Origin of the sequence: Streptomyces sp. NPDC058697 (assembly GCF_042715345.1) — a bacterium.
GTDB lineage: Bacteria > Actinomycetota > Actinomycetes > Streptomycetales > Streptomycetaceae > Streptomyces > Streptomyces liliifuscus.
In genome coordinates this window covers 502623-558941 of record NZ_JBHXSU010000003.1, presented here as the reverse complement: position 1 = coordinate 558941, position 56319 = coordinate 502623, and the positions used below count along the sequence as shown (strand labels likewise).

At 70.6% G+C, this 56319-nt stretch carries 50 protein-coding genes (1 of these 50 cut by a window edge); 32 read left to right on the top strand and 18 right to left on the bottom strand.

The window, feature by feature from the left end; translation table 11 throughout:
- A protein-coding gene (locus ACFWXQ_RS10265; RefSeq protein ID WP_383939483.1) for a hypothetical protein crosses the window boundary here: on the bottom strand, positions 1-242 show its 5' portion. The gene continues 286 nt to the left of window position 1, outside the view; only the first 242 of its 528 coding nucleotides appear in the window; it begins with the start codon at positions 240-242; its stop codon lies off the left edge, out of view.
- 301 nt (positions 243-543) lie between these two features.
- On the opposite strand from ACFWXQ_RS10265, the gene ACFWXQ_RS10260 reads away from it, so the two are divergent.
- Entirely contained in the window at positions 544-966 is a 423-nt protein-coding gene (locus tag ACFWXQ_RS10260; RefSeq protein WP_383939486.1) for a hypothetical protein, read from the top strand.
- A 9-nt stretch (positions 967-975) separates the two neighbouring features.
- Here the strand turns inward: ACFWXQ_RS10260 and ACFWXQ_RS10255 are convergent, their stop codons facing one another.
- From ACFWXQ_RS10255 to ACFWXQ_RS10240, 4 genes are all read right to left on the bottom strand, one after another.
- Positions 976-2712 carry a DUF2264 domain-containing protein gene (locus ACFWXQ_RS10255; protein WP_386267944.1) on the bottom strand — a complete coding sequence of 579 codons (1737 nt, stop codon included), beginning with the start codon at positions 2710-2712 and terminating at the stop codon, positions 976-978.
- Between the two features lie 83 nt (positions 2713-2795).
- On the bottom strand, positions 2796-3869 hold the full coding sequence (locus ACFWXQ_RS10250; RefSeq protein ID WP_383942325.1) for a rhamnogalacturonan acetylesterase: 1074 nt from the start codon (positions 3867-3869) through the stop codon (positions 2796-2798).
- 28 nt (positions 3870-3897) lie between these two features.
- Complete coding sequence (locus ACFWXQ_RS10245; RefSeq protein ID WP_383942328.1) at positions 3898-5310, bottom strand: RICIN domain-containing protein; 1413 nt, start codon at positions 5308-5310, stop codon at positions 3898-3900.
- 1 nt (position 5311) lies between these two features.
- Complete coding sequence (locus tag ACFWXQ_RS10240) at positions 5312-6394, bottom strand: family 43 glycosylhydrolase (RefSeq protein WP_383942331.1); 1083 nt, start codon at positions 6392-6394, stop codon at positions 5312-5314.
- Positions 6395-6717: 323 nt separating this feature from the next.
- Here ACFWXQ_RS10240 and ACFWXQ_RS10235 point away from each other — a divergent pair, with 323 nt between their 5' ends.
- Entirely contained in the window at positions 6718-8787 is a 2070-nt protein-coding gene (locus tag ACFWXQ_RS10235) for an autotransporter (RefSeq protein ID WP_383942421.1), read from the top strand.
- Positions 8788-9005: 218 nt separating this feature from the next.
- Entirely contained in the window at positions 9006-10301 is a 1296-nt protein-coding gene (gene thrS / locus ACFWXQ_RS10230; RefSeq protein WP_383942334.1) for a threonine--tRNA ligase, read from the top strand.
- A 24-nt stretch (positions 10302-10325) separates the two neighbouring features.
- On the opposite strand, the gene ACFWXQ_RS10225 is transcribed toward thrS, so the two are convergent.
- Both ACFWXQ_RS10225 and ACFWXQ_RS10220 read right to left on the bottom strand, forming a co-directional pair.
- On the bottom strand, positions 10326-11417 hold the full coding sequence (locus ACFWXQ_RS10225) for a sensor histidine kinase (protein ID WP_383942337.1): 1092 nt from the start codon (positions 11415-11417) through the stop codon (positions 10326-10328).
- Positions 11418-11427: 10 nt separating this feature from the next.
- Positions 11428-12171 carry a response regulator transcription factor gene (locus ACFWXQ_RS10220; protein WP_383942340.1) on the bottom strand — a complete coding sequence of 248 codons (744 nt, stop codon included), beginning with the start codon at positions 12169-12171 and terminating at the stop codon, positions 11428-11430.
- A 170-nt stretch (positions 12172-12341) separates the two neighbouring features.
- Between ACFWXQ_RS10220 and ACFWXQ_RS10215 the strand changes: the two genes are divergently transcribed.
- The 3 genes from ACFWXQ_RS10215 (at position 12342) to ACFWXQ_RS10205 (ending at position 14988) form a co-directional block, all read left to right on the top strand.
- Positions 12342-13469: an endonuclease/exonuclease/phosphatase family protein gene (locus tag ACFWXQ_RS10215; protein ID WP_383942343.1), complete on the top strand. Its 1128-nt coding sequence runs from the start codon at positions 12342-12344 to the stop codon at positions 13467-13469.
- 25 nt (positions 13470-13494) lie between these two features.
- Positions 13495-14181: a hypothetical protein gene (locus tag ACFWXQ_RS10210; RefSeq protein ID WP_383942346.1), complete on the top strand. Its 687-nt coding sequence runs from the start codon at positions 13495-13497 to the stop codon at positions 14179-14181.
- Between the two features lie 129 nt (positions 14182-14310).
- On the top strand, positions 14311-14988 hold the full coding sequence (locus ACFWXQ_RS10205) for a ThuA domain-containing protein (protein WP_383942349.1): 678 nt from the start codon (positions 14311-14313) through the stop codon (positions 14986-14988).
- 22 nt (positions 14989-15010) lie between these two features.
- Here ACFWXQ_RS10205 and ACFWXQ_RS10200 read toward each other — a convergent pair whose 3' ends face one another.
- Positions 15011-16597 (bottom strand): carboxylesterase/lipase family protein, encoded by a 1587-nt coding sequence (locus ACFWXQ_RS10200; protein ID WP_383942353.1) that lies wholly within the window; start codon positions 16595-16597, stop codon positions 15011-15013.
- Between the two features lie 52 nt (positions 16598-16649).
- Entirely contained in the window at positions 16650-16841 is a 192-nt protein-coding gene (locus tag ACFWXQ_RS10195; protein WP_383942356.1) for a hypothetical protein, read from the bottom strand.
- Positions 16842-16979: 138 nt separating this feature from the next.
- On the opposite strand from ACFWXQ_RS10195, the gene ACFWXQ_RS10190 reads away from it, so the two are divergent.
- Positions 16980-18074 carry a LacI family DNA-binding transcriptional regulator gene (locus tag ACFWXQ_RS10190; RefSeq protein WP_383942359.1) on the top strand — a complete coding sequence of 365 codons (1095 nt, stop codon included), beginning with the start codon at positions 16980-16982 and terminating at the stop codon, positions 18072-18074.
- A gap of 69 nt (positions 18075-18143) precedes the next feature.
- Here ACFWXQ_RS10190 and mmuM read toward each other — a convergent pair whose 3' ends face one another.
- Positions 18144-19109, bottom strand: a complete 966-nt coding sequence (gene mmuM / locus ACFWXQ_RS10185) for a homocysteine S-methyltransferase (RefSeq protein ID WP_383942362.1) — start codon at positions 19107-19109, stop codon at positions 18144-18146.
- Between the two features lie 26 nt (positions 19110-19135).
- Positions 19136-19873, bottom strand: coding sequence for an SDR family oxidoreductase (locus tag ACFWXQ_RS10180; protein ID WP_383942365.1), 738 nt, complete (start codon positions 19871-19873; stop codon positions 19136-19138).
- A gap of 93 nt (positions 19874-19966) precedes the next feature.
- Here ACFWXQ_RS10180 and ACFWXQ_RS10175 point away from each other — a divergent pair, with 93 nt between their 5' ends.
- Both ACFWXQ_RS10175 and ACFWXQ_RS10170 read left to right on the top strand, forming a co-directional pair.
- On the top strand, positions 19967-20830 hold the full coding sequence (locus tag ACFWXQ_RS10175; protein ID WP_383942368.1) for a LysR family transcriptional regulator: 864 nt from the start codon (positions 19967-19969) through the stop codon (positions 20828-20830).
- Between the two features lie 76 nt (positions 20831-20906).
- Positions 20907-21308 (top strand): VOC family protein, encoded by a 402-nt coding sequence (locus tag ACFWXQ_RS10170; RefSeq protein WP_383942370.1) that lies wholly within the window; start codon positions 20907-20909, stop codon positions 21306-21308.
- Between the two features lie 65 nt (positions 21309-21373).
- Here ACFWXQ_RS10170 and ACFWXQ_RS10165 read toward each other — a convergent pair whose 3' ends face one another.
- Together ACFWXQ_RS10165 and ACFWXQ_RS10160 are read right to left on the bottom strand one after the other, a co-directional pair.
- Entirely contained in the window at positions 21374-22108 is a 735-nt protein-coding gene (locus tag ACFWXQ_RS10165) for a helix-turn-helix domain-containing protein (RefSeq protein WP_383942373.1), read from the bottom strand.
- Positions 22109-22118: 10 nt separating this feature from the next.
- Positions 22119-23054, bottom strand: a complete 936-nt coding sequence (locus ACFWXQ_RS10160) for a cupin domain-containing protein (RefSeq protein ID WP_383942376.1) — start codon at positions 23052-23054, stop codon at positions 22119-22121.
- An 80-nt stretch (positions 23055-23134) separates the two neighbouring features.
- On the opposite strand from ACFWXQ_RS10160, the gene ACFWXQ_RS10155 reads away from it, so the two are divergent.
- Complete coding sequence (locus ACFWXQ_RS10155; RefSeq protein ID WP_383942379.1) at positions 23135-23971, top strand: NAD(P)H-binding protein; 837 nt, start codon at positions 23135-23137, stop codon at positions 23969-23971.
- 57 nt (positions 23972-24028) lie between these two features.
- Here the strand turns inward: ACFWXQ_RS10155 and ACFWXQ_RS10150 are convergent, their stop codons facing one another.
- On the bottom strand, positions 24029-25180 hold the full coding sequence (locus tag ACFWXQ_RS10150; protein WP_383942382.1) for a YihY/virulence factor BrkB family protein: 1152 nt from the start codon (positions 25178-25180) through the stop codon (positions 24029-24031).
- Positions 25181-25971: 791 nt separating this feature from the next.
- Between ACFWXQ_RS10150 and ACFWXQ_RS10145 the strand changes: the two genes are divergently transcribed.
- The 20 genes from ACFWXQ_RS10145 to ACFWXQ_RS10050 all read left to right on the top strand — a co-directional run bounded on the left by ACFWXQ_RS10145 (position 25972) and on the right by ACFWXQ_RS10050 (position 49552).
- A complete protein-coding gene (locus ACFWXQ_RS10145) occupies positions 25972-28467 on the top strand; it encodes a Pls/PosA family non-ribosomal peptide synthetase (RefSeq protein ID WP_383942385.1) in 2496 nt (831 codons plus the stop codon).
- A 101-nt stretch (positions 28468-28568) separates the two neighbouring features.
- Positions 28569-30923 carry an amino acid adenylation domain-containing protein gene (locus ACFWXQ_RS10140; RefSeq protein ID WP_383942389.1) on the top strand — a complete coding sequence of 785 codons (2355 nt, stop codon included), beginning with the start codon at positions 28569-28571 and terminating at the stop codon, positions 30921-30923.
- Positions 30924-31051: 128 nt separating this feature from the next.
- On the top strand, positions 31052-32056 hold the full coding sequence (locus tag ACFWXQ_RS10135) for a TauD/TfdA family dioxygenase (RefSeq protein WP_383942392.1): 1005 nt from the start codon (positions 31052-31054) through the stop codon (positions 32054-32056).
- Positions 32053-33123 carry a 2,3-diaminopropionate biosynthesis protein SbnB gene (gene sbnB, locus ACFWXQ_RS10130; protein ID WP_383942394.1) on the top strand — a complete coding sequence of 357 codons (1071 nt, stop codon included), beginning with the start codon at positions 32053-32055 and terminating at the stop codon, positions 33121-33123. The genes ACFWXQ_RS10135 and sbnB overlap by 4 nt, the downstream gene beginning before the upstream one ends.
- 61 nt (positions 33124-33184) lie before the next feature.
- Positions 33185-34174, top strand: a complete 990-nt coding sequence (gene sbnA, locus ACFWXQ_RS10125; protein WP_383942397.1) for a 2,3-diaminopropionate biosynthesis protein SbnA — start codon at positions 33185-33187, stop codon at positions 34172-34174.
- A gap of 98 nt (positions 34175-34272) precedes the next feature.
- On the top strand, positions 34273-35907 hold the full coding sequence (locus ACFWXQ_RS10120) for an acyl-CoA dehydrogenase family protein (RefSeq protein WP_383942399.1): 1635 nt from the start codon (positions 34273-34275) through the stop codon (positions 35905-35907).
- Between the two features lie 322 nt (positions 35908-36229).
- A complete protein-coding gene (locus ACFWXQ_RS10115; protein WP_383942402.1) occupies positions 36230-37519 on the top strand; it encodes a GAF domain-containing protein in 1290 nt (429 codons plus the stop codon).
- A 269-nt stretch (positions 37520-37788) separates the two neighbouring features.
- Positions 37789-39192: a hypothetical protein gene (locus tag ACFWXQ_RS10110; protein ID WP_383942406.1), complete on the top strand. Its 1404-nt coding sequence runs from the start codon at positions 37789-37791 to the stop codon at positions 39190-39192.
- 125 nt (positions 39193-39317) lie between these two features.
- Entirely contained in the window at positions 39318-39887 is a 570-nt protein-coding gene (locus ACFWXQ_RS10105; protein WP_383942409.1) for a GNAT family N-acetyltransferase, read from the top strand.
- A 151-nt stretch (positions 39888-40038) separates the two neighbouring features.
- A complete protein-coding gene (locus ACFWXQ_RS10100) occupies positions 40039-40122 on the top strand; it encodes a putative leader peptide (RefSeq protein WP_313904670.1) in 84 nt (27 codons plus the stop codon).
- A 147-nt stretch (positions 40123-40269) separates the two neighbouring features.
- A complete protein-coding gene (locus ACFWXQ_RS10095) occupies positions 40270-41967 on the top strand; it encodes a nitrite/sulfite reductase (RefSeq protein WP_383942412.1) in 1698 nt (565 codons plus the stop codon).
- Positions 41964-42143, top strand: coding sequence for a hypothetical protein (locus tag ACFWXQ_RS10090; protein WP_055616311.1), 180 nt, complete (start codon positions 41964-41966; stop codon positions 42141-42143). The genes ACFWXQ_RS10095 and ACFWXQ_RS10090 overlap by 4 nt, the downstream gene beginning before the upstream one ends.
- Positions 42140-42889, top strand: coding sequence for a phosphoadenylyl-sulfate reductase (locus ACFWXQ_RS10085; protein ID WP_383942415.1), 750 nt, complete (start codon positions 42140-42142; stop codon positions 42887-42889). The genes ACFWXQ_RS10090 and ACFWXQ_RS10085 overlap by 4 nt, the downstream gene beginning before the upstream one ends.
- Positions 42890-42891: 2 nt before the next feature.
- On the top strand, positions 42892-43449 hold the full coding sequence (gene cysC / locus ACFWXQ_RS10080) for an adenylyl-sulfate kinase (protein WP_361915254.1): 558 nt from the start codon (positions 42892-42894) through the stop codon (positions 43447-43449).
- A complete protein-coding gene (gene cysD, locus ACFWXQ_RS10075; RefSeq protein ID WP_386267934.1) occupies positions 43446-44387 on the top strand; it encodes a sulfate adenylyltransferase subunit CysD in 942 nt (313 codons plus the stop codon). Before cysC ends, cysD begins: the two co-directional genes overlap by 4 nt.
- Positions 44388-44389: 2 nt before the next feature.
- Positions 44390-45745, top strand: coding sequence for a sulfate adenylyltransferase subunit 1 (locus tag ACFWXQ_RS10070; protein WP_383954977.1), 1356 nt, complete (start codon positions 44390-44392; stop codon positions 45743-45745).
- A gap of 230 nt (positions 45746-45975) precedes the next feature.
- Positions 45976-47082 carry an aliphatic sulfonate ABC transporter substrate-binding protein gene (locus tag ACFWXQ_RS10065; protein ID WP_386267932.1) on the top strand — a complete coding sequence of 369 codons (1107 nt, stop codon included), beginning with the start codon at positions 45976-45978 and terminating at the stop codon, positions 47080-47082.
- Positions 47083-47142: 60 nt separating this feature from the next.
- Positions 47143-47931: an ABC transporter ATP-binding protein gene (locus ACFWXQ_RS10060; protein ID WP_383957181.1), complete on the top strand. Its 789-nt coding sequence runs from the start codon at positions 47143-47145 to the stop codon at positions 47929-47931.
- Positions 47918-48808 carry an ABC transporter permease gene (locus ACFWXQ_RS10055; protein ID WP_383957174.1) on the top strand — a complete coding sequence of 297 codons (891 nt, stop codon included), beginning with the start codon at positions 47918-47920 and terminating at the stop codon, positions 48806-48808. Before ACFWXQ_RS10060 ends, ACFWXQ_RS10055 begins: the two co-directional genes overlap by 14 nt.
- 6 nt (positions 48809-48814) lie before the next feature.
- Positions 48815-49552, top strand: coding sequence for a sirohydrochlorin chelatase (locus ACFWXQ_RS10050; RefSeq protein WP_383957172.1), 738 nt, complete (start codon positions 48815-48817; stop codon positions 49550-49552).
- A gap of 206 nt (positions 49553-49758) precedes the next feature.
- On the opposite strand, the gene ACFWXQ_RS10045 is transcribed toward ACFWXQ_RS10050, so the two are convergent.
- Together ACFWXQ_RS10045 and ACFWXQ_RS10040 are read right to left on the bottom strand one after the other, a co-directional pair.
- Complete coding sequence (locus tag ACFWXQ_RS10045; RefSeq protein WP_383955935.1) at positions 49759-50325, bottom strand: TIGR03086 family metal-binding protein; 567 nt, start codon at positions 50323-50325, stop codon at positions 49759-49761.
- A gap of 100 nt (positions 50326-50425) precedes the next feature.
- On the bottom strand, positions 50426-51463 hold the full coding sequence (locus tag ACFWXQ_RS10040; protein ID WP_383955923.1) for a ketopantoate reductase family protein: 1038 nt from the start codon (positions 51461-51463) through the stop codon (positions 50426-50428).
- A gap of 155 nt (positions 51464-51618) precedes the next feature.
- Between ACFWXQ_RS10040 and ACFWXQ_RS10035 the strand changes: the two genes are divergently transcribed.
- Entirely contained in the window at positions 51619-52518 is a 900-nt protein-coding gene (locus ACFWXQ_RS10035) for a transglutaminase domain-containing protein (protein ID WP_383955926.1), read from the top strand.
- Here the strand turns inward: ACFWXQ_RS10035 and ACFWXQ_RS10030 are convergent.
- Together ACFWXQ_RS10030 and ACFWXQ_RS10025 are read right to left on the bottom strand one after the other, a co-directional pair.
- Positions 52490-52873, bottom strand: coding sequence for a DUF4440 domain-containing protein (locus tag ACFWXQ_RS10030; RefSeq protein WP_383955929.1), 384 nt, complete (start codon positions 52871-52873; stop codon positions 52490-52492). The two genes, ACFWXQ_RS10035 and ACFWXQ_RS10030, sit on opposite strands and share 29 nt — an antisense overlap.
- Positions 52866-53411 (bottom strand): DUF1697 domain-containing protein, encoded by a 546-nt coding sequence (locus ACFWXQ_RS10025; RefSeq protein WP_383955938.1) that lies wholly within the window; start codon positions 53409-53411, stop codon positions 52866-52868. The genes ACFWXQ_RS10030 and ACFWXQ_RS10025 overlap by 8 nt, the downstream gene beginning before the upstream one ends.
- A gap of 497 nt (positions 53412-53908) precedes the next feature.
- Here ACFWXQ_RS10025 and ACFWXQ_RS10020 point away from each other — a divergent pair, with 497 nt between their 5' ends.
- The gene (locus ACFWXQ_RS10020) at positions 53909-56206 is read left to right on the top strand and encodes an MMPL family transporter (RefSeq protein WP_386267929.1); all 2298 of its coding nucleotides are present in this window, start codon (positions 53909-53911) and stop codon (positions 56204-56206) included.
- Positions 56207-56319 lie beyond the last annotated feature (113 nt).

The following is a 56319-nucleotide window of genomic DNA, read 5'->3' as shown; positions in this document are numbered from 1 at the left end:
GCCTCCAGTTCGGCGAGGTGGTCGACCAGGTGGTCGGCGACCCGACGGACGGCCTTGTGCGGGGTGTAGACACGGTCGTCGACATGGGCGGGCGTCCCGTCCCAGGCGGTCCAGGTCGCGGCCAGGGCGAGGACGTGGTCGACCATGGCGGTGAGGGCTTGGGCAGGGTCGCGGTCGTCGGTGGCCGGGGTGTCGTCCCCTGAGGCCGTGGGCGTGGCGGCGGGTGCTTCGGACGTGGTCATACGGCAACGCTAGGGGCGGAACGCTTCGGCACTCGCCGAACAATTCCGGGCTCCTGCCCGACGGTCCCGGTGGTCCTGCCCGACGGTCCCGGTGGTCCGGCCCGACGGTCCCCGTGGTCCTGCCCGGCGGTCCCAGCGGTCCCGGTAATCCGGGTGATCCGGGTGAGGAAACGCACCAGGTCACCCTCGCCCGCCTCGAACCCTGAGGCGGAGCCATCCCGTCCGTGCAACCCCTGACGGGGCTGAGCCGTCTCAACCACTGCCAGCACCAGTGCGCGCGGCGAACGGGGAGGTCGGTGCGATGGCCGGCAGCGGGAAGCACGGTTTCGTCCGGAGCGTGCGGCGGTTCTTCTGGCTGCCCCGGGACATGCCACGCCGTCCTGCCGCGGCGCTGCCCCTGGTGCAGTCGTGGCTGTTCGCGGTGGCTGTGGGGGCCCTCTTCGCGGTGTTCACCCCGGACGACGACGTCCTGACGCCGTCGATCATGACGGTCGTCCTATGGGTGGCCACGCTCGACGACGTGATCAAGGGTGTACGGCACCGCTGGCCCGCCTTCCTGATCTCGTGGGCCGTCGGCTGGGGTCTCGTCCGGCTCCTGTCCGCGAAGTTGCCGGGTCTCGGCGATTCCCACTGGGAGGAGTTCGCCGTCTTCGCTCCGGCAACGGCGGTGACCGTGGCCGTGTTCGTCGAGATCACCCGGCTGCCCCAGAACCGACGCCTGTGACCCGCGCGCTCAGGCGCCCGGCCGCCCGGTGCCGACCTCGACCGCCCCGTCGTCCAGCCGGGCCCGCACCTCGCGCCCGCCGCTCCAGCGGACGTGGATCTCGTCCGTCCCGTCCACGACGGTCACGGCCACCGACTCATCCAGCGGAACCGGCTCCGGCTCGGCGGTGAGACGGGCGAGCGCGACGAAGACGGTGTCGGCGGTGGCCGTGGCACCGGTCAAGCCGTCGGACGCACTCAACAGGCCGTGGACTGGCTGGAGTTCGGCACGCGCGCCGCTCTCCCCCGCCGCCCATCCCGTGACCCGTACCGCCGTCCCCTCTGGCGCGCCCGACACCCGGAACGCCCGTACCTCCACCGCGCCCTCGGCCAGCACAAGGCTTGTGACGCGGGCGCCGGAGGCCGTCGTGTGCCGGGACGCCACCCAGCCGTCGCCCACGCCGAGCGGCTCGATGCCGCTGCGGCTCGGATCGTCCCCGACGATCACGCTGTTGTCGTACGACGGTGAGGGTGTCGTCACCGTCGAGTACGCGAGGCGCGTGTAGTACGGGTCGTAGCGGACGTCCTCGCTGCCGTGGTTGTGGAGGCGGACCAGACCGTCCGAACTCGTCGACTGGAGAAGCCAGTTGGGCGGGCCGACGGGGTGGGACTCGTCCGCCCGTTCCGCCGGTCGGGGCTCCTCTGTCGCCGTCCACACCTCGTGGTCCGGCGGGAGCAGCAGGCCGAGGAAGCCCTTGCTCGCCCAGTACGGGGAGGCGGGGCCCGAATAGCCTTGCAGGACGGCCGAGTTGGGGCCGTGCCAGCCGAGGGTCAGCAGGCCGTGGTCGTCCACGGCTCCCCGGTCGAGGAAGTACTTGAGCGCGCCGGACGCCAGTCGCCGTGTCTCGCCCGGCGACAGGGGCGTACGGCCGGTGAGCGCGCCGAGCCAGAGGGGGGCGGTCGTCGCGAAGCGGTACGTCAGTGAGCGGCCCTGGTGCATCGGGGCGCCGTCGCCCCCGAACAGGCGGGCGTAGTCGGCGAGATGGGCCGAGAGACGGCCGCCGTAGAGGTCCAGCAGCCGCTCGTCGTCGGCCAGCCAGGCGTGCAGCACCGGGTACAGGTGCATGGCCCAGCCGTTGTAGTAGTCGAAGGCGCGTCCGTCGCCGTCGGTGTACCAGCCGTCGCCGACGTACCACTGCTCGATGCGGTCGAGGCCCCGGTCGATGGCGGCACGGGACAGCGTGGGCTCGTACCCGATCTCTTCGAGGAAGCCGCCGACCGTCACCGGGAACAACTCCCAGTTGCAGGGCCAGGGTTCGGCCGTCAGCGCGTCGCCGAGCCAGGCGGCGGCCCGCTGTCGTACGCCGTCGTCGAGGCGGTCCCAGAGGAGGGGCCGGGTGATGCGGAGGGCGAGGGCGATGGAGGCGGCCTCGACGAGGGGCTGGCTGCGGTCCTGGATGCGGGGCCAGATGCCCGCGGTTCCGGCTGCGAGGCCTTCGGCGTACCGCTCCAGGGCCTTCTCGTCGCGGCGGAAGGCGGCCAGCATCAGCGTACGGGCGTATCCCTCCAGGCCGTCGGAGAGGCGGCCCGACCAGCTCGTGTGGTCGCCGGGCAGGTGGTAGAGGGCGCGGTCCTCGGTCGCGTACGGTTCCACGGCCGCGAGCAGGGAGTCGGCCGCCGCCTCCCAGTGGGCGCGCGTGTACCCGGTGTGCGGGCTGAGGATGCGGTCCTCAGGGACTCCTGCGGGACCTGCGGGGCCTGCGGACATCGGTCGGGCTTCCTGTCTCGCTCGGTGGAACGGGTGGTACCTGGGACGCCCCGGTTCCGGACGGGACGCCCCAGGGGTCCAGCTCACCTCAACAGGCGCTCGGGCACCAGGTGTTGGGCAAGGAGTTCGTCGCGGACGAGTTGCGCGTACGCCGTCGCGCCGTACGCGGAGGTGTGGGTGTTGTCCCTCTTCTCGTTGTAGAGGTAGAGCGCCTTGGAGCCCTCGACACCCAGCGACTCGACCAGTGCCTTCGTCCTGGCCGTGAGGTCGATGAGCGGCACGTCCTGGGCTGCGGCGACCGAGCGGGTGACGGCAGGGTGGTCGACACCGAGGCCGTTCACCAGCAGGGCCGTACCGTTGTTGAGCGTGCCGTCGCTGTTGAACCAGCGGCGGACGATGGGGGTGACCAGAACCGGACGGCCACCCTTGTCCCGTACGCCCGCGACGAGCGTTTCGAGGTTCGCGCGGTACGTCGCCTCGTCGGTCTGCTTGTCGTTGTGGGCGAGCTGGACGAGGACGAGGTCGCCCTTGCGGATCAGCGGCTGGACGGTCGCGAAGAGCCGTGGATCGGCGAGGTAGGTGACCGTACTCTCCCCGGAATCCCCGTAGTTGGCGACCGAGACACCCTTGCGGAGGTACTGCGGGAGTTGCTGGCCCCAGCCGGAGTAGGGGTCGCCCGGCTGGTCGCAGACCGTGGAGTCGCCGACCAGGAAGATCTGCCGGGTGTGCCGGGCGGCGGCCGGAGTGACCCGGATGTCGGCGAGTGCGGGTGCCGAGCCGCCGACGACCAGGTCGAGGCCGGGCGTGCCCTCGGCTCCGGTGGGTTCGCCCTCGGGGGTGCGGACGTTCACGGTGAAGGTGCGGGTGACCGGCTCGCCCGCCCCGGTGAGCGTCTCTGCGAGCAGGGTGCGGCGCGACTCTCCGATGATGCCGGTGCTCGCCGCGGTGTCACCGCCGAGCCGGACACGCACGTCGTACGTGCCCGGCGTGACGTCGAAGTGACATGCCGTCGCGGTGCAGTTCTCCATTCCCAGGCCCGTTCCCGTGCCCATCCCCGTGCCCATCCCTGTGCCGCGGCCGTGTGCCTGGGCCGGGATCACGGACAGGGCCGTGGCGATGGTCAGCGTGGCCAGCAGGGTGATCGTCGTGCGTCTCAACGCGACTCCTCAATTCCCCTCAAGGCCCTCAAGTCCCTCGGGTCCACTGCTGGTTGGTCGCGCCGTTGCACGTGTACGTGATGATCGCGGCGGAGTCGGCGGTGGAAGCGCCGTTCACGTCCAGGCACTCGCCGCTCGCGCGGGACGTGATGGTCACGTAGGAACCGCTGGTGGTGAGCGACCACTGCTGGTTGGTCGCGGTGGAGCTGCAGTTCTCCTGGGTGACGGTGTTGGCGTTCTCCTGCACGCACAGGGAGCTGTTGCGCACGTTCAGCTGGTAGTAGCCGCTGCCCAGGGACTTGAACCAGTACTTCTGGTTGTTGCCGCCGTTGCAGGTGTACTGCTTGATCTGGGCACCCGCCCACAGCGACTGACTGGTCACGTCGGCGCACTTGGCGGAGTTGCGGGCGATCAGCGTGTTGTAGGTGGCGCTCGTGCCGGTGACCGTCCCGGCGGTCGTGTCGACGGTGACCTCCGGTGACCAGGACATGGACATCGTGGTCGAGCTCGGGAACGTCAACGGCAGCCACACATAACGGGAGTCGTTGACCGTGCCGCCGAACGCGTTGCCCCAGCGGTCGCCCATGTAGAGGTACGAGGTGCCCGAACTCCCCTGTATGGGAAGGACGTACGCGGTCTGCGAGCCGTAGGTCGTCGAGTCGCCGACGTTGGTCATGGCCGTCCACGGGCCCGCGATCGAGGTCGCCGTGGCGTACTGCTGCTGGTTGGGGTTCCAGCCCGTCGCGCCCGAAGTGAGCATGAAGTAGACGCCGTTGCGCTTGAAGAGCGCCGGGGCCTCGCGGTGGCCGCCGTGCCAGGGGTCCGCGACCAGGCTCGCGATGCCCGTGTAGTCGGCGGTCAGTCGGTAGATCTGGAGGTCGTAGTTCTCGCGGGCCGCCGAGATCATGTATCCGGCGCCGTCGGTGTCCACGAACACCGTGATGTCACGGGACATGTGCGTGCCGAGCGGCCGGAAGCTGCCCTGCCAGGAGTAGTTGCCGTCGACCGTGTCCGACACGGCGACCGCCGCGCGGGCCTCGCCGTAGTCGACGCCGTTCTCCTTGTGCATCCACATCACGAACTTGCCGGTGGACGCGTTGTACATGACCTTCGGCCGCTCGATGTTCGCGGTCGCCAGCTCCGGGTCGCTCGCCTCGGTGAGGACGTGGTTGCGGAACTCCCAGTTCTTCAGGTCCGTCGAGCGGTAGGCGTCCACGTACCTGAAGGTGTTGTCGGTGTTCCGGTTCTCGCCGAACCAGTAGTAGTACGAGCCGACCTTGATGACCCCGCCGCCGTGTGCGTGCAGGGCGTTGCCGCCGGTGTCCGTGAACTGGGTGCCGTTGGTGACGGTCTGGGGCGCCGCCTGGGCCGGACCGGCCGTGGCGAGGGCGCCGGCCAGCGCGAGACAGAGGGCGAGGAGTACCGCGTACGCACGTCTCATCTCAGACACTCTCCTTCGAGGTGTCGGCCACGGGGATGCCGAAGTCGGGGGTACCGTCGGGCTTCCAGCCGAGCCGTTGAATGCGGGTGTGCCGGTTGGGGTCGTTCAGCGGGTCGCCGACGATGTCCTTGTACTGGCGGGCGTGGTAGACGAGGACGTCGGTGCGGCCGTCCTCGGCGACGGTGAAGCTGTTGTGGCCTGGGCCGTACTGCTTGGTGGTGTCGTTGCTGGTGAAGACCGGTGTGGGCGACTTGGACCAGTTGGCCGGGTCCATGAGGTCGCTGTGGGCGTCGGCGGTCAGCAGGCCCATGCAGTAGTTGAAGTCGGTGGCGCTCGCCGAGTACGACATGAAGACACGGCCGTTGCGCTTGATGACCGACGGGCCCTCGTTGACCTTGTAGCCGATCACCTCCCACGGCAACTCCGGTGTGGTGAGCCGGACCTGAGGTCCCGTCAGGGTCAGCGGATCGGCCATCTCGGACAGCCAGACGGCGGTGTTGTTGTCCATGCCGGGCTCGTGCTGGGCCCAGGCGAGATAGCGGGTGCCCCGGTGGGTGAAGGTGGTGGCGTCGAGGGAGAAGGTCTCCCAAGCGGTCTTCAACTGGCCCTTCTCGACCCACTCCCCGCGGAAGGGATCGCGGCTCGCGTTCTCCAGCACCCAGATGCGGATGGCCCAGATGTCGTTCGCGGGCGCGGCGGCGAAGTAGACGTACCACTTGCCGTCGATGTGGTGGATCTCCGGCGCCCAGATGTGCGCGCCCATGTCACCGCTCGCGTGCTTCGTCCAGATCACGGACTCGGCGGCCCCGGTCAGCCCGCGCAGGGTCCGGGAGCGGCGCAGGATGATCCGGTCGTACTCGGGGGCCGTGGCCGTGAAGTAGTAGTGGCCGTCCCGGTGTCGGTGGATGTGCGGGTCGGCGCGGTTGCGGACGAGCGGGTTGGCGTACCGGCCGCCTGGTCCGGCCCCGTCGGCGGCGGCCTCGGCGACCCCGGGTACGGCCGTGAGAGCGCCCGCGGCCAGGGCGCCCTTCAGGAGGAGTCTGCGGCTGGGGACTTCGGACGGGTCGACGTCATTGCGGCTCATGCGTGTGCCCCTCCACGCTCATGTTCACAATTTCGAACAACATCTGACATTAAGAAACGCCGAAACCGTAAGGGCGCGTTCCGGGGAGGTCAACGGATCGGGAGCGATCCGGGGAGCGAAATTTTTGCGACCGAAGTTTCTGTTATCGGCCCCGGGCCACGCCCGTCTCCACGGACGTGAACAAGAACATCCGCGTACCGGCGGCAGGGATTGGCGTACGGGCGACAGGGATTCGTCGACGGGCAGCAGGTATCCGCGTACGGGCGGCGGGAGTCGGCGGGGCGCTCGCCTTCGTCGTCGCGACAGGAGTCGTGGCAGGAGTCGTGGCAGGAGTCGTGGCAGGAGTCGTGGCAGCACCGGCCGCGGTTGCGGCGCCCGCCGGGGCGAAGGACGTCACGGCGGCGGTGCTCGCCGACCGGGACGTGACGCTGAGCGGCGACACCGTGGTGACCGTACCGGCCGGGGAGACCACGTACGACGGGGTGTTCCGGGGCGAGGGCACGCTCACCGTGCGCGGCTCCGGCACCCTGGTCCTCACCAAGGACAGCGACTTCACGCTGCCCAAGTCCAGGCAGCGGCAGCGCGTCGCCACCCAGGGCGGCAACCACCCGTACACCACCGTGAGCAACCCGGACCCGCCCGCGATCACCGTCGAGCGCGGGGCGACCCTCCAGTACGGAACGGGCGGCGGCGCGGGTCTGATCGGGCACTTCCCGTACAACACCCCGGGCTACCAGTTGAACCAGCTCAACATCAAGGTCGACGGGACACTGCGGCTCTCGCTCGTACGGACCTTCAACCTCGGCACGATCAGCGGTTCGGGGCTGGTCAGCCAGCCGCGGTTCATGTGGGGCAAGCTCGACATCGCGGGCACGCACCCGTTCACCGGAGTGATCGACAACGGCACGGCGATGGACGCGGGCAAGTCCGAGTACCCCGTGTCCCTGCCGAACGCCCGCGCCATCCTCAACCAGGGCACCTGGACCGTCGACACCCCGCTCGGCCAGACGGTCACCCTGCGGCAGAACTTCTACCAGCGGGAGTACGGCAGCGACATCAACGTCCAGTCCCGGCCCGGCAGCAAGGTCGTACTCACCGGCCAGTACAGCTGGTCGGACCAGGGCGGCGACACCAACCCCACGCTCAGCGACCCGGCGCTCAACTGGCGGCCCGCGACGAAGAACGTCAACAAGCGCGGCACCAACATCAAGGGGGCCAACGTCCAGTGGGGCGACGGGACCACCAGCAGGATCTTCATGCCGGGGACGGCCGAGACGGTCTACATCAACCTGCTTGCCGCCAGATCCCGTTCGCTGCTCACCTTCGACTACAACGGGCCCGTGACGCTCGGCGCGCCCATAGGCGGCGGCCGGTTCCACGACACGCTGTCCGCGCCCGGTGCCGGGGACGTGGTCGTCAAGGGGACCAGGGGCAACGACGTCACCTTCGCCGCCGTCCAGTACTACAACGGCTCAACGACCGTCCAGAGGGGCGCGGTCCTGCGGCTGGGCAGCGGAAAGGCGGGAGGCGACGGCGGGCTGTACACCAAGGGCGACCTCTACAAGGTGGTCAACGACGGCTCGTTGGTGCTGCGCAACACCTCCAAGCCGCTGGTCCTGTCCCGGATCAGCGGCAGCGGCTCGCTCACGCAGTCGGGTGCGGCGACGACCACGCTGACGGGCACGGCGGTGGCGTACACCGGGACGACGACCGTCACCAAGGGCACGCTCGCGCTCGACGGGACGGGCCTGGCCCGCAGCAGGGCGATCCGCCTGACGACCTCCGGCGCGCGGCTCGACGTCCGCAAGGCGCCCGGCGCGGCGCTGGATCTGTCCACCTCCCTGTCCGGCAGGGGCACGGTCGTCGGCTCGGTGACCAGTACGGGCAAGGTCTCGGGCGGGATGACGGTGACCGGGGACTACACGCAGCGCTCGGGCGGTCAACTCGTCGTAGGCGGTGAGGCGTTGAAGGTCGGCGGCAAGGTGACGCTGGCGGGGAAGCTGGATGCCAAGTCGGTCACTTCCTCGAAGACGGTCACGCTCATCGACCACGCAGGCAAGGCGAAGACGACCGGTACGTTCACCGGGCTGAAGGACGGTGCCACGGTGGCGGTGGGGAAGACCAAGTACCGGATCAGCTACCGGGGCGGCGACGGCAACGACGTCGTCCTGACCACCGCCACCACCGCGAGCCCGTCGGCGACCGCCCGCGCAGCCGCCGGGTCGGCCGACCCAAGGGTCACCCGTACGGAGAACGCAGCCAACAAGGGCTCCCTATCGCGTACTTGGTGGCCGATCGCTGCCGCGCTGACCCTGCTGGTGCTGCTCGTGATCCCGGTGACCAGGCGTCGGCGGGGACGGCGGAGGGGCGGACGGCACGCGTCCGCAGGGTAACGGGCCACTCGGCAGCAGGAAAAACCCCGCGCGCACTCCCCCACCCCGTTGCTACCGTCCCCCTCATGAAGCGCGCCCATATGACGACGACGCCGGAGAGTGTCCCGGCGCGCTGACTCATGAGCCAGTCCGAAGCCCCGGGGCGAGTGCCCCGGGGCTTCGGCGTACCACCCGGTCACTCGCCCGGACATCTTCCCGTCCACGAGGAGACCGCAACCATGAACGACAACCACACCGGCAACCACGCCGGCAATCACAGCGGCAGCAGCCACGGCCAGGATCACGGCGACCGTCACGACCATCGCAGGCTCGGCCGTGAGCTGGACCTGTTCGACACCGATCCGCTGATCGGCGCGGGGCTGCCGTACTGGCTGCCCGACGGCGCGACCGTACGGCACACCCTGGAGGAGTACATCCGCGGCGAGGAACGGCGGGCCGGCTACCGGCACGTGTACTCGCCGGTGCTCGGCAAGCGGGAGCTGTACGAGATCTCGGGGCACTGGTCGCACTACAGCGAGGACATGTTCCCGCCGATGCAACTGGGCTCGGAGCAGGTCGTGCTGCGCCCGAGCCTGTGTCCCCACCACGCGGTGATCTACCGTTCCCGCTCCCACAGCTACCGCGAACTCCCGCTCAGAATGGCGGAGTTGGGCGGCATGTACCGCTCCGAGCTGTCCGGCGTACTCGGCGGTCTCACCCGCGTACGGGCGATCCAGCTCAACGACGCGCACATCTTCTGCACCCTGGACCAGGTGGCCGACGAGGCGGGGGCGGCGCTGGAGATGATCCGTCGGGCGTACGAGGCGCTCGGGATCAAGCCTGTCCGGTACCGGCTGTCCCTGCCGGGCCCCGGCGGCAAATACGTCGCCGCGCCCGAGCTGTGGCGGCGGTCCACCGCGCTGCTGACCGAGGTCCTGGACCGCTCGGGGCTGCCGTACGAGGCGGCCGAGGGCGAGGCCGCGTTCTACGGTCCGAAGATCGACGTCCAGGTCGCCGACGGCGCGGGCCGTGAGTCCACCCTGTCCACCGTGCAGGTCGACTTCCACCAGCCCGAGCGGTTCGGCCTGCACTACATCGGCGCGGACGGCGGCAGGCACCGGCCGGTCATGGTCCACCGCAGCATCATCGGCAGCGTGGAGCGTGCCGTGGCGCACCTCGTCGAGCAGCACGGCGGTGCCTTCCCGCCCTGGCTCGCCCCGACCCAGCTGGTGATCCTGCCGATCTCGGACGCGGAACTCCCGAACGCCGTCTCCCTCGCCCGCCGCTGCACCGAACGGGGTCTGCGGGCCGAGATCGCCGGCCCGGAGAGCGGCAGCCTGGGCGCCCGCGTCCGGGCGTCCCGTCTGGTTCCGTACCAGGCGGTGATCGGCGCGAAGGAGGCCGTGGACGACCGGGTGGCACTGCGGCTGCGTGACGGCCGCCGCCTCGGACCGCTACCGGCCGAGGAGGTCGTCGACCGGGTCGCGTCACTGACCGGGGCGCACAGCACCGAGCTGTGGGACGGCCCGGCCTGAGCGCGGCCCGTAGTCCGTAGCAGGTCAGCTCGCGCCAGAGACCGCGGCGGGCAGTTCCACCGTGATGTGGAGCCCGCCGTCGGAGCGCGGGGTGAGGGTGAGTGTTCCGTCGTGTGCCTGAGTGATCGTCTTGACGATCGCCAGGCCGAGGCCGACGCCTGCGTGGTCGGTGTGTACGCGTTCGGTGCCGCGCTGGAATCGTTCGGTGAGTGTCGAGGCCCGTTGGGGGGTGAGCTTCTCGCCGGTGTTCTCGACCGTGAGCACCACGGCGTCGGGGCGCACGCCGGTGTCGACCCGCACGGTGCCGTGTTCGGGGAGGTTGTGGACGATCGCGTTGTGCACGAGGTTCGTGGTCAGCTGCAGCAGGAGCGCGTGCGATCCGAGGGCGGGCGCGATCTCGCCGGAGGTCTCGACGGTGACGCCACGCTTCTCGGCGAGGGGCAGGAGCGTCTCGGTGGCTTCCTCCGCCAGGAGGGACAGGTCGACGTGTTCCCGGTTGAAGGACCGCTGGTCGGCGTGGCTGAGCAGGAGCAGTGCCTCGGTGAGGTCGATCGCCCGGGTGTTGACGGCGTGGAGGCGGTCGATGACTTCACCGGCGTCCCGGTACGGATCGGCGCGGGCCACGTCGAGAAGCGCCTTCGAGACCGCCAGCGGGGTGCGCAGCTCGTGAGAGGCGTTGGCCGCGAATCTCTGCTGTTCGGCGACGTGGGCTTCGAGCCGGGCGAGCATCGCGTCGAAGGCGTCGGCGAGTTCACGGAACTCGTCCTTGCGGCCCGGCAGCCGGATCCGGTGGGAGAGCGATCCGTTCGTGGCGGTGCGTGTCGCGTCCGTGATGCGGGTCAGCGGGGCGAGCATGCGGCCGGCCAGGATCCACCCTCCCACGAGGCCGAACACCAGCAGGAACACCAGTACCGCGGCCGCTCTCGGAGCGAAGACGTCCAGGAGGGCTGACCGGATGGGGAAAACACCACCGGTGGGCCGGTCATCGGGGTTGATGAGCATCGCTCGGTCGGGGACATAGCGCAGGAGGAACACCCACACCGCCGTGAGAAGCAGGGCGCCGGCAACCATGAGGAATCCGGCGTAGCTGAGGGTGAGTTTGAGGCGGACGCTCATGCCGGGCCGCCTATCCACGGTCTCCTCCCCCGTGTCCGGCCCCATGTCCGGCCCCATTTTCGGTCTCGTGTCCTGCCCTGTGTCCGGCCTCCGGTTGTGTGTCGATGCGGTAGCCGACGCCCGGCACGGTGGCGATGATCCAGGGTTCGCCGAGACGCTTGCGCAGGGCCGAGACGGTGATGCGCACGGCGTTGGTGAACGGGTCGGCGTTCTCGTCCCACGCGCGTTCCAGGAGCTCTTCGGCGCTGACGGCACCGCCTTCGGCGGCGACCAGGACTTCGAGCACGGCGAACTGCTTCCGGGTGAGCGCGACATAGCGGTCGTCGCGGTAGACCTCTCTGCGGAACGGGTCGAGGCGCAGACCCGCGATCTCCCGCACGGGCGGCCTGTTGTGGGCGCGTCTGCGGTCGAGTGCCCTGAGCCTGAGCGCGAGTTCCCGGAGTTCGAAAGGTTTCGTGAGGTAGTCGTCAGCGCCGAGTTCGAAGCCGGAGGCCTTGTCGTCGAGCCGGTCGGCGGCGGTGAGCATGAGGATCGGCATGCCGCTGCCTGAGGCGACGATGCGTTTGGCGATCTCGTCGCCGGAGGGGCCCGGGATGTCGCGGTCGAGGACGGCGATGTCGTACGTGTTGATGCTCAGCAGTTCCAGAGCGGTGTCGCCGTCGCCCGCGAGGTCGGCCGCGATCGCTTCCAGGCGCAGACCGTCGCGGATGGCTTCCGCCAGAAAGGGCTCGTCCTCGACGATCAGCACACGCATACGCTCGATGCTACGAGCCGAGGCATATCGCCGACATATCGAAAACCGCATACGTGCCCGCAACGCCACGCCGCCTTGACTGGGGGCATGTCCCGCAGCGAAAGCGAACCAGCACGAGCAGGATCCGGCCGTGGCCGACCTCGACCCGGTCGACCGGGAGCCGCCACGCGATGACGACCACCCCACAGCAGGACACTCAGGAAACCGTGGCCGCCGACGCGAGGGACTCGGCGGAGGCCGAGGAGGGCGGCGCCGGCCGCCGGGGTGGCGGCGCCGGTGCCTGGCGCGCGGGCATCCGCCGGGCGGTACGCGCCCTCTCCCGGCCGGAGCCCTGGAAGCGCGGCCCGGTGCTCGCGGCGCTGGCGCTGTTCCTCGGCCTGCTCATGCTGCTGCACGCGCGGATCCCGGACGGGTTGAAGAACGTCGGCAGCCTGGTGGAGACCTTCCTGCCGTGGTTCGGCCTGTTCGTCCCGGTGCTGCTGGCCGGGGCGCTGTGCCGCCGCTCCGCCTCGGCGGTGGTCGCGCTGCTGCTGCCGGTCACGGTGTGGCTGAACCTCTTCGGCGGCGTGCTCAACGACAAGTCCCACCCGGGCGGCGACCTCACCGTGGTCAGCCACAACGTGGGCGCCGGCAACCCCGACCCGGCCGGCACCGCCCGCGACCTGGCCGCCTCCGGGGCCGACGTGCTGGCTCTGGAGGAGCTGACCACGCAGGCCCGGGGCGCGTACGAGAAGGAGCTGGCGAAGACGTACCCGTACCACACGGTGAAGGGCACGGTCGGGCTGTGGAGCAGGCTGCCGCTGTCGGACACCCGGACGGTCGACGTCGCGATGCTGGGCATGGCCGGACCGCTGGCGAGGAACCTGACGGCCGAGGAGAAGGCGGCGACGCCCCGGGCGCTGCGCACCACGGTGGCCACGGACCACGGACCGCTGGCGGTGTACGTCGCCCACCTGGGCTCCGTACGCGTCAACCCCAGGGCGGGCCTGTCGACGAGCCAGCGGGACGACGGTGCGCGGAAACTCGGCGAGGCCGTCGCGGCCGAGAACAACGAGCGGGTGATCCTGCTCGGCGACCTGAACGGCACCACGGAAGACCGCGCGTTCACCGGCCTCACCTCACAGCTCCGCTCGGCCCAGGAAACGGCCGGCGACGGCTTCGGCTTCAGCTGGCCGGCGGGGTTCCCGGTCGTACGGATCGACCAGATCCTGGTCCGCGGCGTGGACCCGCGGAGCTCATGGGTACTGCCGTCCACCGGCAGCGACCATCTGCCGGTGGCGGCCGCGATCAGCTGGTGAACACCCGTGCGGCAGGATGGCACCCATGATGCGTGCCGTGCGTGACCTGGGTGCCCTGCGTGTCCTGCCGTTGCTGCTCCTGCCCGTGTTGCTCGTTTCCTGCGGTACAGAGGAGGCGGGGGCCGGGGCGGACACGGGCACAGGCACGGGCAGTTCGGCCTCCCCCGCCGATCCCGTCGATCCCGCCGAACTCGCCGCGCGTGCCCGGGCCTTGGGGGTCGCGCCGGAGCTCGTCTATGTCACCGAGGCCCCGGGGTTCGCCGTGGCCCAGCAGTCGGTGGGGGTGTTCGGGGGCGACGGGTTCCACACCGCGTACTTCTCCCAGAAGACCCACACCCAGTTCGAACTCTTCGTGGACCGGGGCACGTTGACCACCGAGAACTGCGCGGAGACGCAGGTGGGGCAGGGGTCTGGCGGGTCGGTCGCCTGTGAGCGCGACGGGGAGGCCTGGTACCGGAAGGGTGGTGGCCGGCATGAGTACGCCGTGCCGCGCGACGGTCATGTGATCCGGGTCGTAGGTGACGCCGAACGGCTGGACCGCGCCGTCCTGCGCGAGGCCGCGAAGGCGGCACACCATCCGGACGCCGCCGAACTGACCGCCCTCCTGCCGCCGGCGCCCGAAGGCGCCGCCGCCACCGAGCCGGTCGAGCGCGGGGACCTGCCCCCGGTCGGCGACGGTGCGCCCAACAACGAGGTGGGCGCGTCGGGTTGAGCGACCGGCCCAACATCAAGATAGGCGAGCCGGGTTGAGCAAGCGGCCCGCCGGACCGAAAATTTCGGAGTCCTGCCTGCGCCTCCGGCCCTCCGGCCCGCGCGACAGCGCGCCCTAGAGTCGGATCCCATGGCAGCCCAGCGCCCAGAACCCCGCATCCTCGTCCACAGCCGCACCACGGACTACCGCCACGAGTCGATACCCGACGGCATCGCCGCCGTACGGTCGCTCGGGGCCGCGCACGGCTTCACCGTCCACGCGACTGAGGCCCCCGACTTCTTCGACGCCCCCGTCGGCCCGTACGCGGCCGTCGTCTTCCTCTCCACCAGCGGCGACATCCTGACTCCGGCCGGCCGGGAGCATCTCGCCGCGTACGTCGAGGCGGGCGGCGGCTTCGTCGGGGTGCACGCGGCGGCCTGTACGGAGTACGACTGGCCCTACTACGGCGAGTTGCTCGGGGCCAGGTTCGCACGGCACCCGGACCACCAGCCGGGCAAGGCGGTGGTGGAGGACCGGGACCACCCCGCCACCCGGCATCTGCCCGCTGTCTGGGAGTTCACCGACGAGTGGTACGACTTCCGCACGAACCCGCGCGACGCGGTGCGCGTGCTCGTCTCCGCCGACGAGTCCTCGTACGACGGAGGCGGCATGGGGGACGACCATCCGCTTGTGTGGTGCCGCGAACAGGGCGCGGGCCGGGTCTTCTACACCGCCCTCGGCCACGCCTCGGAGGCCTACGAGGATCCGGACTTCCGGCAGCACCTGCTCGGCGGAATCGGCTGGGCGGGGCGGATCCGCACCCCGTGAGGAGCGGACGGTCCCACCGTGGTCACCCCCGCCGCACACCTCCCGGCCTCCGAAGCCGCCGCACGACCGACAACGGCACCGCACCCGGCTTCGATGTCTTCTGAGTCTTCTGATCGGCAGGGTCAGCAGGATCACCCGCGGCCTCCGAGGCGACGAACTCCGCTTCCCACAGGGCGAGTTCGCGATCCCGGGGCCCGTGCACCACCGAGGGCTCCCCCGCGCCGAAGACCCGTACCGGATGCGTGGCGTCCCACACCGGCCACCCGGGATCCCCCTCGACGGCGAACCGTACCCACGCCGAGTGCATCTCGTCGGCGAGGGCCTGCGGTGCCCCGGGCCCGGCGAGCTTCGCGGACTCGGGCACGTCGGCCGTGTCGAAGACGAAGCCGAGCTCCAGGGCATGGCAGGCACCGAGGCCGGGGACGTTGGAGGGCCAGGCGAACTCGTAGACGTACGAGGGTGCCGGGTGGGCGTCCGCCAGGCGGTGCAGCGGTACGCGGAGCAGATGGTCGGTGACCAGCTGGCCGACCAGGTCGGCGGTGCTCGCGTCGGGATGGGCGAGCCGGTAGCCGCGCGGGACCTCGGGGCCGCAGCGGCAGCGGGCCATCGCGCCTGCCAGGGCGACCGGGCCCAGCCGGTCGATGCGTTCCAGGAGGCCGGTGGGCGCGAGCCACAGCCGGTACTCCTCGCTGGTCCAGCCCAGCAGCAGGTCGACGTCCCGGGCCGCGTCGCCGTCGAGGAGCGCCTCCAGCGGGTCGCGCGGCACGAGGTCTCCGTCGACGACGATGCCGAACGCGGGGCCCCCGAGGACCGGGCTGGCACGGCGGCCGGCCTCGGCCTGTGCCTCGGCCAGGGCGGCCCGGTCGACGGCGGCGAACGCCTCGGCGGTCGCGGGGATCTTCAGCCGGGTGGCCATACGCCGCACCAGGCGCCGTACCTTGTCCCGTTCCGTCACCTCGGGCGGGCCGCTCTGCAGCGCGGCCCGCCGGAACAGGCCCCGGGCGCGCGGGCTCGCCAGCAGCGCGCCGATGCTGATCGCGCCTGCGGACTCGCCGAAGACGGTCACCCGATCCGGATCGCCGCCGAACTCCGCGATCGCGTCCCGCACCCACTCCAGCGCGGCGAGCTGGTCGCGCAGGCCCGGGTTGGCGGGGGCGTCCGGGAAGAGGCCGTAACCCTCCACGCCCAGGCGGTAGTTGAGGGAGACGAACACCAGGCCGTCGCGGGCGAAGGCCCGGCCGTCGTACACCGGTACCGCCGACGAGCCGCGGGTCAGCGCCCCGCCGTGGATCCACACCATGACGGGCAGGCGGGCGCCCGGGCCCGGCTCGGGCGTCCACACGTTCAGGTTGAGGATGTCGTCGCCCGGCACGACCGGGTCGGCGAGCAGCTTCGCGAAGGCCTCGGAGTACGGCGGCTTGGGCGGCGTCGGCCCGAAGGCGCCCGCGTCGCGCACGCCGTCCCACGGCTCGGGCGGGACGGGCGGCCGGAAGCGGCGGGGGCCGAAGGGAGGGGCGGCGTAGGGGATGCCGCGGAACACGGCGAGGCCGTTCTCGTAACGGCCTCGGACGGCACCGTAGGGGGTGCCCACCACGGGACCCTCGGTCATTCGACCATCTCCTCACCTGAGCGGGAACCACAGGGTCTGCCCCCTCGGCGCATCACGCAACCCGTGTGTCACGCGGCCCGAGGGCGACCCCAGGGAGGCCCCAGACACTCCCGGGAAGGGCGAAGTCCGCCGCGCGGCAGCCCGTCCGGCGGCCGTCCGGCGGCCCGCCTAGTGGTCCATCCAGCAGGGCGGGCGGCACGGCGGGCAGCACGGCCCGGCCGCCCAGGACCTGCGTGTTCGACATTTCGAAAGTTTCGGCTCCGCGAAATTCCGTTGAATACCGGCCCTTCCACGGTGTGTCACAGCGGCCTTACTGTAGGAAGCGCTTTCTACCCGAAACTTTCGACGGCCCTCGGGACGGGGCCTGGAGAGGTGGGCTTCCATGGTGCGTACCGGAAGCGTGGCCGGGCCGACCCTCGCGGTCGTCGCACGCGAGGCGGGCGTTTCCGTGCCGACGGCCTCCAAGGTCGTCAACGGCCGTGAGGACGTGGCGCCGGAGACCCGCCGCCGGGTGACGGAGGCACTCGACAGACTCGGCTATGTCCGCAGACCCCGATTCGACGCGGTGAAGTCGCCCGGTCTGGTCGACCTCGTCGTCCACTCGCTGGAGAACTCCTGGTCGGGCTCGATCCTGCACGGCGTGGAGGAGGCGGCGCACGACGCCGGCCTGGAGGTGGTGGTCTCGGCGGGCCTGACCCGGACCCGGGGCGGCCGTCCGGAGCGCGGCTGGCTGGACAAGCTGTCCACGCGCGGCTCCTCCGGTGTGCTGTTCAACCTCTCCGAGCTGACCGCGTCCCAGTACGCCTGGCTGGACCAGCACCGCATCCCGTTCGTACTGATCGACCCGGTGCTGGAACCGCCGCCCGGGGTCGTCTCGGTGGGCGCGGCCAACTGGCACGGCGGGGTGACCGCCACCGAGCATCTGCTCTCCCTCGGCCACGACCGCGTGGCCGTCATCGCCGGCTACCGCCGCAAGATGTGCAGCACCGCGCGCGTCGCCGGCTACCGCTCGGCACTCGCGGCGGCCGGACTGCGCCACCGCCCCGAATACCTGCGCTACGGCAACTTCGACGAGAGCGCCGCGCACCGGCGGATGCTGGAGCTCCTCGATCTGCCGGAACCGCCCACGGCCGTCTTCGTCTGCTCGGACCGCATGGCCCTCGGCGCGTACCGGGCGCTGGCCGAGCGAGGGCTCTCCGTCCCGGGCGACGTCAGCGTGGTGGGCTTCGACGATCTGCCCGAGGCCCACTGGGCCTCGCCTGCCCTGACGACCGTCCGCCAGCCGCTCGCCGAGATGGCCGCGACGGCACTGCGTCTGCTGGTGCGGATGATGGCGGGCGAGCAGCCTGAGGGGACACGTACGGAGTTGTCCACACGGCTGGTGGTACGGGCGAGCACGGCACCCCGCCGGCCCGCCCCGCCCTCACGGGGAGTCGAACGAGCCGAGCGGGTCGCGCAGGTTGGGCGAATCGAGTGAGCCGGGCGAGGAGGGTGAGCCGGGAGAGCCGGGTACGGCGGGAGAGCCGGGTACGGCGGGAAAGCTGAGTCAGCCGGGTGAGGCAAGTGCTTCCGCGATGGCGGTGATCGCCGTCGGCCCGACCCGGCAGCATCCGCCGATCAGCCGGGCCCCGGCCCGCTCCCAGCCGCCGACCTGTTCGGGGGTGAAGGTGGAGCGGCCGGTCCAGGCGCGTGCCTCGGCGTCCCAGGTCTCGCCGCTGTTCGGGTAGACCACGACCGGCTTGCCGGTGACGCGTGCGGCGGCCTCCACCGCGGCGGCCACGTCGTCGGGGGCGCAGCAGTTGACGCCGACCGCGATCACCTCGTCGGCGTCGGCGGCGAGCGCGAAGGCCTCCTCCAGCGGCTGCCCGGCCCGGGTCCGGCCCCCGGCGACGCTGTACGACAGCCACGCCGGTACGCCGAGCCCGCGCACCGCCCGCAGCAGCGCCCGTGCCTCGTCGGCGTCGGGCACGGTTTCGAGGGCCAGGACGTCGGGCGCCGCCCCGGCCAGCACCTCCAGCCGGGGCCGGTGGAACCGTTCGAGCTCGGCGACGCTCAGCCCGTACCTGCCCCGGTACTCCGAACCGTCCGCGAGCATCGCCCCGTACGGGCCCACCGACGCCGCCACCCACAACGGCCCGCGCACGCCCTTCGCCCCGGCCTGCCGGGCCGCCTCGCGGGCGAGTTCGACACTGAGCCCGAGCAGCCCGGCCGCGTGCTCGCGGGAGATGCCTCGCCGGGCGAAGCCCTCGAAGGTCGCCTGGTAGCTGGAAGTGATCGCCACGTTCGCGCCCGCCTCGAAGTACGCGAGATGCGCCTCGGTGATCGCCTCGGGCCGCTCGGCGAGCAGCCGCGCCGACCACAGCTCGTCACTCAGGTCGTGCCCGGCCGATGCGAGCTGGTTGGACATACCGCCGTCGAGGACGACGGTGCCGGTGGCGAGCGCCTCGGCGAGGGTGCGCGGGGAGGCCGGTGAGAAGTCGGGGGTGGTGTCGCTGTCGGTGTCGCGGGTCATGTCACGACGCTAGCGGTAGGCCGAGGTCACCAGGGGATGACGCCGTCGTCCTCGAAGAACGAACCGGTCGGGCCGCCGTCGGGCAGCGTGGCGAGCCGGATCGCCGTGGCCGCGCCCTGCTCGGGAGTGCGGGGTCCCTGGAAGCCGGTGAAGTCGGTCGCGACCAGGCCCGGGCAGGCGGCGTTGATCAGGATGTCCGTATCGGCGAACTGCCGGGCGTACTGCACGGTGACGGCGTTGAGGAACGACTTCGACGGCGAGTAGGCCGCCATGACGGGGCCTATCTCGATGTCCGGGTCCGCCTGCCGGGTCAGGGAGGCGACGGAACTGGAGACGTTGACGATCCGTGGCGAGGTCGAGCGCCGCAGCAGGGGCAGCATCGCGTTGGTCACCCGGATGACACCGATGACGTTGGTCTCCACGACCGTGCGGACCAGGTCGAGGTCGAGCGCGGTCGGGTCCTGCGCCCACCCCGGGCCCATCTCCCCCGAGATACCGGCGTTGTTGACCAGGACGTCCAGGCGCCCGGCCTGCAGTTCGACCAGTGCGGCGGCATCGGTGACGCTCCGGTCGGCGGTCACGTCCAGCGGAACCCCGAACGCGTCCACCCCGGCGGCGCGCAGCTTCTCGACAGCGGTCTCGCGCCGCGTCTCGTCGCGGGCTCCCACACCCACGCGGTACCCGAGGACCCCCAGCCCGGCCGCGATCTCGTATCCGATTCCCTTGTTCGCGCCGGTCACCAGCGCGATCTTCGTTTCGCTCATGCCGTTGATGCTCGCTCGCGGACGGGCGGCGCATCCAACACCGATACGGTGGCCTGTGATACCCGGCAGGTATCACTGACGTACGCTGCGGCCATGGACACCTTGGAGACCCGCGAGATGAGGTACTTCGTCGCCGTCGCCGAGGAACTGCACTTCGGCCGCGCCGCCGAGCGCCTCGGCATGGCCCAGCCGCCGCTGTCCCGGGCGATCCAGCAACTCGAACGGCGCCTCGGCGTACGTCTGTTGGACCGCGACCGCCGCGGTGTCTCCCTGACCGACGCCGGAGAGGTACTGCTGCACGAGAGTCGCGCGGTCCTCGACGCGACCGCGGCCGCCGCACGCCGCACGCGTCGCGCCGGTGGCGCCGACAGACCGGACGGCGCCCGGAGTCGCCTGGTGCTGGCGGTCAAGGCCGCCGGATCCCACGAACTGCTGCAGAAGCTTCTCGACGCCTACGCGGCGGAGCCCGATGCCGCCGAGATCGAGGTGCTGCTGTGCGGCATCTGCGAGCAGGGAGGGCTGTTGCGCGACGGCCGTGCCGATGTGGCGCTCATGCACGCGCCGTTCAACTCCCTCGCCGGGTTCGACAGCGAGGAACTGCTGACCGAGGGCCAGATCGCCATCCTGCCCGCCGGGCACCCCCTCGCCGCGCGCAGGACCTTGTCCCTGGCGGACATCGCGGACGTCCCCGACCTCCCGTTCGCCCGCTGGCCCAGCGACGGCGCGTACCCACCGGGACCGGGTCCCGAGGTCCACGACCTGACACAACTGGCCCAGCTGATCGCCCTCGGCCGCACGGTGGCCGCCTTCCCCGACTCGGCCCGCGCCTGGCTGTGGGCCGAGCACACGGCAGTCCCCCTGACCGACGCGCCCCCGGTGGTCACCCACATAGCCTGGCCCGCCCACAGCCGCTCCCTGGCCCTGGCAGGCCTGATCCGCACGGCGACACGGCTATGACCGTCGTGACGCTGCCGCCCCGCCCCTGTCCGATTCGTTCAAGACCCCCGTCCGCGGCTCTCCCTACGGTGGTCCCATGACTCCACGATTCGACCTCATCGGCCTCGTCGTCTCCGACATGGCCGCCTCCCTGACCTTCTACCGCCGCCTGGGACTCGAATTCCCCGAGGGTTCCGAGAACCAGCCGCACGTCGAGGCGAACCTGCCCGGCGGCCTGCGCTTCGCCCTCGACACAGAGGACACGATCCGCTCCTTCCACCCCGACTGGCACCCGCCGACGGGCGCGGGGCGGGTAGGCCTGGCCTTCGCCTGCGACACCCCCGCAGATGTCGACGCCACGTACGAGGACCTGATGGCATCCGGCTACCAGTCCGAGCTAATGCCCTGGAACGCAGCCTGGGGCATGCGCTACGCCGTGATACTCGACCCGGACGGCAACGGCGTAGACCTGTTCGCCCCGCTGAACAGCGCCCCGTAAGGGGCGCGGGGAACTGCGCGACCAGCCCCCACCGAACCCGCACCCACCCACCACACCCCACAACCTCAACGCCGCAGCAACTCCCCCAACGGCGCCCCCGCCAACTCCCGTACGTCACGCGCCAGATGAGCCTGATCGGCAAACCCGGCCCGCACGGCAGTGTCCGCCAGAGGCACCCCGTCCCGCGCCAGCCCCAGTGCCCGCTGCAGGCGCAGAATCCTGGCCAGCGTCTTCGGCCCGTAGCCGAAGACGCCCCGTGCACGCCGGTGCAACTGCCGCTCGCTCCACCCCACCGCCTCCGCGACAGAGGCGACGGACCGTCCCGCGGACAGCCCCGCGACAGCGCCCCGCACCCACGGATCGGGCGGATCGACATCGCCCGCCCGCGCCACGGCCAGGGCCTCCAGCGCGGCGGCGGGATCGGCCGCCGAGTCCACCTGCTCGGTCAGCCGCCGCACGGCCTCCGCGCTCCACAGATCCGCGAGGTCGACGCGCCGGTCGCGCAGTTCGTGCGCCTGGACGCCGAGGTAGGCGGGTGCCGTCCCGGGGAAGAACCGGACGCCCGCGAACCGGGTGCCGCCGGACGCGCCGCTCACGTACGCGCGGGTGTCGGGCCCTGCGACGAAGAGCCGCCCCTCGGTCCACAACAGGTCCATGCAGCCGTCGGGCAGCACCGGCGCCGAGTCACCCGGGACGGCGGTACGAGTCCAGACGACCGCGCCCGGGAGCCGCGACGCCCACTCCCTGTACGGACCCGGCGACACGTCCACGTACGACTCAGCCACGTACGACTCGGCCACAGGCAAAACGCTACGCCGCCCTCGTCCGGTGTTCCTGCGGGCTGACCCCGTACACCCGCTTGAAGGCGCTGGACAGGGCGAAGGCGCTGCCGTAGCCGACGTGGCGGGCGATCGCCTCCAGGGTGTCCTCGGTGCCGCGCAGCCGGTCGGCGGCGAGCGCGAGGCGCCAGCCGGTCAGGTACGTCATCGGGGGTTCGCCCACGAGTTCGCTGAAGCGGCGGGCGAGCGCGGCCCGTGAGACGCCCGCCTTCGCGGCGAGGGACGCGACCGTCCAGGGGTGCGCCGGATCGTCCTGGAGGAGCCGCAGGACCCGGCCCACGACGGGGTCGGCCAGAGCCCGGTACCAGGCGGGCGCCTCGGCCTCGGGGCGTGAGAACCAGGCCCGCAGCGCGGCGATGACCAGCAGGTCGAGCAGCCGGTCGAGGACGACCTCCTGGCCGGGCTCGTCCCGCACGATCTCCTCCATGATCAGCGGGGTGAGCGGGCACTCCCACACGTCGGAGGGGAGGGTCAGGAGGGCCGGCAGCGCGTCCAGCAGTCGGCCGCTGACCTCGCCGTTCATCGGATACGTGCCGATCAGCATCACCATCGAGCCGTCGAGCCGCGCACCCCAGGTGCGGACGCCCAGGTCCATCCGGCCCTTGAGCGAACGGCCGTCCGGGTAGGTGCACACCTGGTTCGGCAGGATCACCGCCTGGGGCACGGTCGACGGGTCGTCGGCGCAGGTGTAGGGGTCGGGGCCGCGTGCGATGGCGAGGTCACCGGCCCGCACCCGCACCCGCTCCCCGTTCTCGGGCATGATCCAGGCATGCCCGCGCACCATGAGCATGACGGTGAGCGGGGCACGGTCCTCGATGCGCAGGGACCAGGGCGGCTCGAAACACGCTCGGATCATGAAGGCGCCACGCGCGCGTGGACCTTCCAGAAGGCCTGCGAGTGCGTCCATGACCCCAGCGTAGACGCGCCCTTATGGGAACGAGAGCTTCAGCGATGTTCCCTTTCTGTGCCAAGCCGTTGACTGGGCTCATGACGGAAAACACGCGGAACGAGACGGTGTTGGTGACGGGGGCCTCGGGCAAGACGGGGCGTCAGGTGGCGGAGTCCGCGAAGGCCGCCGGGTTCGATGTCCGGGCCGCTTCGCGCAGCAGCGAGGTGCGCTTCGACTGGTACGACAGCTCGACCTGGGACGGGGCGCTGCGCGGCGCGGACGCGGCGTATCTGGCGTACACGCCGGACATCGGCGCGCCGGGTGCCGGGGAGAACATCGCCGCCCTCGCGCGGCTGGCCCAGGAGCTCGGCGTACGTCGTCTGGTGATGCTGTCGGCGCGCGGCGAGCGGCAGGCGGAGCCGGCCGAGCGGGCGCTGCGCGAGTCGGGTGCCGAGTGGACGGTCGTGCAGGCCGACTGGTTCTTCCAGAACTTCAGCGAGGGCCTGCTGCTGGAGGGTGTGCAGAGCGGTGAGTTCGTGTTCCCCGCCGGTGAGGTGAAGGTGCCGTTCATCGACACCCGGGACCTCGCGGACGTGGTCGTGAAGGCGCTGACGGATCCCTCGTACGCGGGCCGGACCCTGGAGGTCACGGGGGCGCGGCTGCTCTCGTTCCGGGAGGCCATGGCGGAGATCACCGCCGCAGCGGGCCGGGAGATCCGTTACCTGCCGGTGTCGACGAAGGAGTACGGGGCGATCCTGGCCGGGTTCGGGCTGCCGCCCGAGGAGGTCGCCTTCATGGAGGAGGTCTTCGACGGGCTGCTCGACGGCGGCAACGCACAGTCCACGGAGACCGTCCGGCAGGTTCTGGGGCGCGCGCCGCGCGATTTCACGGACTTCGCCCGGGAGCTCGCGGCGACCGGCGTGTGGAAGGGCTGACGGCCACCGGCGTACCTCCGAAAGTTCGAAGAGCTCCCCTTGGCGCCCCCGTCGCGGTCACTGCGGCGGGGGCGGCTCGTCGCCGTTCTTGGGGGTGGTCTTCGCGTGTGTGCGCAGCCGGGAGGTCACGTCCTCGGGGGGCAGGAAGCGGGACCAGCGCTCCGGGAACTCGGAGGGCATGTCGGGGTCGTCCGGGTCGTCGGCGAGGTGGGCCCTGGCAGCGGCCGCGCGGGCCACGAGGTCGGCGGCCTGCTCGGCGCGCAGCCGTTCGTTGACGGCTCGGGCGGCGGCGGTGGCCGCGGCCGGCCAGACCCGGTCGATGGCCGCGTTGACGGCGGCGCCGACGAGGACCGCGAAGGCGGAGACACCGATCCACAGCAGTACGGCGACGGGCGCCGCCAGGGAGCCGTAGATGCTGGGGCCCTCGACCGTGTTGGTCAGGTAGATGCGCAGCAGGAAGCTGCCGAGCACCCACATGGCGAGGGCCACCAGGGCGCCCGGCACGTCCTCGACCCAGGGCGAACGCACGGGTACCGACACGTGGTACAGCGTCGTCAGGAAGGCGATGGACAGCACGATGACGACGGGCCAGTACAAACCCTGTACGACGTTCTCCGACCAGGGGACGACGTCCACCACGGCGTCCGGGCCCGCGACGACCAGCGGCAGCACGATGGAGCCGATGAGCAGCGCCGCGATGAACAGCGCGAAGGCCACGAGCCGGGTCTTGACGATGCCGCGCACGCCGTCGAGGCCGTACATGACGGTGATGGTGTCGATGAAGACGTTCACCGCGCGCGAGCCCGACCACAGGGCGAACAGGAAGCCGAGGGAGATGACGTCGGGGCGGCCGCCCTCCATGACGTCGTGGAGGACGGGCTCGGCGATCTGTGTGACGCCCTTGTCGGTGAGGATCGTGCGGGACGCCTCCAGGAGGTTGCTCTCCACGCTGGCGATGGTGTCGGCGCCGGTCCAGTCGTCGACGTAGACCAGCAGGCCGAGCATGCTGAGCAGCAGCGGCGGCACGGAGAGCAGCGTGAAGAACGCCGCCTCCGCCGCGAGTCCGAGGATCCGGTACTCGATGCACGAGTTGACGGTGTCCTTGATCAGCAGCCAGGCGGTCCTGCGCTTGGAGACGTTCCGGTAGAGGGCTCGGGCCCGATGGAGACGGCCGGACGTCCTCTGAGGGGGTTCACTTGCTGGCTGCACGCCCTAAAGGTATCCGCCGTGCGAGGTTGCACTCATCCCGCGGTACCACGGCCCGGTCCGACGTGCCCGGCGGCGCGCTTGTGCCCCTCCCGGTTCCGTCATACGAAAGAAAAGCGGCAGCAACTCGACAGAAATCGTAAAGGAAAATCGAACCCGCTTTCTGTCATGACCGCGTTGGCCGAATTACTCACCCTCCAGAAGCGGAACGCGCGACAGCATATACGCCATCCATAAAGTGAGTTCCCCGGTCGCGCGTTCGGAGCGGACGATTCACGGGTGTTATCGATGAAGGTTCGAACGGCGAGAAAGCGCCATAGGACGAAACGCCCTTGACCCGTTCATGAGCACACAGAAACAATTCGGATTGCATTCCGCTGGGCACGTGGGGACGGCTCAGTGCACCACGACACGGGGGACTCAGAAAGGCCTGGACCAGGGCCCGACACAGCCGCGTTACCCGTGATCCGCGTGGGAACCACGCGGATCATGCCGTGCTGCTCTGCACCTTTTCTCGCGGCCACTTCAGACACTCGGCGAACAATATCCTCTCGTCTGCCATCTCGCTTCCATAAGCACAATTCTTCCTTCCGGCCCGAGCCTTCTTCCCGGAACAACTCTTTCTTCCGGCACACCGGAATCACATCGGAATCCTCCTGGTTCACCCACGCCTCAGGCATAGCCAATTCGGCTGCCCGATGAAACTGCGGGCGTGATTCCTTCGTATTCCCATCCGGAGTACCAATCACTCCGAACGGTCAACAAGTAGCAGTAATCATCAGCAAGGAGATCAAGTGGTGGTAAATCCGGGTGAGGTCACGACCGCCGCACCGGGCGGCGCCCTGACCGCGCACGCCCCGGCGAACGGCACCGAACACGTCCTCGCGGAGGTGCTCGCCGGTGTCGTACGCGTCGAGCAGGTCCCCGTCGACAGCCACTTCTTCGACGACCTCGGTGCCAACTCCCTGGTGATGGCCCACTTCTGCGCCCGGGTCAGGAAGCACCCCGACCTGCCGGCCGTGTCGATGCGTGACGTGTACGGCCACCCGACGATCCGGGGGCTCGCGGCGGCGCTCGCCGAGGTCCCGGACGAGCCGCCGGCGCCCGAGCCCGAACCGGCCGAGCCTCCCCCGCCTGGCAGCACCGCGCGCTATGTCCTGTGCGGAGCACTCCAGTTCCTGGTCTTCGCGGCGTACTGCCTGCTGTCCGGGCTCGTCACCGCACAGGGGTACGACTGGGTCTCGGGCGGCGAGGGCGTGGTGGACGTCTATCTGCGGTCGGCCGTCTTCGGCGGTGCCGTCTTCGTGGGGGTGTGCGCGCTGCCGGTGGTGGCCAAGTGGGTGCTGGTCGGCCGCTGGAAGGAGACCGAGTTCCCCGTCTGGAGCCTGGCCTATCTGCGCTTCTGGACGGTCAAGGCACTGCTGCACGCCAACCCGATGGTCCTCTTCGCCGGCAACCCGCTCTACGTGCTCTATCTGCGGGCGCTCGGGGCGAAGATCGGCAAGGGCGTCACGATCCTCTCCCACTCGGTCCCGGTCTGCACCGACCTGTTCACCGTCGGCGCGGGCACGGTGATCCGCAAGGACTCGTACTTCCTCTGCTACCAGGCACACGCAGGGCGGATACGCACCGGCCCGGTCACCCTGGGCCGGGACGTCTTCGTCGGCGAGAAGACCGTCCTCGACATCGGCACCTCCATGGGGGACGGCTCCCAGCTCGGCCACTCGTCCGCGCTGTACGGCGGCGCGTCGGTGCCGGACGGACAGCACTGGCACGGCTCCCCCGCCCAGCGCACGGACGTCGACCACGTACGGGTGGCGCCCGCGGACTGCGGCACCGCGCGGCGGGTGGGCTACGGCCTGGCCACCGTGCTGCAGACGCTGTTCCTCTACGTGCCGCTCCTCATCGGGGGTACGTACATGCTGCTCACGGTGGCACCCTCGCTTGACGTGCTGCTCGACCGGGAGACGCAGCACATCACGTCGGCGCGGTTCTACGCCGAGGCGCTCGGTCTGTCGCTCGCGCTCTTCGTCGGCTTCATCCTGATCGGCTTCGCCACCGTGTCCGTACTGCCCCGGCTGCTGAACCTGGTCCTCGAACCGGACCGGGTCTATCCGCTGTACGGCTTCCACTACTCGGTGCAGCGGGCCGTGGCGCGCCTGACCAACGTCAAGTTCTTCAAGTGGCTGTGCGGGGACAGCTCGTACATCGTCCACTACCTGCGGGCCCTCGGCTACGACCTCTCGCACGTCGAGCAGACCGGCTCCAACTTCGGTACGGAGGTGGGGCACGAGACGCCGTACCTGGCCACCGTCGGCAGCGGCACGATGGTCGCCGACGGGCTGTCGATCATGAACGCCGAGTTCTCCGGCACGTCGTTCCGCGTCTCGCGGACGTCGATCGGGGCGCACAACTTCCTCGGGAACCACATCGCCTACCCCGCCGGGGGCCGCACCGGCGAGAACTGCCTGCTCGCGACGAAGGTGATGGTCCCGCTCGACGGCGAGATACGCGAAGGGGTCGGCCTGCTGGGCTCGCCGCCCTTCGAGATCCCGAGGACCGTGGAGCGCGACACCCGCTTCGACCACCTCCGTGAGGGCGACGAGCTGCGCCGCCGCCTGACCGCGAAGAACGGGCACAACCTGCGCACCATGGGCCTGTTCCTGTTCATCCGGTGGTTCGACTGGTTCGCCCTCACGGTCCTCGGCTTCGCCGCCTTCGACCTGTACGGGGAGCTCGGTACCGCGGGCGGCCTGCTGATCGGCGCGTCCATGATCGTGGGCCTCGCGTTCACCACCGGCTACTACGTGCTGGTGGAGCGGCTGCTCTGCCGGTTCCGTCCGCTGGAGCCCCGGCTGCACTCCATCTACGACCCGCTCTTCTGGCGCCACGAGCGGCTGTGGAAGATCCCCGACACGCACATCGCCATCTTCAACGGCACCCCGTTCAAGAACCTGCTCTGGCGGCTGCTCGGGGTCCGGATCGGCCGCCGGGTCTTCGACGACGGGGCGTACATCACCGAGCGGACGCTCACCGCCATCGGCAGCGACAGCACGCTCGGCGCGCACAGCAAGGTGCAGTCGCACTCGCAGGAGGACGGCACCTTCAAGTCCGACCACATCGAGATCGGCGACGGCGTGACGCTCGGCGTCGGCGCGCTCGTCCACTACGGGGCGTCGATGGGCGACGGAGCCGTACTCGCCGCCGACTCCTTCCTGATGAAGGGCGAGGAAGTACCGGCGGGGGCGCACTGGGGCGGGAACCCGGCGGTCGCCCAGCGGCGCGCCTGACGGCTCCGCGGCACGGACGAGCTGCGCGGCCCGGACAGGCTCCGCGACACGGACAAGATCCGTGGCACAGCACAAGAAGGACAACAGGGGGAAGCAAGACCATGGAAACGATCCCGAAGTGGACGCTCGACCCGGTGCCCGGCACCGCGGAGTACGAAGTCCCGCTGCCCGAGGGCCTGTTGCGGGAACCCCGCGCTCTCCTGGCCGCACACGCACGGGTCCTCGCCGCACTGTCCGGCGAGCGCGAGGTGACGGTCGGGTACGTGGCGGCGAAGGGCGAGCGGCCGAGGCCCTGCCAACTGACCGTCGGCACCGGCTCCTGGCACGACCTGCTGGACCACATACGCGAGGCCGAGGCGGACCCGGCCGCGCAGGGGGCGGGAGACGAACCTGCGGCCTTCGAGACGGTGCTCGATCCGCACGGCGGCCGGGGCCCCGAGGACACCGTGCTGCACGTGGCGTTCGAGGACCACACCCTGCGCCTGCGCTACCGCACCGACGTCCTCGACGCCGACGCCGCCGCCCGGATCGCCGGCTACCACCTCACCGCGCTCACCCTGCTCACCGACGACCCGGACGCCGAGCCCGGCCGGCGGAGTCTGCTGTCCGACGACGAACTCCGCCTCCAGCTCGACGGACTGGCGGGGCCGCACCGCGAGCTGCCGGACCGCCGGGTCCACGAGCTGTTCGAGGACAGGGTGTTGGCCCACCCCGACGCCGTCGCGGCCGTGCGGGGCGACCAGGAGTGGACGTACCAGGAGCTCAACTCCCGGGCGAACCAGCTGGGTCGGGCCCTGCTGACCCGCGGGCTGCGCCCCGAGGAAGTCGTCGCGGTGGTCATGGAACGCGACCTGGACTGGATGGCCGCCGTCCTCGCCGTCCTCAAGGCGGGCGGCGTGTATCTGCCCATCGAGCCGCACTTCCCCGCCGAACGCATCGCGGCCACCCTGGCGCGTGCCGGCTGCGAACTCGTCCTGACCGAAGACGGCAGCACCACCACCCTGGACGAGGCGGACACCGACGCCCGCGTCCTGCACGTCGACGCGGCCTACGCGGAGAACCACCCCGACGGCGACCTCGGCATCCCCGTCGCCGCCGGCCAACTCGCCTACATCTACTTCACGTCCGGCTCCACCGGCGAGCCCAAGGGCGCGATGTGCGAGCACTCCGGCTTCCTCAACCACGTCCACGCCAAGCTCGACGACCTGGGCGTCGGCGAGGGCCAGGTGGTCGCCCAGACCGCACCCCAGTGCTTCGACATCTCGCTGTGGCAGCTGGTCTCCGCACTCCTGGTCGGCGGCCGGACCCTGCTGGTCGAACAGGAGGTGATCCTGGACGTCCCGCGGTTCGTGGACACGATCACCGGGGGCCGGGTCAATGTCCTCCAGGTGGTCCCGTCGTATCTGGAGGCCGTGCTCGCCGAGTTGGAGCAGCGTCCGCGCGAACTGCCGGACCTGCACTGTGTGTCGGTCACCGGGGAGGCGGTGAAGAAGGAGCTCGTCGAGCGCTGGTTCGCGGCCGAGCCCGCCATCCGGCTGGTCAACGCGTACGGGCTGACCGAGACCTCGGACGACACCAATCACGAGGTCATGTCCCGGGTACCGGACCAGGACCGCGTCCCGCTCGGGCGGCCGGTCGCCAATGTGCGCGTGTATGTCGTCGACGAGGACCTGTCCCCCGTACCGCTCGGCGCGCCCGGCGAGATCGTCTTCTCCGGGGTCTGTGTCGGGCGCGGGTACGTCAATGACCCCGAGCGGACCCGGGCGGCGTTCACCACCGACCCGTACCGCCCCGGTGAGCGGCTCTACCGCAGTGGTGACCACGGCCGTTGGCTGCCCGACGGCAAGCTGGAGTTCCTCGGCCGCCGGGACAGCCAGGTCAAGATCCGCGGCTTCCGTATCGAGATCGGCGAGATCGAGAACGCGCTGCTGCGGGTGCCCGGGGTCCGGGACGGCGCCGTGGTCGTCGTGGGCGGCACGCGGCTGGTGGCGTTCTGCGCCGGGCCCGACACGCTCGGCTCGGGATCCGGCCGGCTCGGCGCGGGAGCCGTACGGAAGCGGCTGGCCGTGTCGCTGCCCGCGTACATGGTCCCCTCGGCCGTCCACTGGCGGGAGAGCCTGCCGCTGACCGCCAACGGCAAGACCGACCGGAAGACGCTGACCAGGCTCGCAGGTGAGCTCGACTCCGCCGGGAACGGCTCCTCGGGCGCCGGTCACGGCTCGCACGCGCCCGGCACCGCGAGCGAGCGCCGGGTGGCTGCGGCCTGGGCCCAGGTGCTCGGCATCCCCGGCGACCGGATCGGCCGCCGGGACCACTTCTTCGACCGCGGCGGCACCTCGCTCGCGGCGGTGAAGCTCGCGATCGCCCTGGACCGGGCGATCACCCTCAAGGACGTCACCCGCCATCCGGTCCTCGCGGACCTGGCGGAGTTCCTGGACACCCCCGCCCCCTCCTGAACGACGGCCGACACACCGACCACGCCGACCACACGGAAGAGACGGAACCGAAGGCACCGACGACACCCATGACCGGAACACCGCACACCCGCACGACCGAACACCGCAAGGCCGAAAGGAAGCACCTGATGTCGTCTTCATCTCCGACGTTGCTACCGGACGTCGACCTGCGCCCCGGCAGCCCTCCGATCCTGCGCACCGACGCCGCGGGCAACACGGCGGACTGGGCGGCCGAACACCGCGACGCGCTGCGGGCCGTCGTCGCCGAGCACGGCAGCCTGCTGGTACGCGGCCTCGGGCTGCGCGACCCGGACACCACCGCGGCCGTCTTCCGCCGGCTGGCCACCGGCCTGATGCCCGACCGAGAGTCCTTCGCACCCCGGCGGACCTACGAGGACGGTGTGTACTCCTCCTCCAAATGGCCGCCGAACCAGCAGATGTGCATGCACCACGAGCTCAGCTACGCGCTGGAGTTCCCCGGCCTGATGCTGTACGCCTGCCTCGACGCGCCCGACCAGGGCGGCGCCACCGCGGTCGCCGACGCGCCGACCGTGCTCGACGCGCTGCCCGCCTCCCTCACCGCACGGTTCGAGCGGGAGGGCTGGCTGCTCACCCGCACGTACAACGACGAGATCGGGGCGAGCCTCGCCGAGGCCTTCGGCACCGAGGACCGCGCGGCGGTCGAGCACTACTGCCGGGTGCACGCCATCGAGTTCGCCTGGCAGGGCGACGGCTCCCTGCGCACCCGGCAGCGCCGCAGTGCCGTGGTCCGCCACCCGGTCACCGGGCGGCGCTGCTGGTTCAACCAGATCGCGTTCCTCAACGAGTGGACCATGGACCCCGAGGTGCGCGAGTACCTGGTGGACGTCTACGGCTCCGACGGGCTCCCCTTCAACACCCGCTACGGCAACGGCGACCCGGTCGACGAGGACGTCGTACTGATCATCAACGAGGTGTACGGGGCCCACACCGCACGCGAGCCGTGGCACTCCGGTGACCTGCTGCTCGTCGACAACATCCGCACCGCGCACAGCAGGGAGCCCTTCGAGGGGCCCCGCGAGGTGCTCGCCGCCCTGGGCGACCCGGTCCGGCTGACCGACTGCGCACCGACCATCGAAGTGAGGGCCGCATGACCACCACGGACGAGAACGGCACGACCACCACGGAACCGGGGACACCGACGGCTCCCCCGTTCACCGTCGTCTCCGGCGCCCAGGTCCACGAGGCCCTGCACGGGCGGGAGTCCGAGATCGTCGACCTGGTCGAGTCGGTGTACCGGCTGCACGGCGCGGGCGACTCGGTGAACCCTCCGTCGTACTTCCTGCGCTTCCCGGACCGTCCGTCGTCCCGGATCATCGCGCTGCCCGCCTCGATCGGCGGACCGGTGGGGGTGGACGGCCTGAAATGGGTCTCCAGCTTCCCCGGGAACACGGCGAGCGGTCTGCCGCGCGCCTCGGCCGTGCTGATCCTCAACGACCACGACACGGGCTATCCGTTCGCGTGCCTGGAGAGCTCGATCATCAGCGCCACGCGGACGGCGGCCTCGGCGGCACTCGCGGCCGACCGGCTCAGCCGCGACCGCGAGCGGCCCACCCGGGTCGGGTTCGTCGGGACGGGTCTGATCGCCCGCTACATCCACACCCATCTGGCCGCCACCGGCTGGTCGTTCGAGGAGACCGGGGTGTACGACCTGTCCGCGGACAGCGCGGCCGGCTTCAGCGGCTATCTGGAGCGGTCGGGCGCCAAGGGCCGGATCACCGTGCACGACAGCGCCGAGTCGCTGGTCCGCTCCAGTGACCTGCTGGTCTTCGCCACCGTCGCGGCCACACCGCACATCCACGACCCGGCGTGGTTCTCCCACGCCCCGCTCGTGCTGCATGTGTCGCTGCGCGACCTGGCGCCGGAGATCCTGCTCGGCTCGGCCAACTTCGTGGACGACGTCGAGCACTGCCTCAAGGCGGACACGTCACCACATCTGGCCGAACAGCTCACCGGCGGCCGCGACTTCCTCGACGGCACGCTGGACGACGTGCTCTGCGGGCGGGTGACCGTACCGGCGGACCGGACGGTGGTGTTCTCGCCCTTCGGCCTCGGGGTCCTCGACCTCGCGGTCGGCAAGTTCGTCCACGACGAGGTGGCCCGAAGGGGCGAGCCGCACGTCGTCGACGGCTTCTTCCACGAACTGCGCCGGTACGGCTGACCGGCGGGCACCGCGCCACGCGAGGAGCGGAGCGCGGTGCCGCATGAAGGAGGGGGACATCATGCCCGTCATATCCGAGCCCACACAGTTCAACGAGGACGACCTCTACGTCGACCTGCGGGCGGCGCTGGGGCTGCCGCTCTTCCTGAAGTGCGAGGGGTTCAACTTCGCGGGGTCGATCAAACTGAAGGCCGCGACCGAGATGGTCAACGCCGCCGAGCGCGACGGCGTCCTGCGACCGGGGTCCGTCATGGTCGAGTCGTCGTCCGGGAACCTCGGCGTGGCGCTGAGCATGATCGCGGCGAGCCGTGGCTACGGGTTCCTGTGCGTGACCGACTCGCGCTGCAATCCGGCGACCCGGCGGATGATGGAGGCGCTGGGGAGCGTCGTCCATGTGATCGACGAACCCGATCTGCACGGCGGCTTCCTGGGCGCGCGGATCGCGTACGTGAGCGCTGTGTGCGCCTCGGACGACCGGTACGTCTGGCTCAACCAGTACGCCAACGAGGGCAACTGGCGTGCGCACTACCGCACCACGGCACCGGCCATCGCCCGCCGTTTCCCGCACCTGGACGTGCTGTTCGTGGGGGCCGGCACCACCGGCACCCTGATGGGCTGCGCGCGCTGGTTCTGGCAGCAGCGGCGCCGGGTGCGGATCGTGGCCGTGGACACCGTCGGCTCGGTGACGTTCGGGGGGCCGCCCGCTCCCCGGATGATCCCGGGTCTGGGCATGGCCGTCCGTCCACCGCTGCTCGACGAGTCCTACGTGGACGACGTGATGCACGTCCCGGAGCCGGACACGCTGCGTGCCTGCCGCCGGCTGGCCGCCCGGGGCTTCCTGTTCGGCGGCTCCACCGGCACCGTGGTCAGCGGCGCGTCCGACTGGCTGGCCCGCCACGGACGGCGCAACCTCACGGCGGTGGCGATCGCCCCCGACCTCGGCGAGCGCTACCTCGACACGGTCCACAGCCCGGGCTGGGGGGTGAACGTCCACGGCGAGGACACGCTCGGCGGCTCCGGCGAACTGGCCGCCCTGTCACATCCCGCCTGACCTGCCCGGCTGACCTGTACGGCGGGGCGAAAAGGGGCTCGGTGCGGTGCGGCGGGAGTTTGGTGACGACCGCCGTACCGAGGGGTAGGTTCGGGGACATGGCAGCCAGCACCCACACCGTGACCAACCAGGCTCCGCCGCTGGTCTCGTACGACGTCTTCAACGCCGACCGTGCCCTCGTCGAGGCGGTCGACCGGCACCTGGACCCACAGCTGCTCGACGAGGCGTACGCCGATCTGTCGGCCCTCGGGCGGACCTCCGGATCGGCGCAGGTCCAGACGTGGGGGGCGCTGGCCAACGAGAACCCGCCGCAGCTGCGCACCCACGACCGCTACGGCAACCGGATCGACGAGGTCGACTTCCATCCGTCCTGGCACCGGCTGCTCGGCAAGGGTGTCTCGGCGGGTCTGACGGCGGCGTGGTCACAGCCCGGCGGGCATGTGCGGCGCGCGGCCGCCTTCGTGGTCTGGACGCAGGTCGAGGCGGGGAACGGCTGTCCGCTGTCGATGACGCACGCGGCGGTGCCCGCGCTGCGCACCGACCCGGCGCTCGCCGCCGAGTGGGAGCCCCGCCTCACCTCCCTGGTCTACGACCAGGGTCTGCGGCCCGCCGACCAGAAGGCCGGCGTGCTCCTCGGGATGGGCATGACGGAGAAGCAGGGCGGCAGCGACGTACGCGCCAACACGACCCAGGCGCGGCCGCTCGCCGAGGACGGGACGTACGAGCTGACGGGCCACAAGTGGTTCTGCTCGGCGCCGATGTCGGACGGCTTCCTGGTGCTGGCGCAGGCTCCCGGCGGGCTGACGTGTTTCCTGGTGCCGCGGGTCCTCGGCGACGGCACACGGAACGTGTTCCGCATCCAGCGGCTCAAGGACAAGCTGGGCAACCGGTCGAACGCGTCGGCCGAGGTCGAGTTCGACGGCACGTGGGCGCGCCGGGTCGGCGACGAGGGGCGCGGGGTGCGCACCATCATCGGGATGGTCGCGGCGACCCGGCTGGACTGTGTGCTCGGCTCGGCTGGTCTGATGCGGCAGGCCGTCGCACAGGCCGTGCACCACTCCACGTACCGCGAGGCGTTCGGCGGCAGGCTGATCGACAAGCCGCTGATGCGGAACGTCCTCGCGGACCTGGCCCTGGAGTCGGAGGCCGCGACGACGCTCGGGCTGCGCCTGGCCGCCGCGTACGACGACGGGGGCGAGCAGGAGCGGGCGTTCCTGCGGATCGCCGTACCGGCCGCGAAGTACTGGGTGACCAAGCGCTGCACACCGGTCGCGGTGGAGGCCCTGGAGTGCCTGGGCGGCAATGGTTACGTGGAGGAGTCGGGCATGCCTCGGCTGTTGCGCGAGTCGCCGCTCAACTCCGTGTGGGAGGGCGCGGGCAACGTCCAGGCGCTGGACGTCCTGCGCGCCCTGCAACGCGAACCGGCGACCCTCAACGCCTACTTGCAGGAGGTCGGCAAGGCCCGCGGCGCCGACCACCGGCTGGACGGCGCGATCAAAAACCTGCTGACCGAACTCGCCGACCTGGACGGCATCGAGGGACGCGCCCGGCGACTCGTCGAGCGGATCGCCGTGGTCCTCCAGGGCTCGCTGCTGGTCCGGTTCGCGCCGCCGGAGGTCGCCGACGCGTTCTGCGCCTCACGCCTCGGCGGAGACTGGGGAGCGTCGTTCGGAACCCTGCCGCACACCCTGGACCTCGGCTCGGTCGTGGAGCGGGCGCGGCCCGTTTCCTGAGCCGCCGTCAACAGGCGTACGGGGCACGGGGGTGGTGCTGCGCCGACACGGCACCACCCCCGTTCCATGGCCCCGTTGAGCGGAGCACGCACACCGCACGAGGCGGCGTTGCGCCAATTTTTGGACACGCGGCGGAAGTTCACCAGGGTTGCAGGGGGTTGCAACCTCTCCGCACCCTGCGTGAAATCTCCGCTTCGCGTCCGGAGTGTCGCCCTCCGCGACGGACAGACGGCACTATGAGACGTGCAGTCAGTACGGGTTTCGGGTCCCACGGCCGGGTGGCCGGGGCCGGTTGCCCGCTCAGGCTCTCCGGGAGGACCCAGTGGTGTACTCGCCGATGGACGTGACGCGGCTCGCCGCGGTGGACGCAGCGCAGGCGGCACGGGTGCTCGACGAGGTGCGCCACGCGACGCTGGCCGGAGAGCGCGCCCGGCTCGACCCGCGGCCGGTCATCGGGGAGTCCTGGGGGCGGATGCTGCGCTCCGGCGTCGATCCCGACCACGACTTCCGGGCCGGGGTGCTCGGCCCCGACGAGATAGAGCGGCGCCGGCGCGACTCCCCGCTGCGGCACGTCCTTCCGGTACTGCGGCAGGGGCTGCTGTCGGTCGCGGACACCACCCAGCACATCATGGTCGTGGCGGACGCGCAGAGCCGGGTGCTGTGGCGCGAGGGCAGCCGGTCCGTGCTGCGCAAGGCCGACGGCTTCGGCTTCGAGATCGGCGCGGACTGGCGCGAGGAGGTCGTCGGCACGAACGGTGTCGGCACGCCCGCCGTCGCCCGCCGCCCCGTCCAGGTCTTCGCCGCCGAACACTTCGTACGCACGCACTCCGCCTGGACCTGCACCGGCGCGCCCATCACCGACCCGCGCGACGGCCGGCTGATCGGGGTCGTGGACATCAGCGGGCCCTGGGAGACCATGCACCCGGCGACGCTCGCCTGGGTCGACTCGGTGGCCAAGCTCGCCGAGGCACGGCTGCGGGAGCGGCATCTGACCACGCTCGACCGGCTGCGCGCGGTGGCGGCGCCGGTGCTCGCCCGGGTCACCGGCCGCGCGCTCGCCGTCGACAAGGACGGCTGGACCGCCGCGATCACCGGTATGCCGTACGTGGACAGGCTCGCGCTGCCCGGCACGATCGGCACGGACCGGATCTGGCTGCCCACGCTCGGCCCCTGCTCGGTGGAACCGCTGCCCGGCGGCTGGCTGGTGCGTGCCTCGGACGAGGAGCCCGCGCCCCGCGGCGCCACCCGGATCGCCCTCGACCTGTCGCAGCCGCGCCGCTGGTCGGTGACCGTGGCAGGCGTCACCGGCACCTGGACCCACGAACTGAGCCCGCGCCACGCCGAGTTGCTCTACCTCCTGGCCCTGCACCGCACGGGCCTCAGCGCCGCGGCCCTGGCCGACGCCCTGTTCGGCGACCCCACCCGCACGGTGACCGTACGAGCCGAGATGTCACGCGTACGCCGATACCTGGGCGCGGTCCTGGACCACCGGCCGTATCGTTTCTGCGAGTCGGCAGAGGTCCAACCAGTCCTGCCACCGGACCCCTTGGACCTACTCCCCCACTCAACGGCACCGGGAGTACTGAGGGCAAGGCACGCGCCCCGTTCGTAGGGGGCGGTAGCCCTTGCCTTCAATAGGGGGCGGTAGCCCTTGCTTTTAAGGGGCGCGGGGAACTGCGCGACAAGCCCCCACCGGCCGGCAGCCAAAACACGACACCCCCGCCCAACCCGCAGAGCGAACCGCCCCAGACCTATTCCGGTGTATTCGACCGGACTCGCCACACCCTGACGTACCATCCTTCCCACGGCCCCCCACATCCGCCCCCTCCGGCGCTCAACCGCCGGATCGCAGGAGGCAGTTGGCCGACGACGGGAGGACCTATGACGTACCGAGGCAGACACCGCCGCCGGAACAAGGGGCGTGTCCTGCGGGCCACGCTGTCCGGGACCGCCCTCGCCCTCACCGCCGCCGCCACCATCATCAGCACCTCGCAGGCCGCCGGAAGCGACAACCCCGGCCCGCTGACGTCGATCACCTCCTCCTCCGAGGTCAACAAGCTCCAGCTGCACGAGAACCTGGTCAGCGGCACGACGCTCGACACGCTCCAGAGCGGAATGGGCGGGAACGTCGGGGTCGACGCCGTCCTCGACAGCGCCGACCACCCGATGCGGAACAAGGCCGACTGCGACGACACCGAGTCGGCGGCCCTGCCCGTCGAGCCGACCGCCACCCGCGCCTACTGCTGGGACAGCGGGGACGCGACGACACAGAAGTGGCTGCCGCAGTCCGTCACCACCTCCGGGGACGCCGACAACGACGGCAAGTGGGGCTCCGACCGGGTCATCCTCGCGGGCTGGACGCACAACGACCACAAGGCGGGCGAACCCGCCGACGACAAGGGCCTCGCCCGGGTCGCGTTCATCGACGCGAACGACCCGGAGAACCTCAGGTACCGCTGGGTCCTGCTGGTCGCCCCGCTCTCCGGCGGCAAGGACTTCGGAGCGGTCCGCTCCCACGTCGGCGGCATGGTCTGGTACCAGGACAAGCTGATCGTCACCGCGAAGAACGGCGCCGACCACAACAACGCGCTGTTCGTCTTCGACATGAACCGCATCCTCCAGGCCGACGTCAACAGCACCGAGATCGGCAAGGTGAGCGGCGGCTGGTCGGCGCGCGGCTACCAGTACGTGATGCCGGCCATCGGCTCGTACAACCTCACCGGTGGAGCCTGTTCCGCGAGCAATAACAACGCGGTCCCCTGCTTCGGCTCGATCTCCCTGGACCGTACGTCGACCCCGGACAGCCTGGTGGCCAACGAGTGGTTCAGCTCGACCAGCACTGAGCCGGCCCGCGTCTGGCGCTACCACTACAGCACCGCGAGCGACCGCACGGGCCTGCTCGGCAGCAACGCCAGTGGCGACGTGAACGCCGACGAGGCGTACGAGACCGAGGCCGTCGGGCTGCAGGGCGTCCTCTCCCACAAACCGAGCGGCGCGAGCGAGCCCGACTGGTACGCGGGGTACGCGCCGGGCACCCGCGACCGGCACGGCACGCTCTGGCGGCAGAACGAGAGCACCGCCAAGGCCGCGAAGTGCGGGGCCGGCGGGTCGTACGCCTGCTGGGGGCAGCACACCGAGTCCCTGTCGTACTGGCAGGAGACCGGCGAGCTGTGGACCCTCACGGAGTGGGCGGCGAACAAGGACAACGAATGGGAGCTGCCCGCCATCCCGGAGCGCGTGCTGTACGCGGTCCCGCTGTCGGAGGTCGACGGCTCGGTGGAGTAGTCCGAAGGCTCCGGCGGCCCGGCCTCGGGCGTCAGCGGTGAGCCCGCGCGAGCCGTCAACGTGAGCACCCGTGGAGGCGGGCCCCGCTTTGGAGCGGGGCCCGCCTTCGTGGTTCGCTGGCCCGCATGAGCATCGCTGTGACCACGTGGTCCCTGGAGCAGGTCTCCCCGGCCGACCAGCTGCCCGCCGCCGCCCCCGACGGCGACGTCCGGATCGTCCGCGCCGAGGTGCCCTCCCCCGAGTTCAGCCGCTATCTGTACGCGGCGGTCGGCGGCGACATCCGCTGGACGGACCGGCTCGGCTGGACGTACGCGCAGTGGCAGGAGGACCTGGACCGGCCGGGCGCCGAGACCTGGGTCGCGTACGACCGCGGGACGCCCGCCGGGTACGTACAGCTGGAGCCGCAGGACGACGGTGTCGTGGAGATCGTCTACTTCGGGCTGATCCCCGCCTTCCGGGGCCGGCGCATCGGCGGGTACCTCCTCTCCCACGGCGTGGCACGGGCCTGGGACCTCGCCGACCGCTGGCCGGGGCGGGCGCAGACGAAGCGCGTCTGGTTGCATACATGCAGCAAGGACGGCGAGCACGCGATGGACAATTACCTGCGCCGCGGCTTCAAGCTCTTCGACACCAAGGTCGAGGAGGAGCCGGACGTGACGGCACCCGGGCCCTGGCCCGGAGCACACGTAGGCTGACCTGGCACGACGTGGCCGGATCCGGGCCATGTCCCCGGCCGTGCGACCGGCTCTGTGACCGACACCACCCTTGTCTTGCATATCGAGACAAGGGTGTCCGCATCGTGGACGAAGCTGGACTGTGTCCAGATCGCCGTGACACGCTTCCGTCATGTCTGGAACTGGAATTGCCTTGGTGAGTCGGCGGCACGTCGACCTCGGCCGCATGTCCAGCGCCATCTGTCCGGCCTGCTGACACAAGGCACCGGGGGCCTCTGACCCCGAGCCCAGCACTGCCGACATCCCCTTTGTCTCGCCCCGCGCAAAGACGCGCGCGTATGCCCGTATGCGCCCACACGCGCAGGTAAGAGCCGCATCCACCTGTCCCGAAGGACGTAGAACCATGGCCGCCACCCCACAGAATCCCGCTGCCGCAACGCCCCGCCGCAAGGTGAGCCGTCACCGCGGCGAGGGTCAGTGGGCCGTGGGTCACTACACCCCACTGAACGGCAACGAGCAGTTCAAGAAGGACGACGACGGTCTCAACGTGCGGACACGCATTGAGACGATCTACTCCAAGCGGGGCTTCGACTCGATCGACCCCAACGACCTGCGCGGACGTATGCGCTGGTGGGGCCTCTACACCCAGCGCAAGCCCGGGATCGACGGCGGCAAGACCGCGATCCTGGAGCCGGAGGAGCTGGACGACAAGTACTTCATGCTGCGGGTGCGGATCGACGGCGGACGCCTCACCACCCAGCAGCTGCGGGTCATCGGCGAGATCTCGCAGGAGTTCGCGCGGGGCACCGCGGACCTCACCGACCGGCAGAACGTCCAGTACCACTGGATCCGTATCGAGGACGTCCCGGAGATCTGGGAGCGCCTGGAGGCCGTCGGGCTGTCCACGACCGAGGCCTGCGGTGACACGCCCCGGGTGATCCTCGGCTCGCCCGTCGCCGGGATCGCCGAGGACGAGATCATCGACGGCACCCCGGCCATCGAGGAGATCCACCGCCGGGTCATCGGCAACAAGGACTTCTCGAACCTGCCCCGCAAGTTCAAGACCGCGATCTCCGGCTCTCCGCTGCTCGACGTGGCGCACGAGATCAACGACGTCGCGTTCGTCGGTGTGAACCACCCGGAGCACGGCCCCGGCTTCGACCTCTGGGTCGGCGGCGGCCTCTCCACCAACCCGAAGATCGGCCAGCGCCTCGGCGCCTGGGTGCCGCTCGACGAGGTCGCGGACGTCCACATCGGCGTCCTGTCGATCTTCCGCGACTACGGCTACCGGCGCCTGCGTACGCGCGCCCGGCTGAAGTTCCTGGTCGCCGACTGGGGCGTCGAGAAGTTCCGGCAGATCCTTGAGGACGAGTACCTGAACCGCAAGCTCGTCGACGGTCCGGCCCCGGACCAGCCGGTCGCCCGCTGGCGCGACCACGTCGGTGTGCACCGGCAGCAGGACGGCCGCTACTACGTCGGCTTCGCCCCGCGCGTGGGCCGCGTGGACGGCGCGACCCTCACCAAGATCGCCGAACTGGCCGAGGCGCACGGCTCCGGCCGGCTGCGCACCACCGTCGAGCAGAAGATGATCGTGCTCGACGTGGAGCAGGACCAGATCGACTCGCTTGTGGAGGGCCTGGAGTCGCTCGACCTGACCGCCAAGCCGTCGCCCTTCCGGCGCGGCACGATGGCCTGCACCGGCATCGAGTACTGCAAGCTCGCCATCGTCGAAACCAAGGCCCGCGGTGCCTCCCTGATCGACGAACTGGAGCGCCGCATCCCCGAGTTCGACGAGCCCATCACCATCAACATCAACGGCTGCCCGAACGCCTGCGCCCGTATCCAGGTCGCGGACATCGGTCTCAAGGGCCAGTTGATGCTGAACGACCAGGGCGAGCAGGTCGAGGGCTACCAGGTCCACCTCGGCGGCGCGCTCGGTCTGGAGGCCGGCTTCGGCCGCAAGGTCCGTGGCCTGAAGGTCACTTCGGACGACCTGCCCGACTACGTCGAGCGCGTGCTCAAGCGCTTCGAGGAGGAGCGCGAGGACGGCGAACGCTTCGCCGCGTGGGCCACCCGTGCTTCTGAGGAGGCGTTGTCGTGAGTGAGCGTGCGGCGCCCTTCTACTGCCCCTACTGCGGTGACGAGGACCTGCGTCCCAGTGAGCAGGGGCACGGCGCGTGGGAATGCGCGGCATGCAATCGAGCCTTCCAACTGAAGTTCCTGGGGCTGCTGTCCCGGGGAGTTCAGCGCAACGACGGTGGAGGGGACGAGATATGACGACCGTTCAGACCGATACCGATACCGACAGCAAGAATCGGGCCGACCCTGAGCGCGGCCGGGACGCCGAGCTCAAGGCTCTCGCCGAGCAGGCCGGCCGTGACCTGGAGGACGCCTCCGCGCTGGAGATCCTCCAGTGGGCGGTGGACACCTTCGGCAAGCAGTTCTGCGTGACCTCCTCGATGGAGGACGCGGTGGTCGCCCACCTCGCCTCCCGCGCGAGGCCCGGCGTGGACGTCGTCTTCCTCGACACCGGCTACCACTTCGAGGAGACCATCGGCACCCGGGACGCGGTCGAGGCCGTGATGGACGTCAACGTCATCACGCTCACCCCGCGCCAGACCGTGGCCGAGCAGGACGCCGAGTACGGGCCGAAGCTGCACGACCGCAACCCCGACCTGTGCTGCGCACTGCGGAAGGTCAAGCCCCTCGAAGAAGGGCTCACCAAGTACAGCGCCTGGGCGACGGGCCTACGCCGCGACGAGTCCCCGACCCGGGCGAGCACCCCGGTCGTCGGCTGGGACGAGAAGCGCCGCAAGGTCAAGATCTCGCCGATCGCCCGCTGGACGCAGGACGACGTCGACGCGTACGTCACCGAGCACGGCGTACTCACCAACCCCCTGCTGATGGACGGCTACGCGTCCGTCGGCTGCGCCCCCTGCACCCGCCGGGTGCTGGAGGGCGAGGACGCGCGCGCCGGCCGCTGGGCGGGCCGCTCGAAGACCGAGTGCGGGCTGCACGGCTGACCATGACGACGATTCAGGAGAACCAAGTGACCGGAGCCACCATCTGGCTCACGGGTCTGCCGAGCGCCGGCAAGACCACCATCGCGTACGAACTGGCCGGACGGCTGCGCGAGGAGGGCCACCGCGTCGAGGTGCTCGACGGCGACGAGATCCGTACGTTCCTGACGGCGGGCCTCGGCTTCAGCCGCGAGGACCGGCACACGAACGTACAGCGCATCGGCTTCCTCGCCGACCTGCTGGCCCGCAACGGCGTCAAGACGCTGGTGCCGGTCATCGCCCCGTACGCGGACAGCCGCGAGGCGGTGCGCAAGCGCCACCAGGCGAGCGGGGCCGCGTACATCGAGGTACATGTCGCGACTCCGGTCGAGGTGTGCAGCGAGCGGGACGTGAAGGGTCTGTACGCCAAGCAGGCGGCGGGCGAGATCTCGGGGCTCACCGGGGTCGACGACCCGTACGAGGAGCCCGAGTCGCCCGATCTGCGCATCGAGTCGCACACCCAGTCCGTGCAGGAGTCCGCGGCGGCGCTTCACGCGCTGCTCGCCGAGAGGGGTCTCGCATGACGACGACCGTTGCCGATGTCTCCGAGGAGGGGACCGACAGCCCGTACGCCCTGAGCCACCTGGACGCTCTGGAGTCCGAGGCGGTGCACATCTTCCGCGAGGTGGCGGGGGAGTTCGAGCGGCCGGTGATCCTGTTCTCCGGCGGCAAGGACTCCATCGTCATGCTGCACCTGGCACTCAAGGCGTTCGCGCCCGCTCCGGTGCCGTTCTCGCTGCTGCACGTGGACACCGGGCACAACTTCCCGGAGGTCCTGGAGTACCGGGACCGCACGGTGAAGAAGCATGGGCTGCGGCTGCACGTGGCCTCCGTGCAGGACTACATCGACCGCGGAGCCCTCAAGGAGCGCCCGGACGGGACGCGCAACCCGCTGCAGACGGTGCCGCTGACGGAGAAGATCCAGGCCGAGCGGTTCGACGCGGTGTTCGGCGGCGGTCGGCGGGACGAGGAGAAGGCCCGGGCCAAGGAGCGGGTGTTCTCGCTGCGCGACGAGTTCTCCCAGTGGGACCCGCGCCGCCAGCGGCCCGAGCTGTGGAACCTCTACAACGGACGGCACGCCCCCGGCGAGCACGTCCGCGTGTTCCCGCTGTCCAACTGGACCGAGCTGGACGTCTGGCAGTACATCGCCCGCGAGGGCATCGAACTCCCGGAGATCTACTTCGCGCACGAGCGGGAGGTCTTCCAGCGGGCCGGCATGTGGCTGACCGCCGGCGAGTGGGGCGGCCCGAAGGAGAGCGAGTCGGTCGAGACCCGTCTCGTCCGCTACCGGACCGTCGGTGACATGTCCTGCACGGGTGCCGTCGACTCGGACGCCACCACGCTGGACGCCGTGATCACCGAGATCGCCGCCTCCCGGCTCACCGAGCGGGGCGCCACCCGCGCCGACGACAAGATGTCCGAGGCCGCGATGGAAGACCGCAAGCGCGAGGGGTACTTCTAACCATGACGAGCACCACCGAACCCACCGTGCCGCTGTCGGTCGAGCAGCTGTCCGCGACGACCCTGCTGCGGTTCGCGACCGCCGGGTCCGTCGACGACGGCAAGTCCACCCTGGTCGGCCGGCTGCTGCACGACTCCAAGTCGGTCCTCACCGACCAGCTGGAAGCCGTGGAACACGCCTCCCGCAACCGAGGCCAGGACACACCCGACCTCGCACTGCTCACCGACGGCCTGCGCGCCGAACGCGAACAGGGCATCACCATCGACGTGGCCTACCGCTATTTCGCCACCGCCCGGCGCCGGTTCATCCTCGCCGACACCCCCGGACACGTGCAGTACACCCGCAACATGGTCACCGGCGCCTCCACGGCCGAGCTGACGGTGGTCCTCGTCGACGCCCGCAATGGTGTCGTCGAGCAGACCCGGCGCCACGCGGCGATCGCCGCCCTGCTGCGCGTCCCGCACGTCGTGCTCGCGGTCAACAAGATGGACCTGGTCGAGTACAAGGAGTCCGTCTTCGCGGCGATCGCCGAGGAGTTCACGGCGTACGCCTCCGAGCTGGGCGTCCCCGAGATCACTGCGATCCCGATCTCCGCGCTCGCCGGTGACAACGTGGTGGACCCGTCCGCGAACATGGACTGGTACGGCGGCCCGACCTTCCTTGAGCACCTGGAGACGGTCCCGGTCAGCCACGACCTCACGACCTGCCACGCGCGGCTGCCCGTGCAGTTCGTGATCCGTCCGCAGACCGCCGAACACCCGGACTACCGGGGGTACGCGGGCCAGATCGCGGCCGGCGCCTTCCGTGTCGGCGAGTCGGTCACCGTGCTGCCCTCCGGCCGTACGTCGCGGATCTCCGCGATCGACCTGCTCGGCGAGCCCGTCGACGTGGCCTGGACGACGCAGTCGGTGACCGTCCTCCTGGAGGACGACGTCGACATCTCGCGCGGCGACCTGCTCGTGCCGACCCAGGACGCGCCCGCGACGACGCAGGACATCGAAGCGACCGTCTGCCACGTGGCCGACGCGCCGCTGACCATCGGCCACCGCGTGCTGCTCAAGCACGGCACCCGTACGGTCAAGGCGCTCGTCAAGGACATCCCGTCCCGGCTGACGCTCGACGACCTGTCGCTGCACCCGCACCCGGGCCACTTGGACGCCAACGACATCGGCCGCGTCAAGATCCGTACGGCCGAGCCGCTGCCCGTCGACTCGTACGCCGACTCCCGGCGCACCGGTTCGTTCATCCTGATCGACCCGTCCGACGGCACCACGCTCACCGCGGGCATGGTCGGCGAGTCCTTCGCCTCTCCGGAGCCGGTCAAGGCCGAGGCGGACGACGACGGCTGGGACTTCTGACATGACCTCCCACGACTTCTACTCCACGTTCGCGAAGGAGGGCGGCCGCGTCGGCAGCGGCGCCCTGGGCAGCGGGCAGGGCGGGGTGGCGCGATGTGCGGAATGACGTACGCGCACTGCCTGCGCGCCCCGTCCCCCCGCCCGCCGTCGCGGATACGACGAAGACCTGCCGACCTCCCGGCCACGACCTGAGAGACGTGACCGCCGGGCCAACGAGAGGAACCCCTCCCGTGCCTGCCAACCGATCCACCGCCTTCCGGCGAACGTTCGCTGCCATAGCCGCGCTGCCTCTGCTCACGCTTGCTGCCTGCGGTTACGGGTCCGAGTCGAAGGACAACGACACGTCGAAGGTGGCGGCCGAGGGCAAGAAGCTCTCCGCGGACACCGTGCGGATCGGCTACTTCCCCAACCTGACGCACGCCACCGCCCTCATCGGCGACCAGGAAGGGCTGCTGCAGAAGGAACTCGGCGGCACGAAGGCCACCTACTCCCAGTTCAACGCGGGCCCCGCCGAGATCGAGGCACTCAACTCGGGCTCCATCGACATCGGCTGGATCGGCCCCTCCCCCGCCATCAACGGCTACAGCACCACCGACGGCAAGGGCCTGCGGATCATCGGCGGCTCCGCCTCCGGCGGCGTGAAACTCGTCGTCAACCCGGACAAGGTCAAGTCGCTGAAGGACGTCAAGGGCAAGAAGATCGCCACCCCGCAGCTGGGCAACACCCAGGACGTGGCCTTCCTCAACTGGATCGCCGAGCAGGGCTGGACGGTCGACGCGCAGAGCGGCAAGGGCGACGTCTCCGTGGTCCGCACCGACAACAAGATCACCCCGGACGCCTACAAGTCCGGTTCCATCGACGGTGCGTGGGTGCCCGAGCCGACCGCCTCCAAGCTGGTCGCCGAGGGCGGCAAGGTCCTCCTGGACGAGGCCGACCTGTGGCCCGACAAGAAGTTCGTCATCACCAACATCATCGTCTCCCAGAAGTTCCTGGCCGCCCACCCGGACGTGGTGCAGGCGGTACTGCGCGGCTCGGTGAAGACCAACACCTGGATCAACGCCAACCCCGACAAGGCCAAGGCCGCCGCCAACACCAAGCTCCAGGAACTGTCCGGCAAGCCGCTGCCCGCCAATGTGCTGGACCCGGCGTGGAAGTCGATCCAGTTCACCGACGACCCGCTGGCCTCCACCCTGAACACCGAGGCCGCCCACGCGGTCAAGGCGGGCCTGCTCAAGCAGCCCAAACTGGACGGCATCTACGACCTCAGGCCGTTGAACAAGGTCCTCACCGCCGAGGGCAAGAGCACCGTCGACGACGCCGGCCTCGGCGTCAAGTAACCCCGCACCCGCCCGGACACCCGCCCCGTTATCCGCATGAGTTCCCAGGAGGTGACGACCATGGCAACCGCCCTCGCCAAGGCCGCCGACACGGCATCGTCGGTGGAGTACGCCGCGCGGATCGAGCACGTCTCGAAGTCCTTCACCACACCCGCCGGCCGCCAGCTCGTCCTGGACGACATCACCCTCGATGTCGCCCCCGGCGAGTTCGTCACCCTCCTGGGAGCCTCCGGCTGCGGCAAGTCCACCCTCCTCAACCTCGTCGCCGGCCTCGACCAGCCGTCGGCGGGCACGATCGGCACCGACGGCCGCCCCGCGCTGATGTTCCAGGAACACGCCCTGTTCCCCTGGCTGACCGCCGGCAAGAACATCGAACTCGCCCTGAAACTACGGGGTGTGACCAAGGCCGAGCGGCGCGACAAGGCCGAGGAGCTCCTCGCTCTCGTCCGGCTGACGGGCGCGTATGGCAAGCGGGTGCACGAGCTGTCCGGCGGGATGCGCCAGCGCGTCGCGCTGGCCCGCGCGCTCGCCCAGGACAGCAAACTGCTCCTGATGGATGAGCCGTTCGCCGCCCTGGACGCGATCACCCGGGACGTGCTGCACGACGAACTGACCCGCATCTGGCGCGAGACCAGCGTGTCGGTCCTGTTCGTCACCCACAACGTCCGCGAAGCCGTCCGCCTCGCCGAGCGGGTGGTGCTGCTGTCCTCCCGCCCGGGGCGTATCGCGCACGAGTGGACGGTCGACATCCCGCAGCCACGCCGTATCGAGGACTCCGCCGTCGCGGAACTGTCCGTCGAGATCACCGAACAACTGCGTGGGGAGATCCGCCGCCATGGCCAGCACTGAGACGAAAGCCGTCAAGGACGGCAACGATCTCGCCGGACTCGAAGCGGGCCTGGACGCGCTGGAGACCGTCCAGACCGGGCGGGCCCCGTTCCGCAGGACCTTCGTGGAGAAGATCTTCCCCCCGATCGTCGCCGTGGCACTGGTGCTGGTCGTCTGGCAGGTCCTGGTCTGGGCGAAGGTCACCGACAGCTACAAGCTGCCCGCGCCGTCCGCGGTCTGGGACGAGATCAGCGAGGCCTGGCTCCAGGGCACGCTCCTGGAGTACATCTGGACCAGCGTCTCGCGCGGTCTCCTCGGCTTCCTCATGGCCCTGGCGATCGGCACGCCGCTGGGTCTGCTGGTCGCCCGGGTGAAGTTCGTCCGCGCGGCGATCGGCCCGATCCTGTCCGGACTGCAGTCGCTGCCGTCGGTGGCGTGGGTGCCGCCGGCCGTCCTGTGGCTCGGGCTGAACGACTCGATGATGTACGCGGTGATCCTGCTCGGCGCGGTCCCCTCGATCGCCAACGGGCTGGTCTCCGGCGTCGACCAGATACCCCCGCTCTACCTGCGGGCCGGCCGCACCCTCGGCGCCACGGGACTGCGCGGCACCTGGCACATCGTGATCCCCGCCGCCCTGCCCGGCTACCTCGCCGGCCTCAAGCAGGGCTGGGCCTTCTCCTGGCGCTCCCTGATGGCCGCCGAGATCATCGCCTCCTCACCCGACCTGGGCATCGGCCTCGGCCAACTCCTGGAGAACGGCCGCACCGCCAACAGCATGTCCATGGTCTTCCTCGCCATCCTCCTCATCCTGATCGTCGGAATCGCCATCGACCTGCTCATCTTCAGTCCGCTGGAGCGGTGGGTACTGCGCAGCCGCGGTCTCCTCGTGAAGAGCTGAACTCCCATGCCCCGACCGGTACTTCTCGTCATCGCCCACGGCAGCCGCGACCCGCGCCATGCCGCGACCGTGCACGCCCTGGTACGGCGCGTACGGGCCCTGCGCCCGGGCGTGCGCGTGGAGACCGGCTTCCTGGACTTCAACATCCCGTCGGTCTCGGGGGTGTTGGAATCTCTGGCGGCGGAGGGAGTACGTGACGTAGTGGCGCTCCCTCTCCTCCTGACCCGGGCCTTCCATGCGAAGTCGGACATCCCGGCGGTGCTGAGCGAGGCTCCGGCACGGCTGAGGATCCGGCAGGCGGATGTCCTCGGCCCGTCGCCACTGCTGACCGCCGCGCTCGAACGGCGGTTGTACGAGGCGGGGTTGTCCCCCGCCGACAAGTCCTCGACCGGGGTCGTGCTGGCCTCGGCGGGGTCCACGGACCCGGAGGCGATCGCAGTGATCGCAGAAATCGCGCGGGAGTGGCGGCGGACCGGTTGGTGCGCCGTGCGGCCTGCGTTCGCCTCCGCGTCGTTGCCTCGTACGGGGGATGCTGTGCGGGAGTTGCGTGCGCTTGGGTGTGCGCGGGTGGCTGTCGCGCCGTACGTCTTGGCGCCCGGCTTCCTCCCCGACCGGATCGCCCGGGGTGCCGCCGAGGCGGACGTCCTCGCCGACGTCCTGGGCGCGTCCCCGGAGGTGGCCCGCGTCCTCCTGCACCGCTACGACGCCGCCCGAACCCCAGCCTTGACAGCGATCGGCGCCTGACCCGGGCATTTGGGCTCCGCCCCAGGCCCCGTGGGGTTCGTTGTCGGGTGCGGGTTCGTTGTGGCTGGTCGCGCAGTTCCCCGCGCCCCTAAAGGCCTAAAGACCTAGGGGCGCGGGGAACTGCGCAATCTTTTGGGGGTTCGGGGGCGGAGCCCCTGAGTCAGTGACGGGAATGGGTAGGGGCGGCGGGGGCGAGAAAGGTTCGTTCAGGCGCCCGCACGGGCAAGGCGGGGGTCACGCCCGCTCAGGCCGAGGGCCCGGGCGAAGACAGGGGCGTCGGACGGCACCGGGACAGCGGCGGCGAACCCGTCGTACTGGCGGTAGAGGTCACCGTGGGTGGTCACGACGTCCAGGACGACACCGGCCGCCGTGTCGGAGATGCGGTACTCCTGCCCGGTCACCGTGGCCACGTCCCACCCGTGCAGCGCCATCTCCTTGACGACCATCGAGGCCAGCTCGGGAGCCGCCATGGATCCCATGCCGAGGTCCACCTCCCCCTCCCACACCACCGGATCCGCCCACGCGGCAACCGCCCGGTCCAGCTGGGCGGCATACGCGGACGCCCACCCGGCCTCGGCAGCGAAGTCCCGCCCGGTCAGCGACTCGGGCAGCGGCTTGCGCAGTGCCCGATGCTCCAGGCCGTGGGAGGTGTAGAGCACCCAGTGGTTCACCAGGGCCCGGACGTCCCAGTCGGGACAGTGGGTGGTTCCGGCGAGCTGCGCCGCGGTGACCCCGCGCGCGACCCGGGCGGCCTCGGCGGCGCATTCGACCATGGACGGGTACAGGTTCCCGATCGTGTAGGGCCCGTTCGCGCTCTCCTGGTCCGAGCTCTTGCCCACGTTCTTGTTCGCGTTCTTGTCCATGTGCCCCACGCTAGGGACGCGGCGACTCGCCCTCTTGAACAAACGCGACAGCGTCCCCGGCCAGCCGCACGAGCTCGGCCACCGGCATCGAGCCGGCCGCCCGCCGCTCACGCGCGAAGTCGTTGGCGAGCCGTTGCAGGAGGTCGTTGAGCGGTGTCGGTACGCCGTGCAACCGCCCCAGCAGGGCGATCTCCCCGTTGAGATAGTCCGCCTCGATCGTCCCCGTGCCACGGTTCAGCGACTGCCACGACGACCCGGCACCCCGCTCGGACCCGTCGAAGGGCTCGAAGCGGATCTTGTCGGCGCGGGCCTCCTTCTGCTCCTCCTCGGAGGCGTACGGGATGCCCGCGGCGGCCAGTACTGCCTCCCCCTCGGCACGAACCCGGCCGTAGAGCGCGATGCCCTCCTCACTGGTGAGCACGCCGCTGACCGCCTCGATCGAGTTGGCGAGGTTGCCGAGGAGTTTGGCGTACTGCCAGCGCGTCACATCGGCCACGACCGGCGCCTCGAAGCGGGACGCGGACAGGTCGGCGGCGATGCCCCGTACCGTCTCGTCCGTGCCGTGCGGATAGCGTCCGAGGTGCAGGATCCCGGTGAGCGGCGTACCGGCGGCGGACACCACGCCCGGCTCGACGAACGTCGCGGGCAGCCACACGCACACCCCGTACACCCTCCGGAAGCGGCGCAGCGCGAGCCGCTGGCTCTCCACGCCGTTCTGCGCGCAGACCAGCGGCAGCCGCTCGGCCGCCGTGCCCCCGCCCGCGACGGGCACGGGTCCCCAGGCGTCCAGCGCCTTCTCGCTGTCCTGCGTCTTGACGGCGAGTACGAGTACGTCGTCGGCGCCCAGTTCGCCGAGCGCGTGCGGTCCGTCGACGACGGGCGGCCGATGGGTGTGCGGCCCGTCGGGCGTGACCAGGCGCAGCCCCCGCTCGCGCAGCGCCTCGTACTGCGCACCACGCGCGACCAGCACCACGTCGTGCCCCGACTCTGCGAGGCGACCGCCGATGGCCCCGCCCACAGCCCCTGCTCCGATGATGATGTAGCGCATGCGTCCGAGCCTGCCACAGGCGTGTGTACGCTCCATCAATGATTCCGGAAAACTTCCAGCTCGGCGGGGAGGACATGTCCCGCCTCGACGCCCTCGGTTGACCTCGCCCGACCGTGCTTGACCTTGCCCCTGGGGCAGACTCCACGCTCCGGGGCATGGACTCCAACGACTTCCACCTCAGGCAGAGCCCGTACAGCGACCCCGGAGCCGTACCGGCCGACCTGCCCGCCGACCCGCGTGAACTCGCCGCCCTCGTACGGAACTTGCTCATTCACCGTGAGGAGGGCGGGCACTTCGGGTACACGATGCCCGAGGAGCGCCGGCGCGAGGACGCCGAGGCCCGGTATGTGAGCGCGATCCTGCGGATCCTGCGTGAGCGTCGAGCGGCGCCGCTCACCGAACACCGGGAGCTGGGCGAGCGGTTCGCCGGCACATGCCGGGATTTCGCGCTGCTGATGTGCGCGTTCCTGAGGGCGACGGGCACCCCCGCACGCGTCCGGTGCGGCTTCGCCACGTACTTCGAGGACGGCTCCTCCCCCGTGACCCACGCGGACCACTGGGTCACCGAATACCGTCTGCCGGACGCCAGTTGGCGGCTCGCGGACGCCCAGGTGGCCGACGGGGCGCACGACGTGCCCTTCGATCCGCTGGACGTCCCACGGGACCTGTTCCTCGTCGCCGGAGCCGCCTGGCAGGCGTGCCGGGCGGGCGACGCGGACCCCGACGCCTTCGGGATCCCCCTCCCCACCGCCACCCTGCAGGGCCTGTGGTTCGTACGCTGCAACGTCGTACGGGATCTCGCGGCCCTCGGCGGGGTGGAGGTGCTGCCGTGGGACGCGTGGGGGCTCGCGGCGAAGGAGGAGCCGGAGGTGACCGCGGAGGATCTCGCACTGCTGGACGCGGTGGCCGCGGTGACGGCAGCGGAGGCCGTGTCGACCGAGGAGATCCGGCGTCTGTACGCGGACCCCCGACTCACCGTCCCGGCGGAGATCACCTCGTACACGACCTACCTCGGTGTCCGGCAGGTCAGGCTTCCCGAGAGCCTCCGGGGCTGAACGGCGTTCCCTGGTGGAAGTACAGCAGCCATCCCTCCCCCGTCCGCCGCCACAGCGAACTCCGGTGCGCGTACCGGCCGTTGTGCTCCGTGTCGAAGGTGAGGTGGACCAGGTCGGGGGCGAGCTCGACGCCCTTCACCCGGGAGGTGATGCCAGGGCCCGTTGCCGATTCCTTCGCCGTAGCCAGCGCGTCGATGACCGACGCGCGGTCCCAGTGCCGCCCGGAGACGCCGAACTCGTGGAAGTCGGGGTGCAGCAGCGCCCCGAGGAGTTCGGGCGAGCGGCGGATCTCCGGGTCGAGGAGGCTCAGTTCGCCCTCGATGGCCGCCTCGACGGCGGGGCCGTGGTCAGCCACTGGTCAGCTCCGCGAGTTTGGTGACGGTGTTCCAGTTCCGTGTGGTGGCGATGATCCCCTTCGACATCCGGGGCTTCGACAGGGTCTCCGCCAGCTTGGAGCGGCCGAGGCCGTCGGGGGCGTACAGGTAGAGGACACGGTCGCCGAGGCGGAACTCCTCGGGCAGGAAGGCCTGTTGGTCGACCGACGCGAAGCGCTCGGCGTCGACCGGCTCGGAGAAGTAGGTGGCGTGCAGCTGCTTGGCCTCCAGCTCTGCGGCCGGGAACGGGCAGGCGTCGAGGACGGCCCGCAGATAGGCGTGGTCGCGCACCAGGATGTCGACCGTGAAGCCGAAGTGCTTCTCCAGCGCCCCCGAAAGTTCCGCGGCGAGCGTGTCCTCGTCGCCGTGGTCGCTGGAGAAGACGGCGTTCCCGCTCTGGAGGTAGGTATGGACGCCCGCGTATCCGAGGCCCTCCATGAGGGTGCGCAGCTCGGCCATCGGGACCTTTCTGCTGCCGCCCACGTTGATCCCGCGCAGCAGTGCCGCGTACGTCGTCATGTCCACAGTCATCCGCACACCATAAAGCGGCCGTCGTGCCCCGTGGGGGTGGGCACGACGGCCGCTGTTCCCGGTCGGCCGGACACTGAAAGTTACCGGCCGGTTGGCTCAAAACCCTGGCCGATGGGCGCGCTCAGTTCAACCCCCGCACACAGCTGTGACTTGTTCAACAAGCTTTCGTAACACCAAAGAGGATCTTCCCCGGCAGATCGGACCCGGACCGGGGACAGGGAAGGGGCAGGCGACGGACGGGCGGGGGACAGGCGGGGGACAGGCGGGGGACAGACCGGACACCCTGATCACGACCCCCGAGGTGCCGCTTTACATGTAAGGGGCTTTCATCCTCCTCAGTGCTGAGGTCGCGGGGTCCGAGGGGAGGACTCGGGCCCCACTCACCTCACCGGGCAGCACGACGAGAGGTTCTTATCCGCCCCATACCTTCGAATCAGAAGGTGCCGGCAGGGGGCCGGCACCGGAGACGAGGGGGCAAGCCCGTCATGGGTAACAGAGACACGCGGGTACGGGGCATAGCGGCCCGGGCCGGCGGCTGGAGTGCCCGGCACCGCTGGGCGGCCGTCGGAATCTGGGTGCTGTTCGTCGTTCTGGCGATGGGGCTCGGCTCTGCGGCGGGCACGGTCGAACTCAAGGACAGCGACCAGCTCAGCGGCGAGACCGGCCGGGCCGCGGCCATCGCGGAGGACGCGGGGATCGAGGAGCCGGCCGGGGAAACCGTGCTCGTCCAGGGCAGGGACGCGGGCGTCAAGGCGACGAGCACCGAGTTCCGCGCCGCCGTCGACGCCGTGATGAAGGCGGTCGAGGGCACCGGCAAGGTGACCAACGTGGCCTCGCCGTACGACACGGACACGATCTCCAAGGACGGCCGCAGCGCGCTCGTGCAGTTCGACATGCGCGGCGACGCGGAGACGGCGGGCGAGCGGGTGGAGCCCGTACTGAAGGCCGTCGAGGGGGTGCAGAAGGATCATGGATCGGTGCTGATCGAGGAGATCGGCGGCGCCAGCATGAACAAGACGTTCGACGACGCGTTCGGCAACGACTTCAAGCAGGCCGAATACTCCGCCGTCCCCGTGGCCCTCGGCATCCTGCTGGTCGCGTTCGGCGCGCTGGTGGCGGCCCTGGTGCCGGTCCTGCTCGCGATCACCGCGATCGTGGCCACGATGGGCCTGATGATGCTCGTCAGCCACATCCAGCCGATGGACGACACATCGAGCTCGGTGATGCTGCTCGTCGGCCTGGCGGTCGGCGTCGATTACTGCCTGTTCTACCTGCGGCGCGAGCGCGAGGAGCGCGCGGCGGGCAGGGACCCCGAGACCGCGCTGCGGATCGCCGCGGCGACCAGCGGTCGCGCCATCATCGTCTCCGGTGTCACGGTGTGCGTGGCGATGGCGGGCATGCTGTTCACGGGAATCGCCACCTTCAAGGCGATGGGGCTCGCCTCTCTGATGGTCGTCGCGGTCGCCATGGTCGGCTCGGTGACGGTGCTGCCCGCGGTCCTCTCGCTGCTCGGTACGCGGGTCGAGAAGGGGCGCATCCCGTTCCTGCACCCGGACAAGCGGCGCAAGGCCAACGGCGGTTCGGGCAACGGCGGTTCCGGCAACGGCCGTTCGGGCGACAACGGAAGCCGGTTCTGGACGAGCGTCCTGCGGGTGGTGCTGGCCAAGCCGGCGATCTCGCTGGTGGTCGCGGCCGGTGCGCTGCTGGCCATCGCGGCTCCCGCGCTCGGCATGAAGACCCAGAACCTCACGCTGGACCAGGAGTTCGGCGACTCACTGCCGATCGTGAAGACGTACGAGCGGGTCAACGAGGCATTCCCCGGCGGTTCCGACCCGGCCGAGGTGGTCGTCAAGGCCACCGACATCAACTCCGCCGAGGTGAAGTCCGCGATCGCCGACTTCCGTGAGCAGGCGGTCAGTTCGGGTGCCTCGCGCGGTCCGGTCGAGGTCAAGGTGCACGATGCGCAGAACGTCGCCTTCGTGTACGTACCGCTGGTGGGCGGCTCGAACCTCGACAAGGCCGAGAACAGCCTGGAGATCATCCGCGACGAGGTCCGTCCGGCGACCTTCGGCAAGGTCGACGGGGTCGAGGCGCCGGTGACCGGTCAGGTGGCGGGTTCGAAGGACTTCAACGACCAGCTCGTCAGCGCGGTGGCACCGGTCTTCGCCTTCGTCGTGGTCTTCGCCTTCCTGCTGATGCTCCTGTCGTTCCGCTCGCTGACGATCGCGATCACCTCGATCGTCCTCAACCTCCTGTCGGTCGGGGCGGCCTACGGCATCCTGGTCGCCGTCTTCCAGCACGGCTGGGGCGCCTCGCTGGTGGGCGCGGAGGGCGTGGGCGCCATCATCACCTGGCTGCCGCTGTTCCTCTTCGTGATCCTCTTCGGGCTCTCGATGGACTACCACGTGTTCGTCGTCTCACGAATCCGCGAGGCGCGGATGCGGGGGCTGACGACCCGGGACGCCATCCAGCACGGGGTCGTCACGACGGCCGGTGTCATCACCAGCGCCGCCGTCATCATGGTCGCCGTCTTCGCGATCTTCGGCACGCTGTCCATGCAGTCCATGAAGCAGATGGGCGTGGGCCTCGCGGCCGCGGTCCTCATCGACGCGACGATCATCCGCGGTGTGCTGCTCCCGGCGGTCATGGCCCTCCTCGGCGAACGCAACTGGTACTTCCCGAAGTGGCTGAACCGCCTGCCGGACCTCAGTCACGACGAGTCCCCCGAGGCCGTGTCCTCGCCGCCGCCTCCGGCTGTCGAAGGGGAGAGGGTCGGGGTCTGACGAACTGAACCACCACACAGCGACGGCGTGGGCGGGGCACTCGCCCCCCCCCCCCCCGCGGATTAGGCGCGCGGGCCGCCCGCCCGCTAACGCCCCCCGTGGCACCACCGACC

What these genes read in the sequence shown, in the direction of transcription:
- ACFWXQ_RS10260 (WP_383939486.1), top strand. Translation starts at nt 544, where the DNA reads ATGGCCGGCAGCGGGAAGCACGGTTTCGTCCGGAGCGTGCGGCGGTTC.
- ACFWXQ_RS10255 (WP_386267944.1), bottom strand. Translation starts at nt 2,712, where the DNA reads ATGTCCGCAGGCCCCGCAGGTCCCGCAGGAGTCCCTGAGGACCGCATC.
- ACFWXQ_RS10245 (WP_383942328.1), bottom strand. Translation starts at nt 5,310, where the DNA reads ATGAGACGTGCGTACGCGGTACTCCTCGCCCTCTGTCTCGCGCTGGCC.
- ACFWXQ_RS10240 (WP_383942331.1), bottom strand. Translation starts at nt 6,394, where the DNA reads ATGAGCCGCAATGACGTCGACCCGTCCGAAGTCCCCAGCCGCAGACTC.
- thrS (WP_383942334.1), top strand. Translation starts at nt 9,006, where the DNA reads ATGAACGACAACCACACCGGCAACCACGCCGGCAATCACAGCGGCAGC.
- ACFWXQ_RS10225 (WP_383942337.1), bottom strand. Translation starts at nt 11,417, where the DNA reads ATGAGCGTCCGCCTCAAACTCACCCTCAGCTACGCCGGATTCCTCATG.
- ACFWXQ_RS10220 (WP_383942340.1), bottom strand. Translation starts at nt 12,171, where the DNA reads ATGCGTGTGCTGATCGTCGAGGACGAGCCCTTTCTGGCGGAAGCCATC.
- ACFWXQ_RS10215 (WP_383942343.1), top strand. Translation starts at nt 12,342, where the DNA reads ATGACGACCACCCCACAGCAGGACACTCAGGAAACCGTGGCCGCCGAC.
- ACFWXQ_RS10210 (WP_383942346.1), top strand. Translation starts at nt 13,495, where the DNA reads ATGATGCGTGCCGTGCGTGACCTGGGTGCCCTGCGTGTCCTGCCGTTG.
- ACFWXQ_RS10205 (WP_383942349.1), top strand. Translation starts at nt 14,311, where the DNA reads ATGGCAGCCCAGCGCCCAGAACCCCGCATCCTCGTCCACAGCCGCACC.
- ACFWXQ_RS10200 (WP_383942353.1), bottom strand. Translation starts at nt 16,597, where the DNA reads ATGACCGAGGGTCCCGTGGTGGGCACCCCCTACGGTGCCGTCCGAGGC.
- ACFWXQ_RS10195 (WP_383942356.1), bottom strand. Translation starts at nt 16,841, where the DNA reads ATGTCGAACACGCAGGTCCTGGGCGGCCGGGCCGTGCTGCCCGCCGTG.
- ACFWXQ_RS10190 (WP_383942359.1), top strand. Translation starts at nt 16,980, where the DNA reads ATGGTGCGTACCGGAAGCGTGGCCGGGCCGACCCTCGCGGTCGTCGCA.
- mmuM (WP_383942362.1), bottom strand. Translation starts at nt 19,109, where the DNA reads ATGACCCGCGACACCGACAGCGACACCACCCCCGACTTCTCACCGGCC.
- ACFWXQ_RS10180 (WP_383942365.1), bottom strand. Translation starts at nt 19,873, where the DNA reads ATGAGCGAAACGAAGATCGCGCTGGTGACCGGCGCGAACAAGGGAATC.
- ACFWXQ_RS10175 (WP_383942368.1), top strand. Translation starts at nt 19,967, where the DNA reads ATGGACACCTTGGAGACCCGCGAGATGAGGTACTTCGTCGCCGTCGCC.
- ACFWXQ_RS10170 (WP_383942370.1), top strand. Translation starts at nt 20,907, where the DNA reads ATGACTCCACGATTCGACCTCATCGGCCTCGTCGTCTCCGACATGGCC.
- ACFWXQ_RS10160 (WP_383942376.1), bottom strand. Translation starts at nt 23,054, where the DNA reads ATGGACGCACTCGCAGGCCTTCTGGAAGGTCCACGCGCGCGTGGCGCC.
- ACFWXQ_RS10155 (WP_383942379.1), top strand. Translation starts at nt 23,135, where the DNA reads ATGACGGAAAACACGCGGAACGAGACGGTGTTGGTGACGGGGGCCTCG.
- ACFWXQ_RS10140 (WP_383942389.1), top strand. Translation starts at nt 28,569, where the DNA reads ATGGAAACGATCCCGAAGTGGACGCTCGACCCGGTGCCCGGCACCGCG.
- ACFWXQ_RS10135 (WP_383942392.1), top strand. Translation starts at nt 31,052, where the DNA reads ATGTCGTCTTCATCTCCGACGTTGCTACCGGACGTCGACCTGCGCCCC.
- sbnB (WP_383942394.1), top strand. Translation starts at nt 32,053, where the DNA reads ATGACCACCACGGACGAGAACGGCACGACCACCACGGAACCGGGGACA.
- sbnA (WP_383942397.1), top strand. Translation starts at nt 33,185, where the DNA reads ATGCCCGTCATATCCGAGCCCACACAGTTCAACGAGGACGACCTCTAC.
- ACFWXQ_RS10120 (WP_383942399.1), top strand. Translation starts at nt 34,273, where the DNA reads ATGGCAGCCAGCACCCACACCGTGACCAACCAGGCTCCGCCGCTGGTC.
- ACFWXQ_RS10110 (WP_383942406.1), top strand. Translation starts at nt 37,789, where the DNA reads ATGACGTACCGAGGCAGACACCGCCGCCGGAACAAGGGGCGTGTCCTG.
- ACFWXQ_RS10105 (WP_383942409.1), top strand. Translation starts at nt 39,318, where the DNA reads ATGAGCATCGCTGTGACCACGTGGTCCCTGGAGCAGGTCTCCCCGGCC.
- ACFWXQ_RS10100 (WP_313904670.1), top strand. Translation starts at nt 40,039, where the DNA reads ATGTCTGGAACTGGAATTGCCTTGGTGAGTCGGCGGCACGTCGACCTC.
- ACFWXQ_RS10095 (WP_383942412.1), top strand. Translation starts at nt 40,270, where the DNA reads ATGGCCGCCACCCCACAGAATCCCGCTGCCGCAACGCCCCGCCGCAAG.
- ACFWXQ_RS10085 (WP_383942415.1), top strand. Translation starts at nt 42,140, where the DNA reads ATGACGACCGTTCAGACCGATACCGATACCGACAGCAAGAATCGGGCC.
- cysC (WP_361915254.1), top strand. Translation starts at nt 42,892, where the DNA reads ATGACGACGATTCAGGAGAACCAAGTGACCGGAGCCACCATCTGGCTC.
- cysD (WP_386267934.1), top strand. Translation starts at nt 43,446, where the DNA reads ATGACGACGACCGTTGCCGATGTCTCCGAGGAGGGGACCGACAGCCCG.
- ACFWXQ_RS10070 (WP_383954977.1), top strand. Translation starts at nt 44,390, where the DNA reads ATGACGAGCACCACCGAACCCACCGTGCCGCTGTCGGTCGAGCAGCTG.
- ACFWXQ_RS10060 (WP_383957181.1), top strand. Translation starts at nt 47,143, where the DNA reads ATGGCAACCGCCCTCGCCAAGGCCGCCGACACGGCATCGTCGGTGGAG.
- ACFWXQ_RS10055 (WP_383957174.1), top strand. Translation starts at nt 47,918, where the DNA reads ATGGCCAGCACTGAGACGAAAGCCGTCAAGGACGGCAACGATCTCGCC.
- ACFWXQ_RS10050 (WP_383957172.1), top strand. Translation starts at nt 48,815, where the DNA reads ATGCCCCGACCGGTACTTCTCGTCATCGCCCACGGCAGCCGCGACCCG.
- ACFWXQ_RS10045 (WP_383955935.1), bottom strand. Translation starts at nt 50,325, where the DNA reads ATGGTCGAATGCGCCGCCGAGGCCGCCCGGGTCGCGCGCGGGGTCACC.
- ACFWXQ_RS10040 (WP_383955923.1), bottom strand. Translation starts at nt 51,463, where the DNA reads ATGCGCTACATCATCATCGGAGCAGGGGCTGTGGGCGGGGCCATCGGC.
- ACFWXQ_RS10035 (WP_383955926.1), top strand. Translation starts at nt 51,619, where the DNA reads ATGGACTCCAACGACTTCCACCTCAGGCAGAGCCCGTACAGCGACCCC.
- ACFWXQ_RS10025 (WP_383955938.1), bottom strand. Translation starts at nt 53,411, where the DNA reads ATGACGACGTACGCGGCACTGCTGCGCGGGATCAACGTGGGCGGCAGC.
- ACFWXQ_RS10020 (WP_386267929.1), top strand. Translation starts at nt 53,909, where the DNA reads ATGGGTAACAGAGACACGCGGGTACGGGGCATAGCGGCCCGGGCCGGC.